This window comes from Arthrobacter sp. BF1, assembly GCF_056680215.1.
This window is the reverse complement of the sequence record NZ_CM155271.1, coordinates 57,672-113,990: the sequence shown is the minus strand read 5'-3', so window position 1 is coordinate 113,990 and position 56,319 is coordinate 57,672. Positions and strand designations below refer to the sequence as shown.

Here is a 56,319-nt window from a genome sequence, read left to right as displayed (position 1 = left end):
TCCACCACAATCCCCGCCGCAGAGCTGCGGTAATCAGGAAACCCGTCTCAACACCCCGTGCAGGTTTGAGGCGTCAGCCGCTGTAGCCTCACGGCGGCACAGAACGCACCCCGCGGAAACGAGCCAATCATGGCACCGTCGCAGTACGACCTGTTCCTCAAAGAAGCCACAATCAACGACCATGCCGACTCCACGCTCGGCCGAGACTGCCTCTACGGGCTGTACACCAGCTGGTGCTTCCTGCAGCGCCTGGTGCCCTGCGCCGAAGACGCCTTCTGGACGGCCATGAAGAAAAAACGCGTCCACCCGGAAAACAACGGGCTCCGCATGAAGGGCCCGGCCGCAGCGGACTACATCATTGCCAGCTACCCCGGCCTCGTCTGACAATGACCACACTGACTCACGCGCCGTCGCCCCACGGCGCCAGGCAGCCGAACGGGCAGCAGCCCTGGTGCGCCGTCTGCGATACCGACCTGCACCTCGTGGTGGACTCCATTACCGTCCTGGACGAGTGGGAGGATACGCTCAGCGTTGCCTTCAAGTGTGCCGAATGCGGCGGCCACCGCATCATGTCCACCACCCCGCGCTTCGTCGCTGCAATCCTGGCCAGGTCAACAACGGACGACGACGTGGTGCACGTGGGCGCCCAGTACATCCACTGCGGAGAACCGATGCCTCCGCTGGACCCGAACCTGCGGAGTTCCCGCAGGCCGGTCTCCACCGATATGCCGGCAGGAGATTTCCTCGAGGCATACCTCCGGGCCCGGGTGCTGCGGTGCCGGTGCGGCTTCCAGATTGAAGTTCCCCGCACTTCTCCAACCGTCCATGCCGTCCCGGCCCAAAGCTGACGACTGGAGTCCCGGCGGCCCTGCTGATGAAGGACCGCCGTGACTGATCTATTGCGGCTGGGAGTTTTGGGGCCGGTGCTCCGCAATCAGTCCGGCGGCCATCCGCCGGGCCCGGCGGGCGGCCAGCTTGTCGCCTTCGGCTGCGGCGATGATTGAGCCCTTCATGAGGATGTGCCAGGAAAGGGCGAATGCCTCCGAGTCCCGCAGGCCGGCTTCATCGGCCAGGAGGCGGACCTGCTGGCGGATCCTGGCCAGGTATTCGATGCTCGCCTTGCCCAGGGGATGGGCCGCCCCCATCTCCAGCAGCACTTTCACGAACGAACATGCTTCGAAATCATCGTCGTGGAACCACTGGTCGTAAACGTCGAAGATGGCCAGCAGCTGATCTTCGGGGTTATCCGCCCGGCTTCTGGCCTCCGGGACGACGGACCCCAACATCCACAGCTCATCACGCCGCTTCAGGAAGGCCAGCACCAGATCATCCTTCGAGGGGAAGTGCCGATAGAACGTTGCCTTGGCGACGCCTGACGCGCGGATCAGCTCGTCGACCCCGACGTCGCGGATCCCGCGGCGCGAGAACAATCCGTAGGCTGCCACAACGATACGGGTGTGGATGTCACCAGGGGCTTCAAGGTCGTCGGCGAGTGTCCTCATGCCAGCGAATTCTACCGTCGCTATACGGGATTTTCCCTGCTTGCATGCCGACAAATAGCGCTTCGGTGCCGACATGTAGCGAGGGCTGCAACCAGTGGGGCGAAGCCCGGCAACCTAACCCCGCAGGTCAGCGCCTCGCCGCCCGCTGTTCCTGCAGCCAGCCCCATGATCGCCGGGCCCAGTCCAGGGGCTTGCCCTCGATCAGCAGCTTCCGCGTGTGGATGTCCAAAACCAACAGGTAGAACGTAAACAGCAGCGCCGTCACGAACGCCAGCGAGGACGCATTGATCGGCAGCTCCACGAAGGACCAGACCGAGAGCTGGTCCTGCGCGCCGAACACCACAAAGAACGTCACGCCCACGTACAGGCACCGGATCTGCCAGTCGTTCCGGATGCCCGTCACCGCCAGGAACGGCAGGAACCAGAGGATGTACCAAGGCTGGATGATGGGCGAAAGCATCACGACGGCGGTGAACGCCAGGGCCAGCCGGCGCACCGCCCGCGAGTAGTCGCCGCGGAACATCAGCAGCAGGACCAGGCCGATCGCCGTCCACTTCATGCCCGTCCGCAGCAGGTCCGCGAACGTGCCGCCGGGCAGCCCCAGCACGTTGCCGAGGAACTCCACCTGCTGCCCCAGGAACCCCGACGGCGAGTAGCCGGTGTACCCCGGCGTCGGGTCCATGATCGCCCAAACCCAGCCCAGGCCCAGGTTGTACGGGATCCCGCTGAGCGCCAGCACCCCAAAACTGATGCCCGCCGTCGCACCCCACATCAGGAACTTCCGCGTCCACGACGCGGCAGGCCCGGCCCACATGACCCCGATGAAAGGGAGCAGCAGGACCGTGATCGGCTTGATCCCGATGGACGCCGTGACCAGTAATATGCCGGTGAGGTAATGCTTCGTCGCAGCGAAATAAACACCGGCGACGGCGAGGCCCACCATGAGTGCGTCGTTGTGGGCGCTGGCTACGAAGCTGATCAGGAAGAGGGGGTTGGCCACCGCGATCCACAGTGCCCGGGCGCCGTTGATGCCATGCAGTTCCGCGAGTTTAGGCACGTAGATGACGCAGAGGACCACGCCGACGCCGGCGAGAAGCCGGAACAAAAAGACAGAAGCGTCGGGCTGGGCCCCGGTCAGCCCCACCACGCCGCGGGCCAGCCACAGGAAATACGGCCCGTAAGGTGTTCTGTTCTCGGCCCAGGCGGGGTCCGCACCAAGGGAGAACCAGTTACTGAGTGTGGAAATGCCCACCTCGTAAGGGTTCTGGCCCTCCATGACCAGCCGCCCCTGCCCCGTGTAGGCGTAAACGTCGCGGGAAAAGATGGGGACGGCGAGCAGGAGGGGGAAGGACCACGCGGAGATGGCGATCACCACCGACCGCAGGGAATGCTCGCCCCAGTCCCCCAGGCGCTGGCCGAGCCGCAGCCAGGAGCGCATCAGCAGCATGGCCCCCACTGTAAGGAGGACCGTGGAAAGGGTGACGCCCCAACCCTCGGTCCGCAGCGCGATGACCACCGGCTGGCGGATCATGGGTGAGCCGTTGGCGATCCAGCCGGTGCCGATGGAGCCCACGAACATCATCAGGGCGCCGAGGAACCCCTGCCAGATGGCGATGTAGGCGCGGCGTTTGGCCGGCGGCGCGGCGGCGGGCGCAGCGGACTTCGGAAGCCCGGTCCCGGCCGGTGTCTTTTTCGACGGGCCCGGGAAAGTCTCCGAAGTGCTGAGGTGCGAACCGCCTGCCGTCATGTCCTGTGGGTCCCCTACTTACGTTACGGCGCTGGCCGGACCAGCTATAGGCCGGTCTACAACCACGCCATTTTAGCAGTTGGGATGCGGCGTGCCCCAGACTGGTAGGGGCGGACGCGCCCTCCCATTTCCTGGCGGAGCTGCGCGCGCCCCGTCATTCCCCGAAGGCAGAAGCGGCCAAAGTGCGCTTCACAAGCACGATTGGACCCCCGCAATGGCCGTACGAAGCGTCCCGGACGCCCGGACCAGCACGCCTCAGCAGCTCCAATCGGTCCGCGCCACATTACGCTCGCCGCGGCGGCTGAAGACCGAGGCACTCGCCGGCCTGGTGGTGGCGCTGGCGCTGATTCCGGAGGCGATCGCGTTTTCGGTGATCGCCGGCGTGGACCCGCGGATCGGCCTGTTCGCGTCCTTCATCATGGCCGTCACCATCTCGTTTGTCGGCGGCCGGCCGGCCATGATCTCCGCCGCCACCGGTGCCGTGGCCCTGGTGATCGCACCGCTGATGCGTAGCCACGGCCTGGACCACCTCATCGCGGCCGTGATCCTGGCGGGCGTCTTCCAGATCCTGCTCGCCGTCCTGGGCGTAACCCGGCTGATGCGCTTCATCCCGCGCTCGGTCATGGTGGGCTTCGTGAACGCGCTGGCCCTCCTGGTGTTCATGGCCCAGCTCCCCGAACTGATCGGCGTCCCGTGGATGGTGTACCCGCTCGTGGCGGTGGGCTTGGTCATTGTGGTGGGACTGCCCAGAATTACGACGGCGGTGCCCTCGCCTTTGGTGGCCATCGTGGTGCTCACCCTGTTTGCCGTCCTCGCCGGGGTGGACGTCCCCGCCGTCCAGGACAAGGGCCAGCTGCCGGAGAGCCTGCCGTCGCTGTTCATCCCCAACGTTCCCCTGACGTGGGAGACGTTTCAGGTGATCGCGCCATTCTCGCTCTCGATGGCGCTGGTGGGGCTGCTGGAATCGCTGATGACCGCCAAGCTGGTGGACGACATCACCGACACCCGCTCCAACAAGACCCGGGAGTCTTGGGGCCAGGGCGTGGCGAACATCGTCACCGGCTTCTTCGGCGGCATGGGCGGCTGCGCCGTGATCGGCCAGACCATGATCAACGTCAAGGGCTCCGGCGCGCGAAGCCGCGTATCCACCTTCCTGGCAGGTGTCTTCCTGCTGGTCCTCGTGGTGACGCTCGGCGACGTGGTGGGCATGATCCCCATGGCCGCTTTGGTGGCCGTGATGATCTTCGTTTCGGCCATCACCTTCGACTGGCACTCCATCGCACCGCGGACGCTGCGCCGGATGCCCAAGTCGGAGACCGCCGTCATGCTGATCACCGTCGCTGTGGTTTCCGTGACGCACAACCTGGCCATCGGCGTCGGCGCCGGCGTGCTGGCGGCCATGGCCCTGTTCGCCCGGCGGGTGGCGCATTTCGCCACGGTGGAGCGGACCGTCGTCGAACTTGACGGCGAATACGTGGCCACCTACACCGTGGACGGGGAGCTGTTCTTCGCCTCCTCCAACGACCTCTACACCCAGTTCGAATACGCCCTGGATGCTGAGGAGGACATCGCCCGGGTGGTGGTGGACCTGCACGCCTCGCACCTCTGGGACGCGTCGACCATCGCTGTGCTGGATGCCGTCACGGAAAAGTACCGCCGCCATGGCCGCGAGGTGGAGCTGATCGGACTGAACTCCGCCAGCATCCAGATGCGCGAACGGCTGGCGGGGAAGCTGAACTGACGCGGCTCAGGCACGCACCTGCAGGTAGTTCTCCACGAGATGGTCGGCGATGGCCATGCAGGATGTGGCCGCCGGCGAAGGCGCGTTCCGCAGCAGCGTCACCGGGCCCACCTGTTCCACCGCGAAGTCGTCCAGCAGCGAACCGTCCCGGCCCCACGCCTGCGCCCGCACACCTGTTGCCGTCTTGGCCGTAAGGTCGGACATCTTCAGCTCAGGGATGAAGCGCCGGGCTTTGCGGAAGTAGATGGCCTTGACCAGCGAGCCGCTGATTTCGTCCACGCCCATCCGCCAGTGCTTTTTGGCCAACGCGCCAGCCCCTGGCCACCGCAGTGACTCCCAGGTGTCCTTTGCCGAGACCGACAACCAGCCATAGCCCTCGCGCGCCAGCGCGGGAACAGCGTTTGGCCCCACGTGGACGTCGTCGTAGACACCGCGGGTGAAGTGCACGCCGAGGAAGGGGAAACGCGGGTCCGGAACCGGATAGATCATCCCGTTCACCAGGCTGTTCCGCTTCGGGTTCAGTGCCCAGTACTCGCCCCGGAAGGGCAGGATTTTCGGTGCCGGATCGGCACCCAGCAGGCGTGCAACGACGTCGGACTGCAAACCGGCGCAGGCTATGAGCCGGTCGAAGACGTGCTCGGACACAGCAGTCCGGACGCGCACTTTTCCGCCGTCCACAGCTATCCCCACCACCTCCTGCCCGAGCAGGATGGCACCGCCGGCCGCCCTCACGTCCTGCGCCATCGCTTCGGTAATCGCCGCAAAATCTACGACGGCGGTGTGCGGCGAGTGGACCGCCGCAACCCCCGCCGCGTGCGGTTCGATGTCCCGCAGCCGTGCAGTATCGTCGATGCGGTCCAAGTCAGGCACACCGTTGGCCCTGGACCGCTTCTCGATTTCGGCCAACGCCGGCAGCTCCGATTCATCCACGGCTACCACCAACTTGCCGACTTCCCGGTAAGGAAGGTTCTTCTCCAGGCAATAATCCCTGAGTGCTGCGCGCCCGGAAACGCACAGCCTGGCCTTCAGCGATCCCGCCGCGTAGTACAGGCCGGCGTGCACAACACCTGAATTGTGGCCGGTCTGGTGTGCGGCCAGCCGGTGCTCCTTTTCGAAGACCGTGACCTCTCCGAGTCCGCGCTGCAGCAGGGCCCGGGCCAGGGCGATGCCCACAATGCCCCCGCCGATGATTCCAATGCGTTCGCCCACGTCAATGTGTCCTTATCCTCGCGCCTGACCCGAGTATAAGAGCTCGGGCCGGCTCAGCGGCGGCGGTCACTGTGGACGGTGCGGTTACGGCCGAGGGACTTGGCGGTATAGAGGGCCTCATCCGCGGCGGCGATAAGGTCCTCCACGTCGGCGGTCCCGGCGTCGTACAGTGCAACCCCGTAGCTGACGGTGGGCATCTCGAGCCCTTCGGCAGTGGGGACCTGGGCCAGGCGGCGGCTGATTTCCTCCGCTATGTGCTCGGCGCGGACGGCCGACCCGCCCGGAATCAGGAGGACGAACTCTTCCCCGCCATACCTGCCCACGAGGTCCGTTGACCGGACGGTATCCTGGCAGGCCCCGGCGAAGGCCTGCAGGGCGACGTCGCCGGCGGCGTGACCATGGGTGTCGTTGACGGCCTTGAAATTGTCCAGGTCCGCGAGGATCAGGGCACCCGTTCCCTGCGTGACGGCGCGGTCCTTCAGCAGCCCCGCGGCAAGGTCCAGGAATGCTTTGCGGTTGAGCAGCCCGGTGAGGTCATCGCGGGTGGCCACCATCCGCAGGGCGCGGGTCTGCTGCTCCGTGCTCAGGCCGGCCATGCTGAAGGACACCACCACCAGCAGCACCATGGTGACCATGGTGGTCACCGCGGACCCGAAGTAGGTCGTGAAAATGAGGCCGTCCTGGCCGTCTCCAAGGAAGAACACCAGCCGGCCGAAATAGAAGACGGACATCGCCACGGCCGCGGCAGCCATCGGCACGCGGACCCGCGAGTAGCCCGGTTCAAGCCGCCAGAGTTCCTGCGATGCCAGCGCCAGCGTCAGGCACATTGCGCCGAGGAAAACCGCGCCGCCGGCCCAGACGTTGGTGCCGGGATGGTCTACGGCGGTGGCTACCAGCGTGACCACCGGCACCCCGGTGAACACCCAGCGTTTCGGCGGCACCTCACGTAGCGACCGCGCACCTGCCCAGACTGCAACACCGCCATGGACCAGCAGGACGTTGCCCAGGGTGTTGGCCCACCACTGGTGGCCTGTGCCATTGAGCAGGAAGGCGGCGGATCCGCCGAGGAAAAATACAAGTGCGAGGCACCACCAGCCGCTGTACGGGGACCGGGTGGTGCGGTACGACGAAAAGTAGAACAGCAGTCCCAACACCAGGGCCATCACGCCAAAGGCGATCCTGAGTGTTGCTGTATCAAGGACCATTTTCCGAAGTTCCCCCAACGTCGTCGTGATGCAACCCTCAGTATCGCACCGCCGTCGGACAATTCTTCCTGCCCAGCCGCCCCCGGAGGTCACCCCGGCGACCGACGCCACTGGAAATAGTATTTACAAAAATAGTTATCCAGAATATAGTTGAATCTTGAAGCGTTGCGGAGAACCCTTCCGCTCAGTGATCCATCAGAGGAGTAGTTCATGACTAAGATCGCCATCGTCACCGGCAGCACCCGTCCCGGCCGCAACAACGCCGGCGTAGCCGAGTGGGTTCTTGCGCAGGCACAGCTGCGCACCGACGCTGAGTTCGAGCTCGTCGACATCGCTGACTACAACCTGCCGATCCTGGACGAGGCCTACCCGGCCGCTTACCAGAACTACCAGAACGCCCACACCCTCGCCTGGGCAGCCAAGATCGCCGAGTTCGACGGCTACGTCTTCATCACCCCGGAGTACAACCACTCCGTAGCGCCGGCCCTGGCCAACGCACTGTCCTACCTGAACGCCGAGTTCGCGAACAAGGCCGCCGGCATCGTCTCCTACGGCTCCGCCTTCGGCGTCCGCGCCGTTGAGCACCTGCGCGGCATCCTCTCCGAGCTGCAGGTGGCCCACGTGCAGAAGACCGGCATGTTCTCCCTGTTCACCGACTTCGAGAACTTCTCCGTCTTCAAGCCCACCGAACTGCAGGCCGAGTCGCTCACGCCGGTCCTCGACCAGCTCATCCCGTGGACCAAGGCCCTCGAAGCCGTCCGCGCCGAGGCATCTGTCAACGCGTAACTCACGCACACCCGAGCGCCGGTGCTTTCGGCGGGCCAAACGCCCGCCGAAAGCACCGGTTTTCGTTGTTAAATGGAAGGCTCCATCGGCCGTCCTGACATTTGAAAGACTTACGAAAAGGACATTTACGTGGAGCGTATTATGGGCGTGGAAAGGGATTCCATGCCGGCCACGCAGAAGCACACCCCGACCACCGGGGACCTCGATGTGATCTCGCAGTGGGGGCTGGTCATCGAGGGATTCCAGCACACCAATAAGAAGGTGCATGCAGAGGTCTCTTCCGCGTTCTCCCTGGAACCGGCCGAGGCCGAGACGCTCCTGCGGCTGGTCCGCACTCCCGGCGCGCGGATGCCCATGGCGAAACTGGCCCGGGAAGTCGCGTTCAGCAACGGCGGCTTCACGAAGATCGCAAACAGGCTGGCAAAACGGTCACTGGTCCAGCGCAGCCCCTGCGCCGAGGACCGCCGGGTTGTCTACCTTGAGCTCAGCACGCAGGGCACAGAAACCGCCAACAAACTGGCCTGCTTCGTGGCCGGACTGGTCCATTCCAACTTCGTGGACATCCTGGGCGCGGAACGGGCGCAGCTGGTCGCGGAAGCCATGGCCGAACTGCGGGACGCCAACAACGCCTGAAGCCCGGTGGGGCCGGCTCACCTCGTCAGCCCGCTACTGCCCCGGCGCGCGAATGATACGGCGCTGCGCGGCCACGGCGATGGCCGAGGTGCGGTTGTCGACGCCGAGTTTGCCGAAGATGTGCACCAAATGGGTCTTGACGGTGGCCTCGGAAATGAACAAGTGCCGGGCGATGGCCCTGTTCGCCAGGCCTGTCGCCAGCAGTTCCAGCAGCTGAACCTCGCGCGGCGTCAGGGCGGTTTCCGGGCTGCTGATCCGCGACATCAGCAACGCCGCGACCTTCGGGGCCAAAGCTGTTTGGCCGGCCGCCGCAGAAAGCACTGCTTGGCGGATCTGCTCCGGTGGCGCGTCCTTGAGCATGTAGCCGCTGGCGCCTGCCTCCACCGCGGCCAGGATGTCCGCCTCGGTGTCGTACGTGGTGAGGATCAGGACCGGTGGCGCGGAATCCAGTTTCCTGATTGCCGCCGTGGCGGTGACCCCGTCCATTCCGGCACCCATTTGCAGGTCCATCAGCACCACGTCCACGCGCTCCCCCACGGCCCGGAGCCGGGTGAGTTCACGCAGGGCGGCGTCCCCGTCGGCAGCCTCGGCGGCCACACTGAAGTCCTCGAATCCGGTAAGCATGGCGCGCAGTCCGGCACGGACCACAGGGTGGTCATCCACCAGCAGGATGCGCAACGTCCCCATCAGCGCCGCTCCCCCGCCGGACCGGCAACGTCGCCAGGCAGCGCCTCCCCGGCGAGCGCCTCAACGGGCGCCTCCCCGGCGAGCGCCCCGCCCGTGAGCGGCAGCCGGACCGCGACGACGGTGCCCTCCCCCGGTGCCGATTCGACTTCCAGTGAACCGTTCAGTTCCGCCACCCGGGCGGCCAGCGAGCGCAGGCCGAAGCCGCTCCCGTCCGCGCGGCCAGCCACGCCGGGACCTGAAGCTTCGGGCTCAAAGCCCGTGCCGTCGTCGTACACGTCCAGGGTGGCCTCATCCCCGAGGAACGCCAGGGTGACGACGGCGGTGCGCGCCTTCGCGTGCTGCCGGACGTTGGCAAGGCTGGCCTGGGCGGCCCGGAGCAGCGTGACGCTGTACTGCGGCTGCAGTTCCGCGGGGTCACCCACCAGCTCAAACCGGCAGCGGAGTGCGTCGCCACGGGCGGTGGCCAGTGTTTCGGTTTCGCCGCAGAGCCTTTTGAGGGTTTCGGGCAGGGACGACTCCTGGAGCCGGGGCGTGGTGAGGCCGCGGACAAAGCTGCGGGCCTCGGACAGGTTTTCGGACGCCGTCTGCTGGACCAGCGCGACCCGTTCGGCGGCGGTGGCCAGATCGCCGCCGGCCAGGGACTTCTCCGCGGCGCGCGCCACCAGAACGATGCTGGACAGTCCCTGGGCCAGGGTGTCGTGGATTTCGCGGGCCAGGCGTTCACGCTCGGCGGCGACCCCGGCCTCGTGCTGCGTCCTGGCCAGCTCTGCCCGCGTCCGCCGAAGTTCTTCCGCGGCCAGCCGCTGCGCCTCCCCCTCAAGGTACAGCGCGCGGTAGGCGAGGCCGGTGACGACGGCGAACCCCGCACCCAGGACCGGGCCCAGGACCATGGGCAGACTGGGCGACGGCAGCCCGCTGGCCACCCACTGCGAGGCCACCACTGCCGCCGTCATGACAGCGATCGTGAAAAGCGCGATGCGGCGGGGCAGCACATGCAGGTGCAGGAAAAACAGCGGAAAGGCGACCCAGGAAAACTCCGCGCTGCCAGCGAGGAGGATGCCCCAAAGTGCCGTGACCATGCCCAGCCACAGCAGCGCGTAGGGGTGCGGATTGAACGTGGAGCGGCCGGAAGCATACCGCTTTTCCAGCAGGGTGCCGGCAAGGTAGGTCCCGGCCAGGGCGACGGCGAGCGCGGACCAAAGGTAACGGCGCCCACCTGCGGGAGTGCCGGCGTCGGCCGGTCCGTCCGCGAGGTGCAGCCGCAGGATGGCGACGAGCAGCAGCACGGCAAACCCGACGTGCAGCGTCACGCGCAGGAACCGCAGGACGGCGGCCCCCGAGGGGGTGGTCTGTGGGTCCGCGGCAGGCATTCCCTCAGCTTAGGCGCCTGAGTCCGCGGGCGGATCAATCAAAAGGTTGACCGGCGCCTCAACCTTTCGTCCCTCCGGGATCAACCACGTGCCCGATGTGCTCTGCGCCGGCGCGCGGGAGAGTGGATTGAGAACGAAATCCACCCCCATTGAAGGAAGTACAACGTGTTTCTCGCTATTCGTGACATCCGGTTCGCCAAAGGCCGGTTCGCCCTGATGGGCGGCGTGGTGGCCCTCGTGACGCTGCTGCTGGTGCTGCTGTCCGGGCTCACCGCCGGCCTGGGCGATCAATCCACCTCCGCGATCGGGAAGCTGGGGGCCGGGTCCCGGCCGGTCGACACCATCGTTTTCGGCGCACCGGGCAGCAATGAGCCGACGGCGTCCTTTACCGAGAGTGAGGTGACCGCCGCGCAGGTGGACAGCTGGCAGCACGTGCCCGGGGTTGCCCGGGCCGAGGCCCTGGGCATCAGCCAGTCGCGCCTCCAGGCGGGCGACGGCGGCACCACCAATGTGGCGGTGTTCGGCGTCGCGGCTGTCGGGCAACTTGCGCCGGCGGCAGTGCGGGCGGGGGCGCTCGTGATCGGGTCCACCGTTGCGGCGGATTTGGAGCTCGACGTCGGCGACACCGCCACGGTGGGTGGCACCGACCTGACCGTCACCGCCGTCGTGGATGACCAGTGGTATTCGCACACCGGAGTGGTGTGGACGGCGCTGCCGACCTGGGCTGAGGTGGCGCATATTTCACCGGTTGGCAGCGCTGCGGGTGGCGGCGCTGCGGGCGGCGGCGTTGCGGGGAATCCGCCGGTGGCCACCGTTATCGCGGTCACTTACCAGGCCGGGGCGGCGGTGGACGAGGTGGCGGCTAACTCGATGGCGGGCACCGTGAGCACCAGCCGCACCGGTTCGTTCCAGGCGCTGGGTTCGTTCAAGAGCGAGAACGGGTCCTTGATGCTGATGCAGGCGTTCCTGTACGGGATTTCCGCGCTGGTGATCGTGGCGTTCCTGACCGTGTGGACCGTCCAGCGCACCCGGGATATCGCCGTGCTCAAGGCCATGGGCGCGTCCGGCGGATATGTACTGCGGGACGCCATCACCCAGGCCGCAATTGTGCTTTTGGCCGGAGCAGGGCTCGGCGGGGCAGCCGGCATCCTCGGCGGATTCGCGGCAGCGCAGGCCGCACCGTTCCTCGTCACTCCCGCCACCACGCTGCTGCCCGTGCTGGGAATCGTTGCGCTCGGCCTGGCCGGCGCCGCGCTGGCGGTCCGGCGGGTCACCACGGTGGACCCGCTGATCGCCCTCGGCGGCAACTAAACCCCTCCTCTTCTCCGAAAGGTTCTTCCTTATGTCTATCTCCTCTCTGTCTGCTGCATCCGTCGCTGCTTCGGCGGGCCCTCCTGCCCTCCCCCTTTCGCTGGATAACGTCACCCTCGAATACCCGGACGGAGGCGGAACCATCAAAGCCTTGGACAGCGTCAGCCTGTGGGTGGCGGCCGGCCAGATGGTCTCGCTGGTGGGACCGTCCGGTTCGGGCAAGTCCAGCCTCCTCGCGGTCGCGGCCACCCTGGTCCGCCCCACGAGCGGGCAGGTGGTGATCGACGGCGTTTCGACCACGGGCCGCCGGGACGCCGAACTCACCGCACTGCGACGCGAGAAGGTGGGGATCATCTTCCAGCAGCCCAACCTCCTGGCGTCACTCACCGCCGTCGAGCAGTTGATGATTGGGCACCATCTCCGCGGCAAGCCGCTGAGGGCCGCCCGCTCCCGGGCGCTTGATTTGCTGGAACTCGTGGGACTGGGGCCGTCTGCGGACAAGCGGCCGCACCAGCTGTCCGGCGGGCAGCGGCAGCGGGTGAACATCGCGCGGGCGCTGATGGGTGACCCCAAGGTGCTGCTGGTGGATGAGCCGACGGCTGCGCTCGACCATGAGCGCAGCGCATCGATCGTCGGACTGCTCCGACGTGTCACGGACGAGTTCCAGGTGGCCACCGTGATGGTCACGCACGACACCGAGTTCGTCCCGCTGACGGACGCGGTGGCGGTAATGCGTGATGGAGGTCTGACTGCGCCGGCGGTGCCGGGCGCTCCAGGCGCTGGCCTTGGGTGATACCGGTCGCGTCTATGCGGCTCGATTATTGTGCCCGCGCCAGCGGCGAGGCTGGCAGGGCAATGGCGGTTGCGGTCAGAACGGGTTCAACAGCCGGTCCACGAACTGACGGGTGCGTTCCTCCCGAGGGTTACGGAGCACCGTGTCTGGGTGACCGCGCTCCACCACCACCCCGCCGTCCATGAAGATGACCTCATCGGCGACCTCACGGGCAAACGCGAGCTCGTGCGTGACCACCACCATGGTCCAGCCCTCGTCCGCCAGTTCCTTGATGACCGTCAGGACGTCGCCGACCAGTTCCGGATCGAGCGCCGATGTCGGCTCATCAAAAAGCAGGAGCTGCGGACGCAGGGCCAGCGCACGCACAATCCCCACGCGCTGCTGCTGGCCGCCGGAGAGTTCGAAGGGATAGCTGTTTTCCTTGTCTTCAAGACCCACCCGGACCAGCAATTCCCTGGCTTCCTTCACGGCCTCGGCCTTGGACCGCTTTTGCACCTGCACCGGGCCCTCAATGACGTTTTCCAGGGCGGTCTTGTGCGGGAAAAGGTTGTAGTGCTGGAACACCATCGCGCTGCGGTCTCTCAGCGCCGCCAACTGTTGCTTGGACACCGGGGCCGAAAAGTCGACGGTCAGCTCGCCAGCGAAGTCCACCACTCCGGCGTCGGGAACCTCAAGCCCGTTCAGGCAACGCAGCACAGTGGTCTTGCCTGAACCGGACGGTCCGATCAAGGTGACCACTTCACCCCTGCTTACGTTCACGTCAATGGATTTCAAAACTTTATGCCCGCTGAACGCCTTGCGGAGTCCACGGACGCTCAGGAGCTGGGCGCTCTCCGTGGACCCGGAATCAGTGGGCAACATAGCGGTCCAATCTCTTCTCAAGGGCGGACTGTCCGCCGGCGAGGACCAGGCAGATGATCCAGTAAATGACGGCCGCTTCCAAATACAGGAGCATGAATTCCTGGCTGAAGGCCGCTACCTGCTGCGCCTGGCGGAACAGTTCAGTCACGAGGATCAGCGAAGCCAGCGAAGTGTCCTTGACCAGGCTGATAAAGGTGTTGGACAGGGGCGGGACGGAGACGCGCGCGGCCTGCGGCAGGATGATCCGTACCAGCGACTGGCGGCGGGACATCCCGATCGTATGGCCGGCCTCCCACTGGCCCTTGGGTACTGACAGGATGGCTGCTCGGATGACCTCCGCGGCGTAGCCGCCCACGTTGAGGGAAAAGGCGATGATGGCGCTCGGCCAGGGGCTGATGGTTACCCCGATGGAGGGCAGCCCATAAAAGATGACAAACAACTGCACCAGGAGGGGCGTGCCCCGGATCACCGAAATGTAGATCCGGGCGATCGTGGAGAGGACCCGGTTACGGCTTAACCGCATCAATGCGACGATCAGGGCCAGCAGCAGCCCAAAGGCGAATGAGACCAGTGCCACAGGGATGGTCCCGGTAACGGCACCGATGAGGATCGGTCCCAGTGCCCCCCATACGAGTTCCCAGTTGATCATGACCCGGCGCGGCATTCTTGAACGATGCGCATCGTCGCTACTTGGTCACGTCCGCGTCGAAGTATTTCTGCGAAATCTTGGCCAGGGTACCGTCGGACTGCAGTTCGGTGAGTGCCTTGTCCACAGCGTCCGTCAGGCTGGTTGAGCCTTTCCGGAGCGCGACGGCACTCAATGACTTGTCGGTGGTTTCGGCGGCAATCTTGATGCTGTCATCGTGTGAAACCTTCTGCTGGTCCAGGTAGGTCAGTTTGTCGTTGATTGTTGCATCCACCCGTCCCTGCTTGAGCAGCGCGATGGCCTGCGCCCAGCCCTCAACTGCCTCGACGTTGGCGCCGCTCTGCTGGGCCAGCTTGTACCAGTTGCTGGTCAATGATTGCGCCGTGGTTTTGCCCTTAAGGCTGTCGAAAGAAGTGATGCTGTTGTTATCGGCTTTGGTGACAATGACGCCGGTGCTGACCGTGTACGGGGTCGAGAAATCATATTTCGCCTTGCGTTCGTCCGTGATCGAGACCTGGTTGGCAACGACGTCGAACCTCTTGGCTTCCAGGCCGGCAAAGATGGCATCAAACTGGGTCTCCTGGAACGTGGCCTTAACGCCCAGCTTGTCGGCCACTGCCGTGATGATCTCCACGTCGAAACCGGTCAGTTCGCCGCTGCCGTTGGCGTGGAACGAGAAGGGCTTGTAGGTTCCCTCCGTGCCGACTTTAAGCACGCCCGCGCTCTTGACGTCACTCAAAGAAGTATCCGTCCCACCGGCAGGTGCCGAGCTGGCTGGGCCCGTAGACGCGGAACCGCATCCGGCCAGGGCCAGTCCTGCAGCCGCGATGAGGCCAATGACGGAAACTCGTGTGCGCTTCATAATGATCCTTCGTTCAGGAGCAGCAAGGGCTCGCCGACTTGGCGGCACCATCACTTGCGACGATAGCAACACTGCAGAAAGATCGCAGGCACCGGCTTCATCCAACCTCACGAAGTGGGACCGAAAGCCGTTCACAGGGTTCGCCGATCACTGCAGCCACCGAGCCCGGAATCCGGGGGCAGCGGGTGAGCGGGATGACTCAACGCAAGCGTGGAGTCAAGTTGGGGTTTAGTTCAACCGGGCTGGGAACGGTGGTGGTCGTTGAGGCCATTTTCGTAGGCGAAGATGACGGCGTGGACGCGGTCGCGCAGCCCGAGTTTCATCAGGATGCGGCCCACGTGGGTCTTCACGGTTGATTCGGTCACGAACATTTGCTCTCCGATCTCAGTGTTGGTTAGTCCGCCGGCTATGGCCGAGAGGATTTGGCGTTCCCTCGGGCTCAGGGCTGCGACGGCTTCGTCGCCCCTTGGTCGGGGACCGGAGGGAAGCCGTTGGCTGAAGAGGTCCAGCATCCGGCGGCTGACCCTGGAGGAGATGGCGGCATCTCCTCCGGCGACGGCCCTGATGGACGTAACCAGCTCGGCTGGTCCGACGTCCTTGAGGAGAAAACCGCTCGCACCGGCCCGGAGTGCAGCGAAGGCGTACTCGTCGAGATCGAACGTGGTGAGGACAATGACCCGTGATTGCGGATGCTCCTCAACAATTGTGCTGGTGGCGGCGATGCCGTCCATGCCGGGCATTCGCACATCCATCAGCACCACATCCGGGGCAAGGCTGCGAGACATTTCGATTCCCATCCTGCCGTCGGCGGCTTCCCCGACGACTTCGATTCCCTCCTGGGCGTCTAGGACCATACGGAATCCCATCCGGACAAGATTCTGGTCATCGACGAGCAGCACCCGGATCGATCGCCCGGGTGAGGCAGTTACTGGCTCCATGAGGCTCCTTCCTGCGGGACGAACCGTACGGTCACGGACCATCCACGGCCCGCCATGGGGCCCGCCTCCATCGTGCCGCCATACAGCGCGACGCGCTCACGCATCCCCACTAGGCCACGTCCGGAGTGCCCTGCGGGAGCTACGACATGTTGGCCATCGTCAATTACCAAGACCGTGATCTCTTCGGCTCTGAACTGCACCTCGACAGCCACCGTCGATACCTCCTTCGCGTACGTAAGCGCATTGGTGAGACCCTCCTGTACGACGCGGTAGATTGCCAGCTGGATCCCGGTGTCAGCCGGAGGAACACCATCTGACCGCAGGACCACCGGAAGGCCCGTCGAGCGGAAAAGTTCCACCAGAGCTGGTACTTCCCGGACACCCGGCGCCGGGGCTACCGTGCCGGGCAGTTCCCCGGTGTTGCCTTCGTTCAGCACTCCGAGCATCCGGCGCATGTCTGCCACCGCGGCGCGGCCAGTCGCGGCGACCTGGCGCATGGCCTCGGCGGCGCGGGCAGGGTCAGAGGGTGCGATCTCTGCAGAACCATGGGCCAGGGAAATCATCACGGCCAATCCATGCGAGACGATGTCGTGCATCTCCCGGGCAATCACGTTTCGCTCAGCGGCCGCGGCGATACTGGCCAAATGCTGCCGTTCCCGCACCAACCGGTCGGCGCGGTCCACGAGGGCGGCCACATAGCTGCGCCGCGAGCGGACGTTGAAGCCGATCAGTGCCGCGATCACGAGCACCGCAATTGCCTGACCTGCCTGGCCCGGGTCAACCATAGACCCGGGCAAGAGGACCGCGGCCAGAAGGAGGACGCCGCTGGTCCCGACGAGGGCAATAGCTGCGTGCCGGGCGGAACTGTAAACGGCGACGGTATACAGGGTTATGGCTGCCGCTACCGCTGCGAAGCTTGCTGGCGCCGGGAACGTGAGGAGCATGATGCCCGCAGTGGCGGCAAACGAAAACATCGGAGCCCGCCGGCGGAACAGCAGGGCAGTTCCGGAAACCACCACCGCGAACAACTGGAGAACGAACCCCGGGCTGCTGGTCTCATGAACGAGAGCAGCCGCCGCAAGGGCCGGCCCTGTGTAGGCGGCAGAGATCAGAAAGTCCGTGATTCCCGGACGGGAGCGCCACCGGCGATACCGGATCGGCTCCTCCGTGGGACCCGGCGTCGGCAACGCCGGTTCCGCCGACGACTGAAGGCGCTCACTTCCTCCCGTCCCTGTCATTCTCCGGACTCTACCCGTCGTGAAGTGCATTACGGCCTCCGGTCTTCAGTTGGCAGGGAACGGGCAGTGCCAGCGTGGAGAATCATTGGACTGCAAGGACCAGGTACAGGGCGGCAAGGGCAGCCGTAGCGGGGGTCATCACGAAGCGTTCGGGTTTGCTGCGCGAGAGGCCGTTCATCAGGACGCCGAGCGCGAAGTATCCCGTCATCACCCAGATGGTGACGGTCATCAAGGATTCCCCTATCAATGGCGGGACAAGGCCAGCCTTGGCCAATGCTGCATAGGCGAAGATTGCATACAGGCCGATGGAGACCACACTGAGGATCCTGAGGTTGGTTGGGAGGACGCGGTGTTGTCCGCCCCAGGCCATCCTTCCGAGCGGAGCCCCGGTAATAAGAGCGACTTGGAAGACGGCCAGGGCTGCCAGAAGCCCACAGGCGAGTATTGCGGAAAGTTGGTCCAACGGCATCAGAAACCACTCTCTACCATCGCGCCGATCTGTCCCTCTGCCCGACGCCGGATGGCGGTGCGAATGAGGGCCGGCAGGGCACCGGCGAGAACGGCGAGCAGCAGGCCGAGCACGATCAGGACGGGAACGCGGACATAGGTTCCACTGGACGGAAGGTTCAGATGCGCGGTGGGATAGTCGATCATCTTGGCTGCCGATAGGGCGGTGGCATGGTCGGTATGCTGCGCCAAATACTCTAGCGCGCCATCGAAGCCGAGCGCACCATCAGCGCCGGCAAAGGCATCGGCGGATACGTCGCGGGACGCGGCCCATTCCTTCAAGTGGGGGTTGATGTCCTGGTCCCGGGCCGCGCCTGGTGCAATGACCTTGTCCACCTGGGGTGCCCGGGTTTCCGGAATGGTGAGGAGAATCATCCCGTGCCTGGTGGTGACGGTGTCCGTGGTGCCGACCGGCACGGTGCGGGCTGCGAAGGACATGTTGTATACCTCGAAGGCGCTGGCGACGTCGGATTCTCCCACTCCGTCATAGAGCCCGACGGCGATCGTCGGCCGGAACCACGGGACGAGGGCGTTGAGTCCGACGGGAATGTCCGAGGCGGCAAAGGACTGGACGGGTATCGATGCCGACGCCGTGAGCGCCCAGCCCGGATAGTTCACCAGGCGCCCGACCCGTTCAGCTTCGTCGGTGCCGGCCAGGTCCGCCATGACCTTCAGCGCCCCCGGAATGCCGGACGTGACACCGGCTGTGGTGGTGATCATGCCGTCCTGGACGTACCGCAGGCCTTCGGCCCATTGAACCTGGGGACGGCTCTTCTTCAGAGAACTTAGACGTGACCAGTGGCCGGTCGCCTTGTGCCCGTCGAGGACACCGGTCGCGGCCAGGACGTTCGATCCGTTGCAGACGCCCAGAATTTGGGCTCCGCGCCCTGACTCCTCCAGGATCCACTCCCGCATTGCGGTTTCCTCCTGCCCCTCGGGGGCGCCGACGGCGGGGACAACGACGACGTCCGGCTGTCGGGCCCTGCCCGACCGGACGTCGTTGAAGGTGTAGGTCGGCACGATCGCCGTACCTCCGTCAATCGGTGCAGGACCTGGCCCGGCTGCGATGGTGTAGACGGAGAATTCGGGGGAACTGGCGAAAACCTCGTAGGGAGCCAATACGTCGCTCCCCACGGTGCCCGACGAGCCGAGGACAACGGCAACAACGATCGGGCCGGAGGAGGAAGGCCGGTTCACCGGCAATCCTTGCAGGCTCTGCTGTGGTGGCGCGGCATGGCTTTGTGCATCAGCCACGTCGACGCCAGCGAAGGCCAGCGCAGCCACAACGGTCAGGAATAATGCCCAGGAGACAGCGGCGTTGGAAAAGCGTCGTGAACGGGAAGCCATGAGCTGGGTCTCGATTCTATGAACGTGCGGGCTGGCACAGTGTGTGCGGCTGCATCGCTTTTCACGCTACGTTTTGCCCCTTTCCCGAACATCGGCCCAGAGGACACTTCCCAGAAGGTGCACGTGGTACCGCGGTACTACATGTGGCTGTGGCATGAGGCAACGTCGACCGTCATCGATGCTTTCGCTGGGACGGCCGCTCGCGCTCAGGGTGTGCTGAGGCGTCCTCGGTGGGTCAAGAGAAGCGTCAATTCGAAACGCCCGTCCCAGCCACGGGAGGCTACTACAGAGTTACCGCTCACTCGAAGCCAAAGAGCCTGCAAGTAGATGAAAGATTCACTCGTCTAACGACGGCCCGGAGGGCCGATAACGGACGTTATGTAACGCTGAAGCTCCGGAAGGGACGGTCAGAGCGCTCTGACAACTTCATATTACGGATGCTCGCCGAGCTAACGCTTAGCGCGCATAGGACGGCAAGGTCCCCTTAAAATCTTTTTGTTCCCTCCGGTGGCCGCGAACAGTAATATGCTCACTCCCAAGGTGGTTGGTTTACGAGGCTCATCTAAATGCCGCGCTGATTTGGGTACCGGTGCCTGAACTGAGGAAAGGCTCTATGTCGCATTCTGTAGGTAACGTAGAGGGATCATCGTCTGATCTGCCCCTTTCACGCTCTACGACCCACAACAATCGTGAGCCCAGTACAGAGCAATCAAGCCAGACCCAGGTCTACGGCGCGAAGATGAGTGGTTTTGCGTCAGTTGTTCCAAAACCGGGGCCGGGGCTGTGGCGGCCTGCGCCTCGACCGGTGACAACGGTTTCCAGGCAACAGCAGTCTTCTCCACTCACTGGCGGCGCAAGTACTTCTACTCCCCTATCACCAGCACCAGCGGTCCCTCAAATCGAGAGTGTGACTGCCGATCGCGGCAGTGTAGTTGTTGCGTCTGGGGCATCGGTGGGTGACATAGTCACCAACGTAAGTCTCGTGGCCCCAGTTCGAATACCAGCATGTTTAAGGCCACACGCGGCTGTGATCGCTACGCTAAGAGGCCACAGATCCGCATTGACCGAATGGGTCTTGCCCTTTCACGCCCCTCGTGAAGATGCCCCTTGGCATCCACAAACCCTTTGGGCTAAAGCAACGAATCCATCCGAAGCCGGAAGTATCCTGCTGACTGGGCACGGGGGAATCGGAAAAACACGCACCCTATTTGAGGTTGCCGCTCTGGCTTCAAAGGAGGGATGGGACGTGTTCCATATGCGGGGCTCAAATGTATCTCCCGCTTTGGACTATCTCAAAGACCGGACCGAGACTTCGTCCCACCCGGTCCTGATCGTTATCGACTACCTCAACCTCTACCACGCCACCCTTGACTTAGACCTATTGCAGGATTTAGCTGCGGCGGCCAGATATCCCAACCCCAGGCTCGCCGTGATAGCCAGTGTCCGCACCGGATGGTGGAACAATCACACAGAACATCCTGGTCTCAAATCGATGGACCGGGTTCAACTAGCGCCCAGTCCTCAGGATCTTTACGAGGTGTGTGCGGCGGTGGCTGCTGAGACAGCCCCTACGGCTGTCCAACGGCGAGGCCTGAAGTATGTCCTAGGCCGTACCGGATTGACTCGCCCCGTCCTAGTAAGGCTTATAGCGACAATTGTCGAGGATCACATCATTTCGGGGATGGCCACCGACACACTTATTTCCGGCGACCTGAGCGATTATTTGCGTGATCGCCTTACAGAAGACCATTTGTTGCCACTTGCTCATCCCAAGACTGCATTACTGCCACCCACCGTCGACGAAACCGTTCACGCGACGGCGGTTGTCCTAGCCACGACACCCACGACGCGCCAACAATCTGCCATGACAGCTGCCACAGTGCTCGCTAGGTTGGGGCAGCATAAGGACTCTCACCCGGCTGCAGAGCACCTCGTGAACATGCTCGCCACAATGGGCTGGCTTACGCCTGCTGACACCACGGCAGACAAGCTTGCCGCAGTCCACGACGTTGTAGTGGATCACGTGGTAGAGAGTGTCCTCTTCCCGAGTGGGATCGGAGTCCATCCAGCCCACCTGACTACCCTTTTAGACGCTGCATCAACGATGCCGACGACTCTAACAAACGCCTTTATCACTCTTGAGCGCATCCACGATGAGCGTGAGGCACGCGATGACATAAATACAACCCTGCGGGATTGCACGGGGCACTGGGTCGATACCAGTGGACCTAACATACTTACTGCCTTGACCGGTGACCCCTGGGAGGGCGCCGTTACTGCATCAGCCCTCCTAACCACTCCTCTGTTATCCGGTCCGCAGGCAACTTGGGACCTGGTGACGAAGCCCCTGCTTCGGGAACTTGGCTCTCACGCAGCGGCGCGGGGATTGCTAATTATCGCAGCACAGAGCCTTCCCGATGTTTACAGTGCCCAAATTGGGGAAATGGCGTTGACTTGGTTGGAGGCTAACCCGCCTGACGGCACAGAATACCTGTTGCGGCATCTTCTCGACCGTGAAGAGATGTCCGCGGAGCATGTCAATGCGCTCCTTGAATTGTCCTATGCATGGACCGAGAAGTATTCCGACAGTCCTGGCGCAGATTTCGTATTATCCCGCCTCCTGGCTTCCTCTCTTTTGAGTCCCGAACGTACAACGAGAACAATTGATCGGGCACTGTATTGGCTAAATCTGCACGGGAGCCGCCCATACACATCACACCTGCTCTCTGCACTCCTGCTTCGCAAGGATCTAAGCGCGGAACACTCGCTGGCGACAATTCACTTCGGAAGTACTTGGCTCGAGCAGCATGCTACAAATTCCAATGCCGCCTTTGTTTTAAGCGCATTTTTGAGTCGGCCTCAACTGACATCGGGCCAACTCAATACTGCGGTCCGTTTGGCTCTCGAGCACGCAGCAACCTGCTCCGACGTTCAGGTCAGCTATCTAGTGCCGGCCCTGCTGGGTCGGACCGACCTCAGTAAAGAACAAACGGAAGCAGCCCTCAACGCAGCCCATGCCGCGCTGGAGCGCGAAGGCCTCGAAGCGAGCTTTATGTTGCGGGGCCTGCTTAGCCGTGCCGACCTGACCGAACAACAGACCCAAAGGGCATGTGATGCCGCTTTCGCTTCGATTGTCGACAATTATGGGCCGGAAGCCAGCTATGTGCTGGATCCTCTGCTGCGCCGCACGAACCTCATAGAAGAACAGGCCGAGGCCGCATGTGTCGCAGCGTGGGCCTGGCTGGCACACAACACCGGCGTTGAAGCATGGCATGTCCTTGAAGCACTGCTAAGTCGTACCAACTTAACGGAGGAACAAGTCGACGCAGCCTGTTCCGCCGCCCATGTTTGGCTGAACGAAAACCAGGGCCCGGAGGCCAGCTATGTGCTTCAGCCGCTGTTGGTTCGCAGTGACCTGACTGAAAGGCAGAGTAAAGCAGCACGCGAAGCGGCGCGCACATGGATACTTGACACTCTTCACCCTGGACCCGGGCTCGGCGCAGATACCAGCTACGTTATTAGTGCTCTATTGAACCGCTTGGACCTGACCGAAGAACAAACGAAAGCGGCATGCGAAGTAGCCCATAACTGGTTGAACCACAATAGCGGCCCTCAAGCGAGCTATCTGCTGCAGTCTCTACTGAGAGCCTCCGTGCCCTTGAGCGCAGAACAAGCCGAGGCAGCATACGGGGCGGCCCTCGCTTGGTTAGATAACCACCCCGGTCCCGAAGCCAACTATGTGCTGCAGGCTCTATTGGAATCCAACAACTTGTCTGAGGAGCAGATTGAAGAGGTATGCGGCGTCGCGCACGCCTGGTTGGCCGATAACTTCACTGCTGGAGCTAACTATGTGCTCCGATCCCTACTAAGACGCGCTGACCTCACAGAAGAACAGAGCAAAGCAGCATGCGAGGCAGCCCTCGCTTGGTTAGATAACCACTCCGGCCCCGAAGCCAACTTTGTGCTGCAGGCTCTCTTGGAGAGAGACGCCTTGTCTGAGGAGCAAATCGAAAAGGTATGCGGCGTCGCGCACGCCTGGTTGGCCGATAACTTCACTGCTGGAGCTACCTACGTGCTCCGGTACCTACTTGGGCGCACTGACCTTACAGAAGAACAGAGCAAAGCAACATGTGCCGTTGCGAACGTATGGCTGGACAAGAATGCGGGTTCAGGCGTTGAAACCCAATTTGTGCAGAAGGCCTTATTAGGCCGCTCCGAACTCAGCGCCGAGCAGCTCGAGCACTTCCTCACGGGCAACGATTTTTCTTTGTCAACTAGCTTAGTTCGCGGATACCTTGCCATCGAGGGTTTAAGTCATGCTCAGAGAAGCGGACTCATAGATTCGCTCGTCGATGCTGTCAATAATTACGACAAGAGTCCAAATGCCAGCAAACGTAAAGTCCTTGTGCTGCTTGGAGCTCCTAATCTAAGTCCTGAGCAGCTGGACCTTGTGGTGAACACTGCCGCCTCATGGTCATCCAGGCACATGGAGTATCTTCAGACTCGGTTCGTTCTGCGGACCATGTTGCTCCGTGCAGACCTGACCGTGAAGCAGGCCGACATTGCCATAACCTTGTCTATTGAGTGGCTTAATTCACATGCTCAAATGAGTCAGGCATGGTCCGTCCTGGCTGCGTTGCTGGAGCGAACTGACCTGCAGCCGATTCAAGCTGAGTCGGTACGGGCCTCGGCTGACACCTACTTGAATCATCACTATGCCAGAGACGAGGCTGCCAATGTACTAAGGCAACTCCTCGCTAATACGCGACTAACTCCGGAGCAGCTGCAGCGGGTGGTTGACGCAGCCAGAAAGTGGGTGCAAGCTCATACGCCCTATGCCACCGGGTTAGGCACACTTGGAACGGACGAGGTCCCAGCGCTCGTCGACGTTATGGAAAAGCATCTCGAAAAGCAGTCAACCGAACATCGGATGAAGCTGGCTGGCGAAAGCGAGCCGTAAGGAAATCTCACAGAGCCCGATTATGCATCATCCTGCCTGAGGCTTTTGCTCGGACGTGTTGCCTCTGTGTAGCTCGTCCTAATGGATCCGGTGTTACCCCCAATTTGAGCCACTCCTCCCCGGTCGGCACGCTGGCTGATAGTGCCCGTGAAGGCAACTGAAGCAGCACCGCTCGCCGAGGATTTGGCTAGGGTCAGTAGCTCCTCCGCTGTGGACAAAATTTCCGTGTCATCCTCCATCTGATACTCCAGAAGGTGCGGGCTCAAGTAGGAAGCAATGGTGTCATCAGGATTGCTCTCGAACATGGCCAGGGCAGACGCGGCCTTAGTATCTTGTCCGAAGCGTCCCAAAATTAAGCGTTTAAGGCCCTCATATGCGTCACCGATGGCGGTCTGTGCCGCGTCAGTTGCCCCTGCTCCGACGCCGGCCGCCAATGCCGCAAGTATCAGTGTTATGGGTTCCATTCCGTAACCTCCTGCTCGTGTCCCAATAATTCTCTTGAGAATACGCCTCTAGATGATGACTGGGCTTGTAGCGCGCTCCGGCCGCGCCATGTTCTTACTGCATTAGATTGTCGGCAGGGATCTTCGGCCGGCTTTACGGCCCGTTCCCTGTATCCGGGAATGTCATACACGTGGCTTGGCACGAAGTCTCTCGACCCCTTTTAGCGGCCCCTTGCTCATAGCTACCCGCCGCTCAAGGTGCGCCTTTCCCGGTCCTGGGCAGTTGCTGCCGATCCACCGCTCCGAATTTCTGCTGGTACTGCCGTCCAGGACTTCCGTCATTCAGCCTCTGTGGACTCTGCTGCGCCTCAACAGGGTGTCCCTCGTAGGCCTTTCTGTATCACTGGGGCGGAGGGACAGCAACCCACCGCTGGCATGCACCTCCCACCCCAAGTCCCCCATCGCGCATTGGTATTGCTTCGGGCGGGCAAATACCGCGCCGAAGCTACACCGGTCGACCAGATGCTCCCGGTCCAACCTTGAGTGCTGGGTGACAGGATGCCCGCCACGCTATGCCGGAAGGGGTTCCAGTGTGCGTGTACTGGCCGGCTTCGGCAGGCCGAAATGCTCGTTCACGGTCGGTCTCTCGCAAGACCAAGGTAAACTGCCCCGGCTTTCCAGCCCGGCCCCGGTCTGGAAAGCGGGGACCTCAGCATCTTTGGAGGCGCGGGTAGGCTGTACCCGCGCCTGGCTGGACCACACCTCAACCTGACGTCAGGTAGTCCCTGTGAAACCCGTCGGAATAGGGTGCAATTTTGTATTCACTGACACGGGCTCCGGGAAGTCTCACGTTTCAACCTGACGGTTATGGCTCAGGAAAGTTCCCTGTGAAGGGAGAGCGTATCCGGTCGATCGCTTCCGCACTCTGGATCCAAACGAATGGCTCGAGCGGGTACAGGCAAGATCCGGTCAGGACACCAATCAGCTCAGCTGTCCTACTCTGTTTTGCCCGCGCCCCCCCGACAAAAGGCGTGTCTCGGTCGTCCGCAGCCACCATACGCCGCCGCCCGAATGCCCTACCCGGTGTCGGTACCCCGGAGTAGGGTTCCGTCATGGACATCATCCTCGTACCCGGTTTCTGGTTGGACGCGTCATCGTGGGAGGAGGTGACGCCGGCACTGGAAGCGGCGGGGCACACGACCCATCCCCTGACGCTGCCCGGCCTTGAATCCGTGGACGCACGGCGTGCCGGCATCACGCTGAAGGACCACATCGCCGCCGTCGTGAACGTTGTGGACGGGCTCAATGGAAAGGTGGTCCTGGTGGGGCATTCCGGCGGTGGTGCGGTCATTCACGGAGTGGCGGACGCGCGGCCGGACCGCGTGGCCCGGAACATCTACGTGGACAGCGGACCGCTCGGTGAGGGCGGCGTCATCAACAATGAGCTGCCGGCCAAGGGCGACGACGTTCCACTGCCACCGTGGGAAGGCTTCGAAGATGCTGACCTGGTGGACCTCACCGACGAGCTGCGGACCAAGTTCCGGGCGCGCGCCATCCCCGAGCCCAAAGGTGTGGCCTACGGCAAGCAGCGCCTGCACGACGTCCGCCGGTACGACGTTCCTGCCACCGTGATCGCCTGCGAATTCCCGTCGTCGCTCCTCACCGAATGGATCGACGCCGGCCACCCATTCACCGCTGAGCTGGCCCGCGTACGCGACGTCGACTTAGTGGACCTGCCCACCGGGCACTGGCCGCAGTTCACGAAGCCGGTTGAGCTGGGCCAGGCGATTCTGAAGGCGGTGGAGCAGACGGCCTGAGGCTGGCCACGCCCCACACGGTCAGCAGGAGGGCGATAAGCAACAGTCCGGCATCGCCGAGGTCTACGGCACCGAGCCAGTTCGTGACCGGGTCCCTCAGCCCGAAGGCCGCGTTCACGAAGCCGCCCAGCGTGATCGCAGCGATGAACAGGGCGGAGACCGCAGAGATCCCGGTCACCGCCGCGTTGAAACCGAGCTTGCGCCCGGGATCCTCCAGGGCCGAGCGGTACATCCGCATCATGGCCACCCCGTTCAGCGAATCGCACAGCGTCATCGCACCGGTGAACGCGAGGGGCAGCGCGATCAGGGCGAGCGGCGAAACGCCGGCCAGCGACGCCGCCGTCGTCATCACCAGCAGGCCAATGGTGGTGGCCGTGTCAAAACCCAGCCCGAACAGGAACCCGATCACGTAAATGTTCCGCGGCCGCCTTACCCGGGACAAGGGCTTGGCGAGGAGCCGCGCCACGAATCCCTGCGCCTCAAGATCGGCCGCATCGATGCTGCCACCGGCCCGGGCGCCACGGTAGACGCGCACTGCGCGAACAAAGGACGAGCCGTTGAACAACCCCATAGCCAGCAGGAACAGCCCGGAAACACCGCTCCCAATCAGACCCAGCACCTGGTTCCCGGCCGATCCGTCCTCCATAAACCGCCCCACCATCGTGGCGCCTGCAACCACCAGCACTCCGGCCAGGATCACCACCGAGCTGTGCCCCAGGCTGAACGCGAAGCCCACACTCACGGGGTCCTGCCGCTGCGCCACAAACTTACGGGTGGAGTTATCGATCGCGGCCAGATGGTCCCAGTCGTAGCTGTGCTTCACCCCGGCCAAATAGGCAGTCAGCACCAGGCCAAGTGCCAGCGGCTGCCCACCGCCCGCGGTTCCACTGAGCAGAAGTACGACGGCGGCGAGATGCAATGCGGCCACCGCGCCGAACGTGAAGAGCAGCCGGGTGCGGACCGGCAATGAGTCCCGCTCGCGGTACATCACGGCGAACTGGGTCAGCGCTGTCATTCAGTACTTCCTCAGGTTCAGGGGCGCCTGCCCGTGCCAGCGGTCCCGCAACAGCGCCGTGCACGCACCCAGCAGGCTGTTCAGCTCGCCGGTGCTGTTGGACAGTGCCCGCAGCACCAGCCCCGTGGTTCCAGCCACGGTGCGCGTGAGGGAAATTCCCGTGTGGGCGTCGTGCCCGGAGGTCAGGGCATGGAGCTCATCGGCGAGCGCCTGGTTCACGCGCTTGTCCACCACAACCAGCGAGCCCAGGTGGCTGAAGCCCTCCATAAAGCCCAGCCCGGTGACATCGTTCAACGGGGGCCGGATCAGCAGATTGTCCAGGGCGAGCAGCTGCGCGCTGCCGCCAGTATCGACGTGGATCTCGTTGCGCAGCCGCAGCTCCTCATACTTGAACGACGCCCCGTCCGGCGACCAGCCCGGTGTGATCACTTCAGCCATGACAAGGCTCGACGTCGGCCGCAAGGTAACGTGCGTGTTCTGCCGGTAGCTGGCCTCCCGATAGGCAATGAGCTGGTCAGGCATCAACTCCAGCCGGGCCCCCTCCCCCAACCTCAAAGCCATCCGCTGCTCAGCAAAGGATCCAGGAGTCCGATAAATCTTCGTCGCCGACTGCGTAGTCAGGAGCAGGTCAGCCCCATCCCCCACCTCCACATCAAGCAAAAAGAGATCAGCCCCAAGATACGCCCCGCCAGGATTCACAAGGACATAACAAACCTGCCCGGACTCATCCAGATAATGCGGCCGTAGAACTCTCAGGGCGCCTTGATGGTACTGGTATACGGCCACCGAGCGCTGACCACGCGCGGCGACCCGGAGCTCCAATCGGCCCATCGCGGGCCGATCAGCGGACGCGGGTGATAGGGGCCGCGGCGTGGTGGGCACCGCGGAGCGGGCACGGCCCCTATCACCCGCGGGCGCAGGCCCAGGTGAGATGACCGCATGAGGCGAACGGGCCGCCGTCGTGCTCATTGAGCCAAGTCGAGCATCAGGACGTCCCGCCGCACCCATTCGATGACGGCGTCGAGCCCTTCGTCGGTCTTGAGGTTCGTAAAACAGAAGGGCCTGTCGCCACGGAACTCGCGGGAGTCCCGCTCCATAACGGACAGGTCGGCGCCGACGTGGGGTGCGAGGTCGGTTTTGTTGATGATGAAGAGGTCGGACTTGATCATGCCCTGGCCGGCCTTGCGCGGGATCTTTTCACCCTGGGCCACGTCGATGATGTAGATGGAGAAGTCCACGAGCTCGGGGCTGAACGTGGCGGAGAGGTTGTCGCCGCCGGACTCGACGAAGATCACCTGCAGGTCCGGGTGCCGCGCCTTGAGTTCCTCGATGGCCGCGGTGTTCATGGAGGTGTCTTCGCGGATGGCAGTGTGCGGGCAGCCGCCGGTTTCGACGCCGATGATCCGATCCTCGGGCAGGATCCCGTTGGCGGCCAGGATCTTGGCGTCCTCGATGGTGTAGATATCGTTGGTGATTGCGGCCATGGAAATCTCGCGGCTCATGTGCCGGGTCAGCCGCTCCACAAGCTGGGTTTTGCCGGCGCCCACCGGGCCGCCGATGCCGATTTTGATGGGTTCAGTCATGGTGTCCTTCTCAGTAATATGCACAGCTAGCTCATGAACATTCGGGCGCGTTGCCGCTCGTGCCGCATCTGCGAAATTTCGATTCCGGGGCTGAGGGCCCCGAAGTCGTCCGGCGTCAGGTGCGCGATCCGCTCGACGGCGGCAGCGACGTCATCGGCCGCTTGCCGCAGCAGCCGCTGCCCCGCGTTCTGCCCGAGCGGAATCGCGCGCACCGCATTCTGCGTCAGCGACGTGACCGTGGCGAAAAGGTAAGCGGCGAGCGCTTCGGCAAGCGGCACCCCCAGTGAACGCGCGACGACGGCGAACGCCAGCGGCTGATGCCCGGCAGCCCGGCCGCTGGTCACCAAGTCCCGGTACAGTGCGAGCTCCGCCGACGGAAAAACCCCAGTCCCAATCTCCAGCAACCGTCCGCCCATCTTCAAGCTCGCCTCCCGAACCTGCCGAGGCAACAAAGAAGCAGAGAGCAAAGAATCCAACTCCCCCACAGGAACGTCCTCATACAAGAACCGAATAGCCAAACCATCAGAGTAAGAAAGCTGCTGGGCCAGGAAGGCGGATAGCCAGGTACTGAAGGAGGTCTCGTCGTGGATCAGCCCGCGGTCAATGTACGTTTCGAAGCCGAAGGAATGAGCAAACGCTCCAGTAGGAAGCGCAGAGTCGGTGAGTTGCTGCAGCGATAACTGGTAGCTGGGCACAGCGGCGGAGGCGGGTGAAGGGGGCTGCGGTGTGGTGGGCACCGTGAAGCGGGCACAGCCCCCTTCACCCGCTGGAGCCGCAAGCGGCTCACTCGAGTCAGTGCGAGTGCTCAGCATGGCGAAAAGGCACAGGCATGACGCGTTCCTGCCGGTCGTAGGGCACGGAAACGTGGCGAAGGTAGTCCTCGACGGTGTGGTCGTACGCGCACACCATGACGTCGGCCCCGTACTCCGAGGCGGCGTCGAAGAACTGGGCCGGGAGATGCCGGTTACCCAAGGAATGAGCCACGACCCCCATTTCGTGGACGGACCGGGGTGCGATGACCAGGACGTCGGTGGGCAGCACGGACACGATGATCATGTTGGTGTCGGCCACGTGCAGGATGTCTCCGTCGCGCAGGTCGCCTGAGCCCGACGGGAGACGGATGCCGATTTCCTTGCCGTGATCGGTGGTGACCCGCTGAATGCGTTTGACCAGCTGGGCGCTGGGCAGGACCACCTTTTCCCGGTGCAGGCCGGTGTAGGCGGCCAGGTCTGTGGCGGGCAGCTCGTGCAAGTTGCCGAGGACTTTTTCGATGATCACATCAGGCTCCGGTTGATCAGTTGTCTCTGGGTGGGAGGTTAGAACAGGAAGTAGCGCTGGGCCATGGGCAGGACGTCGGACGGCTCGCAGGTGACGTTCTCGCCGTCGACCATTACTTGGTACGTTTCCGGGTCCACCTGGATGTCGGGGGTGGCGCCGTTGTATTTGAGGTCGGCCTTGGTCAGGGAGCGGATGCCCGAGACGGGACGGATGTTCTTCTGCAGGCCCAGCTCCTCGGGCACACCGGCGTCGATCGCGGCCTTGGAAAGAAAGGTGATGGAGGACTGTTGCAGAGCTTTCCCGTAGGTGGCGAACATGGGCCGCATGGTGCGCGGCTGCGGGGTGGGGATGGAGCCGTTCGAGTCGCCCATCAGGGCGTAGGCGATCTGGCCGCCCTTGATGACCAGCTCCGGCTTGACGCCGAAGAACGCCGGATTCCAGAGCACCAGGTCCGCGAATTTCCCCTCCTCCACCGAGCCGATCGAGTCGGCCATGCCCTGCGCGATGGCAGGGTTGATGGTGTACTTCGCCACGTAGCGTTTGAGGCGGAAGTTGTCACTCTCGGCCCCCGCACCGTTCTCCGCACCGTGGGTGCCGCCGTCGGGATCCTTGAGCACGCCGCGCTGCTTCTTCATCTTGTCCGCGACCTGCCAGGTGCGCGTCACCACCTCACCCACGCGGCCCATGGCCTGGGAATCTGAGGAGGTGATGGCGAAGATGCCCATGTCCTGCAAGACGTCCTCGGCGGCGATGGTCTCGGCCCGGATGCGGGAATCGGCAAACGCCACGTCCTCGGGGATGGCCGGGCTGAGGTGGTGGCAGACCATGAGCATGTCCAGGTGCTCTTCGATGGTGTTCCGCGTGTACGGCAGCGTCGGGTTGGTCGAGGCCGGCAGCACGTTGGGCAGCCCGGCGATCCTGATAATGTCCGGTGCGTGCCCGCCGCCTGCCCCTTCGGTGTGGAAGGTGTGGATGACCCGGCCGTCAATGGCCCGGATGGTGTCCTCCACGAAGCCGCACTCGTTCAGGGTGTCGGTGTGGATGGCCACCTGAACGTCATGCTCGTCGGCAACTCTGAGGGAGGTGTCGATCGAGGACGTGGTGGCGCCCCAGTCCTCGTGGACCTTCAGCCCCACTGCGCCGGCGCGGATCTGCTCGGCCAGGGGTTCGACGGCGGAGGCGTGGCCTTTGCCGAGCAGGCCGATGTTGATCGGGAGTCCCTCGACGGCCTGCAGCATGCGCTGAATATGCCACTTGCCGGGCGTGATGGTGGTGGCCTTGGTGCCTTCGGCCGGGCCGGTGCCGCCACCCACCATGGTGGTGATCCCGCTGCACAGCGCCGTGGGAACCTGGTCTGGGGAGATGAAGTGGATGTGAGAGTCAATGCCGCCGGCGGTGAGGATCTTCCGTTCCCCGGCGATGATTTCGGTGCTGGCGCCGATGACGATGTCCACGCCGTCAGAAATCTGCGGGTTGCCGGCCTTGCCGATCTTGAAGATGTGGCCGTCCTTGATGGCAACGTCGGCCTTGTAGATGCCGGTGTAGTCGAGGATGACGGCGTTGGTGATGACGGTGTCCGGGACATCTTCATCCCGGATGGCCTGGCCCTTCTGGCCCATGCCGTCGCGGATCACCTTGCCCCCGCCGAACACCACTTCCTCGCCGTAGACGGTGAGGTCCTTCTCGATTTCGAGGAACAGGTCGGTGTCGGCCAGGCGGATGGCATCGCCGGTCGTCGGGCCGTAGAGGTCGGCGTATTGCCGGCGGGGAAGGTCGAAGCTCACTGGGCGTCCTCCTTAGGGGCGCCGGAACCGACGGCGGGATTGCCGGCGTCGGGACTGCCGCCGTCGAGCGGTCCATTCACGGCGTTGCTGAGGCCGTAAACTTCGCGGCTGCCGGCGAGTTGAATCAGCCGGACCGTCCTGCTGTCCCCCGGTTCGAACCGCGCGGCGGTTCCCGCGGGGATATCCAGCCTGCGGCCGTAGGCGGCCCCGCGATCAAACTTAAGGGCGCCGTTCGCCTCGGCAAAGTGGTAATGCGACCCCACCTGGACGGGACGGTCGCCGGTGTTGGTGACGACGACGCCGATCGCCTCGCGTCCGGCGTTCACCGTCACCGGTTCGGGCCTGAGGATGTACTCGCCTGGGATCATGGCCTGCCCTATCGGATCGGATCGTGGACGGTAACGAGCTTGGTGCCGTCAGGGAAAGTGGCCTCGATCTGGACGTCAGGAATCATTTCCGGGACACCCTCCATGACGTCCTCGCGGGTGAGGAGTGTGGTGCCGTAGCTCATCAGGTCCGCCACGGTCCGGCCATCGCGGGCGCCCTCGATGAGTTCGTAGCTGATGATGGCCACGGCCTCGGGGAAGTTCAGCTTCAAGCCCCGGGCCTGCCGGCGCCGGGCGAGATCGGCGGCCACCACAATCATGAGCTTCTCTTGCTCACGGGGCATGAGATGCATCGGGTTCCCTTCGGTAGCCGGGCACGGTCCTTCGTTTATAGACCCGGAGGAGCATGCAACGCCAGCATTGTCCGCGCATCGCCTCCGCGGCGGTTTTTCGTGATCAGCGTAGGCCGGTCACGTTTCCGTCAGATTTCCGGCGGTTACCGGGACCCACGCGGGGCCCACAGGCGGGTCAGATCCTCGACATAATGGCCGTATAGAACACAACGCCCGGCCGGCCCCCACCGTCTGCAGAGCACCATGAAAGGCCCCACCCATGTCTGATGTCAGCGACCTCATTGACTTTGATTCCCTGCTCACCGCGGACGAGCTTGCGCTGCGCGATTCCGTGCGGGCCTTCGTGGACAGTGAGATCAGGCCGAACATCGCGGACTGGTACGAAAAGGCCGTGTTCCCGCTGGAGATTGTGCCGGAACTGGCCAAGCTGGGCGTACTCGGCATGCATCTGAAGGGTTACGGCTGTGCGGGCCGTTCCGCCGTCGATTACGGCCTGGCGGGCGCCGAACTCGAAGCCGGCGACTCCGGGCTGCGCACGTTCGTCTCGGTCCAGGGCTCCCTGGCCATGAGTGCCATCCACAAGCACGGCTCCGAGGAACAGAAACAGGAGTGGCTGCCGGAGATGGCCAAGGGTGAGGCGATCGGCTGCTTCGGCCTGACCGAACCCACCGCGGGATCTGATCCGGGCAGCATGACCACCTTCGCCCGGCGCGACGGCAGTGACTGGGTCCTCAACGGCACCAAGCGCTGGATCGGCCTGGCCTCCGTGGCCCAGATCGCCGTGATCTGGGCCCAGACCGACGCCGGCGTCCGCGGCTTCGTGGTGCCCACCTCCACCCCGGGCTTCACGGCCACCCCCATCGAACCGAAACTGTCCATGCGGGCCTCCATCCAGTGCGATGTCGACCTGACCAACGTGCGCCTGCCCCAATCCGCGGTGCTGCCGAACGTCGTCGGGCTTAAGGGCCCGTTCTCCTGCCTCAACGAGGCACGGTACGGGATCATCTGGGGCGCCATGGGCGCGGCCCGCGACGCCTTCGAGGCCGCCCTGGACTATTCCAAGGGGCGCATGCAGTTCGACAAGCCGCTGGCGGGCTACCAGCTGACCCAGCAGAAACTGGTGGACATGGCCCTGGAGATCAACAAGGGCTTCCTGCTCGCCCTGCACCTGGGCCGGCTCAAGGATGCCGGCCGCCTGCAGATCGAGCAGATCTCGGTGGGCAAGCTCAACAACTGCCGCGAAGCCATCAAAATCTGCCGCGAAGCCCGCACCATCCTCGGCGGCAACGGCATCACCCTGGACTACTCACCGCTGCGCCACGCCAACAACCTCGAGTCCGTGCGCACCTACGAGGGCACCGACGAAGTCCATACCCTCATCCTGGGCAACAAACTCACCGGGGTTCCTGCCTTCCGCTGAATCAGCTCAGACGCGCAAAGGGCGTGGCCGGCGATATCCGCCGGCCACGCCCTCTCAGTTATGTTGGGTCAGCTGGCTGCCGCGCCGGCACCAACCTCGGCGTCCACTGCCCCGCCGGCCAGACGAAGCCAGGTGTCCACCACGGTGTCGGGGTTCAGGGAGACGGAGTCGATGCCTTCCCCGACCAGCCACTCGGCGAAGTCGGCGTGGTCGCTGGGGCCCTGGCCGCAGATGCCGACGTACTTGCCCTTTGCCTTGCAGGCCTTGATGGCCATGGTGAGGAGCTTCTTGACGGCGGGATCGCGTTCGTCGAATCCGCCCGAGATAATCGCCGAGTCACGGTCCAGGCCCAGGGCCAGCTGGGTCATGTCGTTGGAGCCGATGGAGAAGCCGTCGAAGTACTCCAGGAATTCGTCTGCGAGCAGGGCGTTGGAGGGAATCTCGCACATCATGATCACCTCGAGGCCGTTCTCGCCGCGCTTCAGGCCGTTCTCGGCCAGCAGGTCGATGACACCGCGGGCCTCGTCCAGGGTACGCACGAACGGGATCATCAGCTTGACGTTGGTCAGGCCCATCTCGTTGCGGACGAAGGACAGTGCCTCGCACTCAAGGTCGAAGCAGTCCCGGAAGGACGGGTCCAGGTACCGTGAGGCGCCGCGGAAGCCCAGCATCGGGTTCTCTTCGCGCGGCTCGTAGGCGGGTCCGCCGATGAGGTTGGCGTACTCGTTGGACTTGAAGTCGGACATGCGCACAATCACCGGGTTCGGCGCGAAGGCTGCGGCAATGGTGGCCACGCCCTCGGCCAGGCGCTTGATGTAGTAGTCACGCGGGCTGCTGTACGCGGCGATGCGTTCGCGGATTTCCGCGGCCACCTCGGCGGGCTGCTCGTCCAGGTTCAGCAGGGCCTTGGGGTGGATGCCGATCTGGCGGTTGATGATGAATTCCAGCCGCGCCAGGCCCACGCCGTGGTTGGGCAGCTGCGCGAAGGTGAACGCCTGCTCCGGGGTGCCCACGTTCATCATGACCTTGACCGGGGCTTCGGGCAGCTGGGTGACCTCGGTTTCCTCGACCGTGAAGTCCAGAATTCCTTCGTAGATCAGGCCGGCTTCACCGTCGGCGCAGGTGACCGTCACCTGGAGGCCATCGGAGAGCGCCTGGGTGGCGTCCCCGGTGCCGACGACGGCGGGAATCCCCAGTTCGCGGGCGATGATGGCAGCGTGGCACGTGCGGCCGCCACGGTTGGTGACGATGGCGGAGGCGCGCTTCATGATCGGTTCCCAGTCAGGATCAGTCATGTCGGCAACCAGGACATCGCCGGTCTCGAACGCAGCCATCTGGTCGATCGAGGTCAGGATGCGGACGCTGCCGGCACCGATGCGCTGGCCGATCGCGCGGCCTTCGGCGAGCACGCGGCTGGTCCCGTTGAGGCGGAAACGGCTCAGGCTGCCCGCGGCACGGCGGGACTGGACAGTCTCGGGGCGGGCCTGCAGGATGTACAGGCCGCCGTCGATCCCGTCCTTGCCCCACTCGATGTCCATGGGACGGCCGTAGTGGTTTTCGATGGCGACGGCGTGCCGGGCGAGCTGCTCGACGTCGTCGTCCGTGAGGCTGAAGCGGTTCCGCAGCGAAGCCTCAACCGGCACGAAATCGATGGTGCGGCCGATTTCCTGGCTGTTCGTGTAGGTCATCTGGAGGGCCTTCTCGCCCAGTCCCCGCTTGAGGATGGCGGGGCGGCCGGCCTGGAGTGCGGGCTTGTACACGTAGAACTCGTCGGGGTTCACGGCGCCCTGGACTACGGCCTCACCGAGGCCGTAGGAGGAGGTAACGAACACGGCGTCCTGGAACCCGGATTCGGTGTCCATGGTGAACATCACGCCGGAAGCCCCGACGTCGGAACGCACCATGCGCTGGACGCCCGCCGAGAGCGCCACATCGGCGTGCTCGAACTTGTGGTGCACGCGGTAGGCGATGGCGCGGTCGTTGTAGAGGGAGGCGAAGACGTCCTTGATGGCGAGCAGGATGTTGTCGATGCCGCGGACGTTCAGGAAAGTTTCCTGCTGGCCCGCGAACGAGGCATCGGGAAGGTCTTCGGCCGTCGCGCTGGAACGGACGGCCCAGGAGAGGTCCTCGGAGCCGCCGTGCTTCTCCACCAGCTGCTGGTAGGAGTCCCGGACCTGCTTTTCGAAGTCCGGCAGGAAGGGCGTCTCGCGCATGAGGGTCCGGATTTCCTGGCCGGCCGCGGCCAGGGCAGTCACATCATCGGTGTCGAGGCCGAGCATCCGGTCAGCAATCCGCTGGTCGAGGCCGGAGTCTGCGAGGAAGCTGCGGTAGGCGTCGGCGGTGGTGGCAAAGCCGTCCGGGACCTGGACGCCGGCGGACGTGAGGTTCTGCACCATCTCGCCGAGCGAGGCGTTTTTACCGCCCACCCGGTCCAGGTCCTTGAGGCCGAGTTCTGAAAACCACAGGATGTCTGTAGTCATAGTTGCTGCTCCTTTGCAGATGATGGCATGCGGTGGTGCCGCCCGCCCGCGGGCTATAACCGGTCGGTGGGCGCGAATCCTGTCTACAGTGACAGGTCCGGGGCCCTCTTTCCAACATGATGTCTGCCACACCCGGTTTGTGAAAAATTTCCCTAGTGCTTGAGGTTCATGCGCTGCAGGATGGTGGCGGCCATTTCCTCCACGGACACCGATGCAGAGTTTAAGTAGGGAATCCGGTGCGAGACGTACAGTTGCTCGGCGCTGCGGAGCTCGAAGCCGCACTGCCGCAGCGACGCATAGGATGAGCCGCGGCGCCGTTCGGTGCGGATCTGGCTCAGCCGCAGCGGGTTGGAGGAAAGGCCGAAACACTTCTCAACAAAAGGCCGAAGCGGCTTGGGCAGGCCTTCGCGCTGGAAGTCCTCGTCCACCAGCGGGAAGTTGGCGGCGAAGATGCCGTGCTGCAGCGCCAGGTACATCGTGGTGGGTGTTTTTCCGCAGCGGGACGGTGCCACCAGGATGACCTGCGCCTTTTCCAACGCCCGCAGGCTCTGGCCGTCGTCGTGTTCCATGGCGTACTCAACGGCGGCCATCCGGGACTGATAACGCTCCGCATTGCCCAGGCCGTGCGCCCTGCCGGGTACGGCACTGGCCGGGGATCCGAGTGCCTGCTCCAGCTGCCCCACATGCGTTCCAATGAGATCGACGACGATTGCCCGGCACGTGGCGATGGCCTGCCGGATGTCACTGCCGACGGCAGTGGAAAAGACGATGGGCTGCGGGCCGGACGCGGCCAGCCTGTCGATGGTGCGCACCACGGACTTCGCCTGGTCCACCGTGGTGATGAAGGGGACCGTGATGCGGTCAAAGTTGTTCGCCGGGAACTGCGTCAACAGGGTGTTGCCGAGCGTTTCGGCGGTGATGCCGGTACTGTCCGAAAGGAAGTAGACAGGCCGAAGATCGTCATTGGTCATAAACGCATTCTGCCCCACCGCAAGCCCGGCTTACGCATCCGCGACGCCGGAAACCAACTCCGCAGCCGCAGCGCAGCCGCCAAATTACATTCAGCGTTGACGAGTTAACAGATTTCAAATTTTCATTTACAAGTTTGTCATGGCGGGATAGGTTCATCCCCAGCGAACCCAACCCAGGTCCGCTCCACCCGACCCTATAGAGGACAGCTATGACATCAACCAGGACTCTGGCCACAAGCCTGATGAGCCTCACCACAGCAGCACTGTTCGCCCTTTGCTCGGCAGGGCAAGCCACGGCTGCCCCCACACCGTCGGACGGCAAAGATGTTGCCGGCGTCAGCAGCGCAACCGTGACCGACACCAGCGGCGCCGACTACTGGACGCCCGAACGCATGCGCGCGGCCATACCGGGCGACGTTCTGGCCAAAAAGGCCATGGACCGGGGGAAGGCCAACAAGCCCGACCTGCCGGCTCAGGCCAAGGGCGCCGAGACCAAGATCCAGGGCTCCGCGCCACAAATCCAGCAGAAGGCCAACGCCAGCGAAAGCCCGGTGTCCCACATCGGCAAGGTCTTCTTCACCCTGGGCGGAACAAACTACGTCTGCTCGGCAAACTCGGTGGCCTCCACCAACCGGAACACCGTCTCCACCGCCGGTCACTGCCTCAATGAAGGACCCGGAGCCTTCGCCACAAAATTCACGTTTGTTCCTGCCTACCTCAACGGCGCGGCACCCTACGGGAAGTGGACTGCAAAGGCGCTCTACGCTCCCACCCAGTGGAGCTCGTCAGGCAGCATGCAGTACGACACCGGCTTCGCCGTGATGAGCCAGCTCAACGGCAGTAACCTCGCCGACGTCGTCGGGGCCTCCGGCGTCAGCTTCAACGCCGCGCGCGGACTCGCCTACAAGGCCTTCGGCTACCCCGCGGCCTCACCGTTCAATGGTGAATCCCTGAAGAGCTGCTCCGGCACCGCCACCAACGATCCCTACAACCCCCAGTTCAACACCCAGGGAATTCCCTGCAACATGACCGGCGGCTCCTCAGGCGGTCCGTGGTTCATCGGCACCAGCTCCAGCGGTTACCAGAACTCGGTCAACAGCTACGGCTACGGCAGCAAATCCACCACAATGTACGGCCCGTACTGGGGTTCAGTGATCCAGCAGACCTACAACACCGCGTCCTCAGCCTCTTAAATCGGCCTCTTAAATAGCGAACGACGGCGGTCGCTTGGCGGCCGCCGTCGTTCCGGCCCACCTACACCTTGCGGTGGATCGACTTGTAGCTCAGGTAGGCGTTCAGGCCCTCGATCCCGTACTCCGTTCCCAGCCCGGAATCGTGCCGGCCGCCGAACGGTGCGGCATGGTTGGAGGCAAAGAAGTTCAGGCCCACGGAGCCCGTGTCCATCCGGTCCGCCACAGCCAGCGCGGCGTCAGTATCCGCGCCGAACACCAGCCCGCCCAGGCCGAACTCGGTGTTGTTGGCAAGGGCCACCGCCTCGTCAACGCTGCCGCCGGCATCGTCGTATTTCAGGATGGTGATCACCGGCCCGAAGATCTCCTCGCGGGCGATCCGCATGTCCGGCGTGACCTCGGCGAACACCGTCGGTTCCACAAAGTAGCCATTCTCCAGTCCCCCGCCCAAGGATGCAGCACGCCCGCCGGTGGTGGCCCGGGCACCTTCGGCCAAGCCTGACTCCACGTACTCCAGCACGGTCCGGTACTGGGATTCCGTGGCGCAGGGGCCGAACACGGTATCCGGCTCAAGGGGATCGCCCTGCTTCCCGGCGGCGATGGTGGCCGTGACCATGTCCACCACTTCGTCATAACGGCTCGCGGGCGCCAGGATCCGGGTGGAGATGTAACAGGTCTGGCCGGTGTTGCGCATGGAGGACTTGATCAGGACCCCGGACATGGCGTCCAGGTCGGCGTCGGGCAGCACAATGGCGCTGGACTTTCCGCCCAGCTCAAGCGTGACCGGACGCAGCAGCTCACCGCAGGCCGCGGCAATTTTCCGGCCCACCGGCGTCGACCCCGTGAACGCCACCTTGTCCACCCCGGGGTGCTTCACCAGCACATCCCCCAGCCTGCCGGAACCCGTCACCAGATTCACGACGCCGGCCGGCACACCGGCCGCCGCGACGGCGTCCATGATCACTCGGATGGACAGCGGGGTGGGCGAGGCAGGCTTGATCACCACGGTGCAGCCGGCCAGCAGTGCCGGCGCGAGCTTGATGATCACCAGGTTGATGGGGAAGTTCCACGGCGCGATCAGTGCGCAGACTCCGAGCGGTTCGCGCCGGACCACGGACTCGCCGCCGCCGCGCGGGAACGGGCGGACGTCCTCACGTTGGAGGTACTCGGCGAGCGTGGCGAAGTACCGGAAGATGCCGGCCGCGTTGGCCGCGGCACCGGCGGACTCGGCCACGGGCGAACCGTTTTCCCGCGAGTTGGTCAGGGACAGCTCCTCTGAACGCTTCTCCACTTCCTCGGCAATCCGGAGGAGGTAGCCGGCCCGCTCGGACGGGGTCAGCCGGGGCCATGCGTCGTCGTCGGTACTAGAGAACGCGCGCCGGGCCGAGCCGACGGCGGCGTCCACGTCCTCCGGGGTGCCGTCCGGTACCGAGCCCCAGACCTCGCCCGTGGCGGGGTCGGTGACCGGGTTCCGGCCGGTGCCCCGCGCAGGCTGCCACGCACCGTCGACAAAGATGGTGTCCACGTGCGTGTGCGGCAGCGAGAGTTCCGCCCGTGCAGCCAGCGAAGAAGCATTGGTGGCGGAGGTCATCGGATCACCGCCGTCTTCAGCAGGGCGTTGGAGCGGTTGAGGTCGGCCGTAGCCATGTCCACGGCGGCCTGGGTGATGAGTTCGGGCACAATCTCGGTGGCCAGCCGATCGGTGTAGGTGGCCGGATCCATGGCGAACCACGAGGAAGCCAGCGCAATCCCGGCCTGGTCGAACCGCCACAGCCGGTCGGCGTCGCGCATGAGTGCGTCTTCCAGCGACCGGGCCACGGGACGGGTGTCGTGGCCGTCAATGATTTCGCAGATCCGCTCCACGAAGGCCGCCGAATAGCCCAGCCCGGGCAGCACCCGGCGCGCCACATGGCAGCCCTGCAGTTCATGCTCATAGCGGATGGCAGCCTTGCGCCAGTCCCCGGCAAACCCCTCCGAGATGATGCGGGACTCGTCAACGTGGGCCCACCCGGTGTCGTGCAGCAGCGTTGCTACCCGCACCATCTCAGCGTCGGCGTCTGGGTAGGCCCGGCACAGGCGTTCGGCGAAAGCCAGGGAGATGGGCAGGTGAATGTCATTGCCGCGTGTGCGCGTCTCGTGCACCACGGCCTTCCACAGCGCGTCCAGCTCCTCAACGGCAGCGGGCGTGGTGCTGATGGGACTGGTGTCCACCGGGCCGGGTGCCGGGATGGGGCGGACGCTGTACTCGGCGGCGAATGCGTCAGCCAGCGCATCGGCAGCGTCCGTGACCATAACGGCGTCATCGGGGCCCGCAGCGACCGGAGTCTTGGGGGTGCTCATAATGCTCCTTCGGGTGGGCCAACTTACTGAGTGCAGTTAGCTGTCCGTGGTGATGGTCTTTAGTTGAGTGGCGGGGTCCGCTGCGGCGTCAGCCGGGATGTTCTGGCCCTTCGCCAGCGCGTTCTTCACGGCCATGAAGTCCAGCGGGGCGTTGACGCAGTCCGCGGCAATGATCCTGCCCTGGCGGTAGTAGAGGACGCTGAATTTTCCGCGTTCCTCGTCGCGCCGGAGCACGGTCGCATCGAATCCATTGCAGAGGCCCGCGATCTGCAGTTTGAGGTCGGCCTGGTTGGACCAGAACCACGGTATGCCGGCGTATTCCTCGCGCCGGCCGGTGAGCGAGTAGGCGGCCACCTTGGCGTGCTCGATGGCGTTGTTGACGCTTTCCAGCCGGATCCGCTCCCCCGGCACCGAGCCGGGAACCGGGTTGGGCATGTTCGCCACATCCCCCACGGCAACAGTGCTGCCGTCCGAGGCAAGCGCGAACCGGTCCACCACCACGCCGTTGTCCACGGCCAGGCCCAGCTGTTCGGCCAGCTGGGTATTGGGGATCACGCCGATGCCGATCAGCACGATCTGCGCCGGCAGCACCGTGCCGTCCTGAAGCTCGACGGCGGCAACTCGACTACCGCCGTCGGCATCCGGCGCGAACCGCGCAGCACTGGTATTGAGCCGGATATCCAAACCGCGGGAGCGGTGCGCCTGCAGGAAATACTCGGCAGTCTCCTCTCCCACAGCCCGGCCCACCAGCCGCGGCCCGAACTCCAGCACGGTGACGTTCTTGCCCATTTTCTGCAGGCTCGACGCGGCCTCGAGGCCGATGAACCCGCCACCGATCACCACCACGTCGGTGGCGTCACCTACGCGGGCCTTGAGTGCCAGGGCGTCGTCGGCGTTGCGCAGATACAGCACGCCGTCGAGGTCGCCGCCGGCAATATCCAGCTTCCGGGCCCGGGCACCCACGGTCAGGGCCAGCCGCTTGAAGGGGAACTCCCGGCCGGAGGACGCGTGCGCCACCCCGGAACCGTCCGCTTCCTTGTCGATCCGGACGATGTACTCGCCCTTGACCAGTTCCACGTTGTGCTCGGCCCAGTAGTCGTTGGAGCGGAAAATGAGGGATTCGCTCTCCACCGTGCCCTGCAGGAACTCCTTGGACAACGCCGGACGCTGGTAGGGCCGGTGGTCCTCGTCGCCCAGCAAAGTGATGTGCTCGTCGAAGCCCAGAGCACGGAGGGATACCGCGAGCTGGACGCCCGACTGGCTCGCGCCGATGATGAGGAGCCCGGTTTGGGTGGGAACAGTGGCGGGGTTGGTTGTGGCGCCGACCGGCTGCTCCGATGCTTGCGTGCCCACGGCTACACCTGGGTTTCCGGGGTGGTGACGAACAGTTCGGTTCCGTCCGTCAGGCGCAGCTGGCAGGACAGCCGGGAGTTGTCCTCGCGGTCCACTGCGGTGCCGTAGAGCATCTCGTCCTCCATGTCCTCCATCGGCGGAAGCTGCGAAACGCAGTCTTCCCGGACAAAGACGTGGCAGGTGGCACAGGACAGCGATCCGCCGCACTCGGCCACGATGCCGGGAACGCCGTTGCGCACCGCGGTTTCCATGACCGAATCGCCCACGTTGCCTTCGACGTCGCGGACGGCGCCTTCTGCATCAGTGAAGTGAACCGTTGGCATTGGTCCTCCTTGGGGTTGAAGTTGATTGGGGTGGAGTGGATGGTCAGCCGGACAGCGAGTCAGATGAACTGCCGACCGCCGTCCACCACCATGGTCTGGCCCGTGTAATACGAGCTGTCCGGTCCGGCGAGGAAGAGCGCGGCTCCCACGATGTCCTCAGGCTGGCTGGCCCGCTTGATGGCGCCGCGGTCCACACCGTAGTTTTCGGCATTTTCCATCAGCCCGTAGCTGGCCTCTGTCAGGGTGAAGCCGGGGGCGATCGCGTTGACCGTGATCCCCCGGCGGCCCAGTTCCTTGGCCATGACCCGGGTCATGGCCACCACGCCGCCCTTGGAGGCAACGTAGTGCAGCCACTGCTCCGAACCGCTGAAAATCGTGGCGCTGGAGAGGTTGATGACGCGTCCGCCCTCGGGCAGGTACGGACTCGCGGCGCGAGTCATCAGCCAAGGCCCCTTGAGATTCACGTTCATCACCAGGTCCCATTCGGCCGGATCGATGTCCTCGAACGGGGTGCGGGTCACGGTCGCGTACACCGCGGCGTTGTTAAGGACGACGTCGATGCTTCCGTTACCGAAGTCCGCGCAGCTCTTCGCGAGGTTCTCTGTGGACTCCACACTGGTCACGTCCGCGGCGAAGGCAGCAGCTTCTGCGCCGAGCTCGCGGACCAGCTTCGCCGTCTGCTCGGCACCTTCGAGGTTGATATCGGCCACCGCCACGCGGTACCCCCGGCCGGCGAAGCCGAGCGCGAACGCCCGGCCCAGCCCGCCGGCGGCACCGGTGATCAGGACGGTCCGGTTCGTGACCGCGTCCATGCCCCCGGCTGCATATTCTTCACTCGGCATATTCAGCTCAGACATGGCTGTGGCTGTGGGCGCCGGGGCCGGTCACCACCAGGTCCTCCTCGGCGTCGAGGATCTGGACCGTGCCCTTCGTCCCGTCAACGCGCAGCCGCTGGCCGGTCTTGATGGTGGTGGACGCGGAACCTGTGCCGGTTACGGCAGGGAGTCCATACTCGCGGCAGACAATTGCGGCGTGGCTCATCATGCCGCCGATGTCCGTGACCGTGGCCTTTATCTTGCCGAAGATCGGTCCCCAGGACGGTGCCGTCACGGTAGCCACGAGGATCTCGCCCTGCTGGATTTCGGAGAGCTGATCGGCGTCGGTGACCACGCGTGCCAGGCCTTCCACCACACCGGGGGACGCGGCCATGCCGCGGAGTCCGCCGCCTTCCACCTCTTCGCCGGCACCCAGCCACTGCTGGACCTGCTCGGTGGTGATGCCCCAGAGCATCCGGGTGAAGGGTTCGGTGATGATTTCCGGCGGAGTGTTCAGTGCCGGTGCGGGACGGGCGGTCTTGAGTGCGTCCACGATGCCGCGGCGCCGTTCGATCTCCTCCGGCCAGTAGTCGGGGCCGATGGGCTTGGCACCAACCCCCCAGCCGGTGACCAGGTCAAAGAGTGCGTCGCGGACCTCGTTGCGGCCCAGGTAGAGCAGGTCGTCCGGTTCGGTCCAGAAGCCCTCGGCCTGCATCATCCGGGACAGTTCACGGATCTTGCGCCAGAAGACGCCCATGGTCCAGTGCTCGATGTAGAAGTTGTGGTTCTCCACGTACGGGTAGGCCGTGGCGGCGAGGCCGCGCTTGGCGTCGAACAGCGCCTGGTTTTCGCCTTCGAGCAGGTCGCGGTATTCCTCGATGATGCGGTCGCGTTCAGCGATGAGGGCTTCGACGGGACGCATGATTTCCTGGCCCTCGTCCACCCGGCGGATGTAGTCCGCGATGTAGCCGAGCGGGATTTCCTGGTGCTCGTTCCAGTACTTGTCGTGGCCGTAGAAGCCGTTGCCCACGGTGAAGTTGAACCACGGATCCTTGGCACCTTCGTACTGGGCGATCCAGCGGTCGCCGCCGGGAGCCGAAGCGAGGGCACCCAAGGTGGCATCGACGTCGTCCGTGTTCCCGAAGTACGCCTGCAGCCCCAGTTCCACGGCGAGCTTGGCGAGCCCCTTGAGCTCGTCGTCCGGGCGGAAGAGTTCCATGTCCACGCCCTGCACCATGGTGGCGATGGACTGGTCGGGGACGTTGGGGAAGACCTGCTTGCAGAAGTTGAAGAAGTCCAGGTAGGCGATGTAGCCGAGGTTCAGGAATTCGAAGTGGTACTGCCAGTTCTGGTAGGCGAGCTGGATGAGGCGGTCGTAGCTTTCGAGCAGCTTCTCGGACCCGTCCTTGCCCTTGCCGGAGGTGATGTCCTCCATCGGGACCATGTCAGGGAGCTTGGGGAAGGAGATGGTCTCCATCTCCTCGATGGTGCCCTTGACTTTGACGTGCCAGTCCTTGAGCAGCTGCTCCCAGTTCTGGAAGTAGTGGCCCACCCGCTGCTCGAAAAGCGGAACACGGGCGGCGATCTGGTCCTCCGGCACCGGGATGGGCGACATGTAGAGGTAGCCGAGGTGGATGCGGAACTCGATGCCGTTGGCGTTGGGGATCATCAGGTGCCGGGCGTTGTACTGGCCCAGGCACTTCACCGCGAACTCGCCGCCGATGGTCTCAAAGGGCTTGAACACGGTGGGCCAGTGCTGGCTGTCGCAGAACCAGAACTTGGCGTCCTCCTGCTCCTTCAGCTTGTCCTGGAAGACCAGATAGTACGGGTAGATCTTTTCCCAGCCCTCGGCGCCGGCGGGGACCGTGAGCTCGGAGGGTTTGGGGAAGGACTTCTGGGACATGGCGGTCCTTTCAAGAGGGCTCAACGGTGAGCCTTGGTTGGGAAAACGGACTGACAGTATTTCGGGAAGCTAAACGGCCTGTTTGGGAACGGTGGCGCTGAAACCACTGAAGAAACCGCCGGAGACGACCGGCTGAGGGGCGGTTTGCGGGGCCGGTTTGGAGGAGTGGACGGTCTCCGGCCGGGACTGCAGCAGCAGCAGGTTTTCGCCGTCCGGCAGATCCGCATCAAGTGCCCATTCGATGTCCTGCGGGCACTTGTAATGCTTTTCAGCCCGCTTGGCCATCTGCGCGACGGCGGTGAGTTCCGCATCGGTGAGGCTGCGGCGGCCGCGGCGTTCGTCGTCGACCTCCCGTTCCACGAGGCGCTTGGCGCCCGTGTCCGGAACGAGTTCGGCGTGCTTGTCGCCGAGGTGTTCAGTGACGACGGCGAGCGTGACTTTATCCAGCACGATGTTGTCCGGGGTGACCTGGCCGGAAACCACCATCTCCCCCACCCCGTAGGAGGAATCGATGGTGATTTTGGAACGGTCCCCGTTGGTGGGATCCATGGTGATGGCAACGCCGGAGACCCGGGAGTTGACCATCTTCTGTACAACGACCGCCATAGAGAGGCCCTCGTTGGGGATGTTGTTTTTGAGCCGGTAGATGATGGCCCGGGAGGTGAAGAGCGAGGCCCAGCACTGGCGGATGTGCTCGGTGACTGCCTTCACGCCGTCGAGCCAGAGGTAGGTGTCCTGCTGGCCGGCGAAGGAGGCGTCCGGCAGGTCTTCCGCGGTCGCGCTGGAGCGGACGGCCACCGGAACGGGTGCGTCGAAGCGGCTCATCAGCGACTCGTAGGCGGTGATGGTGAGCTCACGCATGGCCTGCGGGACGGGACGGGAGCAGATGTCCTCGCGGATGGTGGCCGATACCTTGTCCACCTGCGTCATGTCCTCGGGGTCGAGGCCGGCAAGGAGCCGGTGGGTTTCCTCGGTTATTCCGGCTTCGTGCATAAACGCGTCGAACTGCGCGGTGGTGACCACAAAGCCGGGCGGAACGGGCATGCCGGCGAAGGTCATGGTGACCAGGGACGCGCCCTTGCCGCCGAGGTTTTCAAGCTTCGGCTCGATGCCGCCGTCGAAGAACTGAATGTATTCGTTGCTTTGCATGGTGGTTATGCCTTCCAGCTGACAGGAACGGTCTCGGGGACGCGGAAGGAGAGGTTTTCGCGGAAGGCGATGCCGTCCGGGTCCTCGAGCTGCAGCTCAGGGGCGAGCCGGGCCACTTCCTCGAGCGCGATTTTGGCCTGGAGCTTGGCGAGCATGTTGCCCAGGCAGTAATGGATGCCGAAGCCGAAGGAGAGGTGCTCGCGGGCGTTGGGGCGGGCGATGTCGAAGTCCTCGCCCGCTTCGAACTTGCTCTCGTCGCGGTTGGCCGAGCCCATCAGGAGCAGCAGCTGGGAGCCTTCCTTGATGGCGACTCCGCCCACTTCCGTGTCTTTCAGGGCCTTGCGGCGCCAGCCGACAATGGAGCCGGCGAAACGGAGGACTTCGTCGATCGCGGCGGGGATCTTCTTGGGATCCGCCACCAGCTGCTGCCACTGTTCGGGGCGGGCCAGGAGCTCGCGCAGGGCGTTGGAGATCAGGGTGGTGGTGGTCTCGTGGCCGGCGAAGAGCAGGCTGTAGAGGACGGAGGCGATCTCGTGGTCGGAGATCTCGGCGCCCTCCTGCTGGGCCTTGACGAGGTCGCCGGTGAGGTTGTCGCCGCCCTGTTCGTGGGCCACCTTGACCAGTCGGAGGCATTCCTGCCAGTACTCCACCAGGTTGTGGGCGTGCGGGATCTGTTCCTCATCACTCAGGTCGCCCCAGGTCATGGCGGCGCGGGAATCGGACCAACGCTTGAAGGTGTCCACCTGGGAGACGTCCGCGCCGATGAGGGTCAGGATGGTGATGGTGGGGACGTCGTAGGCAAGGTCCTTGACCAGGTCGCCGCGGCGCTCTTCACGTGAGAGCATCTTTTCGAGCAGTTTGACGACATTTTCCCTGATGAAGGGCTCAAGCGCCTTATAGCGGCGGGGCGTGAACGCCTTCTGGACCACGGCGCGGATGCGGGTGTGCTCCGGCGGGCGGCGGGCGGACAGGCCCGAGTAGGCGGTAAAGCCGCCCTCTTCCATGATCTTCTTCGCGTCGGCGCCGCGTTCACGGACGGGCGCCTGGGCGTTTTCGCTGGAGAAGGTTTCCCAGTCCTCGAAGACGGCCTTGATGTCGTCATAGCGGGAGACAACGTACAGTCCTACGCGCTCGTCGAACATGACGGGCTGCTCGGTCCGCAGCTCGGCGTAGGCGGTGAAGGGATCCTTCATCTGGAAGGGCTCGTAGCCGTGGTGCCCGGCGGGGGCTTCGGCGCCGTACCCGAAAGGACAGCGTCCAGCCGTTTCTGTCGACGATGACATCTTGACTCCTGGTGACTTGGTTCCGCCCGGCACCTGTTGGGGGTGGCGGGCTTCTTAGGCTCCAGTGTGGTCCACATCACCGGCGGGCAGAAGCTCCGGCTTCCACTGGATGGAAGCGAACTGCTGCGGGCTTGCTGGCGCTCCGGCCGGCATACGGTATGTTGACGGCAAATGAAACGCCTAGTCAGAGGCTCCTTTGCTCTGACAGGGCGGAATCGGACGGGCGCAACGGACGCTCTTTACCTCCCCGAAGGATGGAAGAACGCACGATGCCCGCTGCAACCAGAAATGCGTCGGACCGCCCCGTGAGGTTCGGCTTCGCCTTCATCGGCCTCCTGCTCATCGCAGTCAACCTTCGGGTGTCCTTTGTCAGTGTGGGACCGGTGCTCGCAAACATCAGCGCCGACCTTGAGTTGTCCGGTGCCGCAGCAGGGTTCCTCACGGGGCTTCCGCTCATTGCTTTTGCAGTGTTCTCACCGGTGGCGCCCGCCTTCGCGGCCCGGCTGGGTCTCGACCGGGCTCTGTGGATGTCCCTGCTGTTCCTCGCCTCGGGCATCGTGCTTCGCTCCTTACCCGTGCCCGGCTTCATTTGGGCGGGCACCGCACTGATCGGCCTGGCTATTGCGTTTCTCAATGTCCTGGTGCCGTCCCTCGTCAAGCGGGACTTCCCGATGAGGGTCAGTCAGGTCACCGGAAGCTACACCGCCACACAGGCGGCCTTCGCCGCGATCGGGGCCGCCGTCGTCGTTCCTGTGGCGCAAACGTCGCCGGCGGGATGGCGGCTGGCCCTGGGAATCTGGGTGGGACTGGCCCTCATCGCCATGGCGGTGCTTTTGCCGTGGCTGCGCCGGCATACGTTAGGCACTGCACACGCTGCCAGGCCGGACATCGCCTACCGGTCGCCCTGGACCTCAGCCCTGGGCTGGCAGGTGACGATCTTCATGGGACTGCAATCGATCGCCTTCTACGTCCTCATGGCGTGGCTGCCCACCATCGAACTAAGCCGCGGGGTCCCTGCCACTACCGCAGGCATCCATCTGTCCGTCTTCCTGCTCATCAGCGTGTTCGCCAGCCTCGCCGCAGGGGGAATCCTTCACCGGGGCTCGGACCAACGGCTCGTATCCTTCACGAGCGGGGCTCTTGCGTGTGTGACGTTTCTCGGGCTGGCACTTGCGCCGGACCTCGTACTGCTGTGGGTCGTCCTGGGGGCAATCGGGTGCGGGGGCCTGATCGTCATCGCCCTGTCACTGTTCAGCCTCCGGACCGTTAATTACCCGCAAGCTGCGTCATTGTCCGGCATGGCCCAATCTGTTGGCTACGGTCTGGCCGCGGTGGGGCCCGTGATGTTCGGCGGTCTTCGCGACCTGAGCGGAGACTGGACGCTTCCGCTCCTCGTCACCGCAGGCCTCATGGCGATTCTCGCCGGGACGGGCGTCCTTGCCGGGCGTGACCGGGTGATCAGCGGCTCGGCCTGACCTCATCCTCGCCATCGGAGCGGGCGTGCCTGTAGCATCCGGGGATGCCATGTCCCGACAGCCCGGACGACACGCAGACACAGCAGCACACACCAGGAGGAGCGTCAATGACCAAAGGCACAGGAACAGCAACGGGCACTCAGCGGACGGCTCTCGTGGTGGGCGCCACCGGCATCGCCGGCTCCGCCCTCGTTGATCGCTTGGCAGGCGAGGGCTGGGCTGTCCTTGCCCTGTCACGCAGGCCAGGAGCGGAGCGCCCCGGGGTTCGATGGCTCTCCGCCGACCTCACCTCGGCTGCATCGCTGACCAGTGTGCTCGGGCCGGAGAATCCCTCGCACGTGTTCTTCACTGCCTGGTCACGGCGTGACACCGAGGAGGAGAACATCACCGTCAACGCCGGCATGGTCCGCGATCTCCTCGCCGCACTACGGGGCAAGGACGTAGCCCACGTTGCCCTGATGACCGGGCTCAAGCACTACCTCGGACCGTTCGAAGCGTACGCAGCCGGAAAGATGGCCGATACGCCCTTCCACGAGGAGGAGCCGCGCCTTCCGGTGCCGAACTTCTATTACGCCCAGGAGGATGAGCTCTGGGCCGCGGCCGCGGAGCAAGGGTTCACGTGGTCTGTGCATCGCGCGCACACGGTGATCGGGCACGCAGTGGGCAATGCCATGAACATGGGTCTCACACTCGCAGCCCAAGCAACCCTTTGCCGGGAGAGCGGCGAGCCATTCGTCTTTCCCGGATCCGAGACGCAATGGAACGGGCTGACTGACATGACGGAAGCAGGCCTGCTCGCCGAGCACATGCTCTGGGCATCCACCACACGGCAGGCCGCGAACGAGGCATTCAACATCGTCAACGGCGATGTGTTCCGCTGGCGCTGGATGTGGCCCAAGCTCGCGGCCTACTTCGGCGTGGAATGGGAAGGGTACGAGGCGGAGCCCCGTCCCCTCGAGCAGTCCATGGCCGGCCGGGAGGACCAGTGGCGCGAGCTTGCCGGGCGCTATAACCTCAGCGAGCCGGACTTGAGTCGGGTGGCATCCTGGTGGCACACGGACGGCGACCTGGGGCGCGGCATTGAGGTGGTGACCGACATGGGCAAGAGCCGGGATGCCGGGTTCACCGGCTACAGACGGACGCTGGACGCCTTCATCGCTCTCTTCGACCGCTACCGGGCCGACAACCTCATTCCCTGATCGCGACGCTGCCCGAATAGATGGCTCAGGCGTAGCCGGCCCAACCGGAAGCTGCCCAAACAGGCCCCCACAGAACCTCCCACCCCGCCCGGGATTCGCCGTAACGTAAACGGTATGGATAACCGAGCAGAGGTACGGCAGTTCCTGTCCTCACGGCGCGCGCGCATCACCCCGGAGCAGGCCGGTCTGGAGCAGTACGGCGGCCGGCGCCGGGTGCCCGGACTGCGGCGGGAGGAAGTCGCCCGTCTGGCCGGTGTAAGCGTCGAGTACTACACCCGGCTGGAACGCGGAAACCTTGCCGGCGTATCGGACAGTGTCCTCGATGCGATCGCCCGTGCTCTCGAACTGGACCGCGCGGAGCACGATCACCTCTACGACCTGGCACGCACGGCCGCCACCTCAGGCCGCAAGCGCAGTCCCGCGAGCGCCACGGCACACAGTGTGCGCCCCGTTCTGCAGCACCTGCTGGACGCCATCACCGGCGCGCCTGCGATCATCGGCAACAACCGCCTGGACATCATCGCCGCCAACACCTTGGGTTATGCCCTGTACGCCGACATGTACCGCGGTCCAGCGAGGCCGGCAAACCACTCACGGTTCATCTTCCTGGACCCGCGGTCGCACAACTTCTATACAGACTGGAACAGCGCGGCCAGCGCCAACGTGGCCATCCTCCGCCGCGAAGCGGGGCGCAATCCGCACGACAAAGGCATCGCCGAACTCGTGGGCGAACTGTCCATGCGCAGCGACGACTTCCGCACCCGCTGGGCGGCACACAACGTCCGGCGGCACTACTCCGGCACCAAGGTTTTCCAGCACTCTGTGGTCGGCCTCCTTGAACTGGACTACCAGGTCCTGGGGCTGGACGAGGACCCCGGCCACACCCTGACGGTTTACCCCGCCGTCCCGGGCAGCCCCGCAGAGGAAGCACTCAAGCTCCTTGCCTCCTGGGCCGCAACGGAAAATCTCGTGCAGACAGCACAAACAGCTACCCGGAGCCGCTAACGGTTCAAAGCCCACAACGGCAAGATTCCCAGGGAGGCCCTGCCAGTACCCCTCAAGGCAGAGCCTCCCTCAGGATTGCCGGATGCGCTTTGATTGAATAGTGCCCGCTGGGTGCCACGCACCCACGGCCAAGAACTTCAGCAGCTGCACCCAATGCTGTCTGCCCCTCTCAATAGGAGAAATATTGCTTATCGCTAACGCCTACGCCGCCCCGTCCGCTGACGAAGACCTGGTGCCAACCACCATCGAACGCCGCGACGTCGGCGCCCACGATGTGCTGATCGAGATCAAGTTCGCCGGCATCTGCCACTCGGACATCCACACCGTCCGCGGCGACTGGGGCCCGCAGCAGTACCCACTGGTCCCCGGCCACGAGATTGCCGGCATCGTCACCGAGGTTGGCTCCGCCGTCAGCAAGCATTCCGTCGGCGATCGTGTCGGCGTCGGCTGCATGGTCAACTCCTGCGGCGAATGCGCCAACTGCCAGGCAGGCGAGGAACAGTACTGCCTCAAGGGCAACACCGGCACCTACGGCGCCGTGGACCGCGACGGCACCATCACCCAGGGCGGTTACTCCACCCACGTTGTGGTCACCGAGGACTTCGTGGTCACCATCCCTGAAGGCATAGAGCTCGACGCCGCCGCTCCCCTTCTGTGCGCGGGCATCACCACGTACTCCCCCTTGCGGCACTGGGGCGCAGGTCCCGGGAAGAAGGTCGCCGTCGTCGGCCTCGGCGGACTCGGCCACATGGGCGTCAAGCTCGCCCACGCCATGGGCGCCGAGGTCACCGTGCTCTCGCAGTCGCTCAAAAAGCAGGAAGACGGCCTGAAGCTGGGCGCGGACCACTACTACGCCACCAGCGACGAGACCACCTTCGCGGATCTTGCCGGCAGCTTTGACCTGATCATCAACACCGTCAGCGCTTCGATCGACATCAGCTCCTACCTGCAGCTGCTGAAGCTCGACGGCGCGCTGGTCAACGTCGGCGCACCGGCCGAGCCGCTTCCCGTGAACGCGTTCGCGCTCATCGGCGGCCGCCGCTCCTTCGCCGGCTCCATGATCGGCGGCATCCGCGAGACCCAGGAGATGCTCAACTTCTGCGCGGAGCACAACCTCGGCGCCGAGATCGAGGTCATCCCGGCAAGCAAGATCAACGACGCCTACGAGCGCGTCCTGGCCTCGGACGTGCGGTACCGCTTCGTGATCGACACGTCGACGCTCTAGCCGTTACCGACGCTTCAACAGCTAAGAAAGGCAGCCCCCGGACCGTAGTCCGGGGGCTGCCTTTGTGTTTCCTGGCACGGCATGCGCGAGCGTCAGGTCCGCGGCCCGCGGTGCACGCCGATCAGCGTCTCCAGCGGGATCCGCGCGGTGGCCCGCTCGATCTGGGCCGAGATCCCCTTGAGGACGGGGAGGTGCCGGGTCATGGTTGAAGCGTGCGACGTCGGCAGCACCAGCCCGAGGCCGGCGCCGATCCTGCCCGTATGAAACACCGGGACGGCGATGGAACACGAACCCAGCCGCACCTCCTCCAAGGTGGTGGCATAACCCTGTGCCCGGATCTGGCCCAGCTCCTCGGCAAACTTCCGGGGGTCGATGTGGGTGTGCGCGGTGGGCCGTTCGAGATCCCGGTTCAGGTAGGCGTCGCGGACCCAGTCGTCCTCGAACGCGAGAATGACCTTCCCGACGGCGGTGGCGTGCATCGGGAGGCGGCCTCCTACGCGGGAGGCCCGGGGAACACGTTTGGAGCCGTAGACCCGGTCAATGTAGAGGACTTCGTGCCCGGCCCGGACCGCCAGGTGCGCGGTCTCACCGGTCAGGGAGAACAGGTCCTGCACGTACGGCTGGGCAGCGTCGCGCAGCTGGCGTCCGGTGTTCTGAGCGAGCTCCCACAGCCGGATGCCCAGCTGGTAGCGGCCGTTTGGCTCGCGCGAGAGGAAGCCCCAGTCCGTCAGTTCGTTGACCAGGCGGTGCGTCGTGCTGAGCGGCAACCCGGATTTCTCGGCAATGTCCGTCAGGCTCAGGGCACCGCGGGAGGTTTCGAAGGCCTCCAGAATAGCCAGCACCTTGGACGTCACGGTGCGTCCGGGCTCGCGGCTGCCGCCGGCCATGGTGACCTCCTCGTTCCGGACGCGCCTGTCAGTGTCCGGATTCGAGTCTAGATGCGTGTCAGGCTTTCGTCCCCGCCCGCGTTGAGCAGCCGCTGGCGCTGCGGCCACAGGGTGACCGATTCCAGCGCCGACAGCGCCCGCGCCATGGCCTTCGCCTCATCGGTAAACAGATGGCCGTGCACGCGCTGGCTGCACAGCCGCAGCGCCTGCCCCCGGTCCAGGCCGAACCAGTCCATCACCGTATCAATGCCGTGCGGGCTGAGCCGCCAGGTTTTGTCCGCGTCCTTGACGATCGCGTCCTCGATCGAGAGCGCCTCGCGGCGGGAGTCGTGGCCGTCGATAATTTCCAGAATCGCCGGGACCTTCAGCGCGTCGTAGCTGCATTCCGCGAGGATTCCGGCGGCCAGCCGGGCGCCCTCCTTCTCGTGCAGCAGGACGAGGTCCGCCCTGCCGCCGCCGGGTGCGATCGCCTGCAGGACCTCCGACGGCGGCACCTGGGACCAGCCGATGTCGTGCAGCATGATCGCGGGAAGCACGACGGCGGCATCCGCTTCCGGGTACGCGTCCAGCAGTGCGCTGGCCAGTCCGAAGGCGTAGAGAGTGTGGGCGTCATTGTTGCGCACACGAAGCAAAGGGGCCGCGAATTCCCACAGGGCAGCGAGATGTGGAGCCAGGGCGATCACTCCGTCAGGCTCCGCCTCGATACTTGCCGAGACATCCTGTCCAAAGCGGTTGGCCGTTGCCTGCAACTTCGTCATGCTGCAACCCTGTTCCGTCGAGGGCTCGGTGGCAACCACAGCTGCCACTCAGCGGAAGCCCTTTGAAGGTCACGTGCAGTACAAAAAAATCACTCGAAAGACTCCACGGGCGCCTGCGCCTGAGATAGCGTAGCCACTATGGCGCCAGGGCACTCTGGGCGCCATAGCAATCCGAAGCAATGTAGCCCACGGATAGTCGACTGTAAGGTTCGTTCGAGCAAGGGATGATCATGGCCGTTTCAATTGAGCTAGGCAAGAAACTCGACAAAGACTACGAGGGCAAGAGCCTGAAGGAAATTCTTGACGCCCCGCCGTCAGCGCTGGCCGGCCTGACAGACAAGCATGCTGAACTTCTCGCAGGAATGGGCATCAAGACCGTCCGCGACCTCGGCAGCAACAAGTACTTTGCAGTGGCAGGCGTCCTCGTGGCCTTGTCCAACCACACCGACTAAGGCCTTCAACAACAAGCAGGAGTCCGGCCGGATCACGATTTCCGGCCGGACCTTCCTGTTCGCGGAGCCGCGGCCGCAGACCCCTCTATCCGATCAGCGCCAGCACGGCCCCCGCGCCGACAACACCGCCGGCCTCGGCCCTGATCCCGCTCAACTTCCCGCCCCGGTGCGCGGCCACCTGGGTTTCCATCTTCATCGCTTCAAGAACGACCACCGGATCCCCGGCAGCCACTTCGGCGCCCGGCTCGACCAGCCACTTCACTACTGTTCCGGCCATGTCCGCCCGCAGCTCACCGGGATCGGCGGCACCCGCCGCAGCGGCGCCATCGTACTCCCCTGCCGGGGAATCGCCGGCAAGGGAAACGCCCGCCGAAACGCCGGCACCCGAACGCGCCCAGCCATCCAACAAGGACGCGGGAAGACCGACGGCGAGGCGCCGGCCATCGACGTCAACGGTGATGGTGCGGCGCGCACCGTCCGGAACGGACGTGCCGAACTCCGGATCCGCCGCGATGGAATCCGCGAAGTCTGTCTCAATCCAGCGCGTGTGGATCCCCAAAGCGGTTTCGGAGGTAAAGTCCGGCGCCTGGACCACGGCGCGGTGGAACGGCAGGACGGTGGCCACGCCGGTGATCTCCATTTCGGCGAGGGCGCGACGGGCACGGCGAAGAGCCTGTTGCCGGTCGGCGCCGGTCACGATCAGCTTCGCCAGCAGCGAATCGAACTGCGGCGCCACGATGGAACCGGCGCGGACGCCCGAGTCCAGCCGGATGCCCGGACCCGTGGGGCCGCTGAACGTGGTGACGGTCCCCGGCGAGGGCAGGAAGCCCCGGCCCACGTCCTCGGCGTTCAGGCGGAATTCGAACGAATGCCCGCGAGGTTCGGGGTCGGAGCTGAAGCGCAAATGCTCGCCCGCGGCGATCCGGAACTGCTCCTGCACCAGGTCCACCCCGGTGGTCTCCTCGGTGATGGGATGCTCCACCTGCAGGCGGGTGTTCACCTCGAGGAAGGCGACAGTGCCGTCGGCCGCCACCAGGAATTCGACCGTCCCGGCCCCCGAGTAGGAGGCTTCGCGGCACACTGCCTTGGCGGCGTCGTAAATCTGCCGGGTCTGCTCATCGGTCAGGAAGGGTGCGGGCGCCTCCTCCA

51 protein-coding genes (1 of these 51 cut by a window edge) are annotated in these 56,319 nt (G+C 64.5%); 16 read left to right on the top strand and 35 right to left on the bottom strand.

What is annotated here, in order from left to right; all coding sequences use genetic code 11:
• Window positions 1-129: 129 nt before the first annotated feature.
• Both AC1MCD_RS00555 and AC1MCD_RS00550 read left to right on the top strand, forming a co-directional pair.
• Complete coding sequence (locus AC1MCD_RS00555) at window positions 130-384, top strand: hypothetical protein (protein WP_498674868.1); 255 nt, start codon at window positions 130-132, stop codon at window positions 382-384.
• 2 nt (window positions 385-386) lie between these two features.
• Entirely contained in the window at window positions 387-848 is a 462-nt protein-coding gene (locus tag AC1MCD_RS00550; protein WP_498674866.1) for a hypothetical protein, read from the top strand.
• A gap of 48 nt (window positions 849-896) precedes the next feature.
• Here the strand turns inward: AC1MCD_RS00550 and AC1MCD_RS00545 are convergent, their stop codons facing one another.
• Window positions 897-1,502, bottom strand: coding sequence for a TetR/AcrR family transcriptional regulator (locus AC1MCD_RS00545; RefSeq protein ID WP_498674863.1), 606 nt, complete (start codon window positions 1,500-1,502; stop codon window positions 897-899).
• A 127-nt stretch (window positions 1,503-1,629) separates the two neighbouring features.
• Window positions 1,630-3,249, bottom strand: a complete 1,620-nt coding sequence (gene mptB / locus AC1MCD_RS00540; protein WP_498674862.1) for a polyprenol phosphomannose-dependent alpha 1,6 mannosyltransferase MptB — start codon at window positions 3,247-3,249, stop codon at window positions 1,630-1,632.
• A gap of 214 nt (window positions 3,250-3,463) precedes the next feature.
• Here mptB and AC1MCD_RS00535 point away from each other — a divergent pair, with 214 nt between their 5' ends.
• Complete coding sequence (locus AC1MCD_RS00535; RefSeq protein ID WP_498674861.1) at window positions 3,464-4,990, top strand: SulP family inorganic anion transporter; 1,527 nt, start codon at window positions 3,464-3,466, stop codon at window positions 4,988-4,990.
• Between the two features lie 6 nt (window positions 4,991-4,996).
• On the opposite strand, the gene lhgO is transcribed toward AC1MCD_RS00535, so the two are convergent.
• On the bottom strand, window positions 4,997-6,199 hold the full coding sequence (lhgO, locus tag AC1MCD_RS00530; protein ID WP_498674859.1) for an L-2-hydroxyglutarate oxidase: 1,203 nt from the start codon (window positions 6,197-6,199) through the stop codon (window positions 4,997-4,999).
• A 53-nt stretch (window positions 6,200-6,252) separates the two neighbouring features.
• Window positions 6,253-7,404 (bottom strand): GGDEF domain-containing protein, encoded by a 1,152-nt coding sequence (locus tag AC1MCD_RS00525; RefSeq protein WP_498674858.1) that lies wholly within the window; start codon window positions 7,402-7,404, stop codon window positions 6,253-6,255.
• Between the two features lie 210 nt (window positions 7,405-7,614).
• On the opposite strand from AC1MCD_RS00525, the gene AC1MCD_RS00520 reads away from it, so the two are divergent.
• Both AC1MCD_RS00520 and AC1MCD_RS00515 read left to right on the top strand, forming a co-directional pair.
• Complete coding sequence (locus AC1MCD_RS00520) at window positions 7,615-8,190, top strand: NADPH-dependent FMN reductase (protein ID WP_498674856.1); 576 nt, start codon at window positions 7,615-7,617, stop codon at window positions 8,188-8,190.
• Window positions 8,191-8,319: 129 nt separating this feature from the next.
• Window positions 8,320-8,823 carry a MarR family winged helix-turn-helix transcriptional regulator gene (locus AC1MCD_RS00515; RefSeq protein ID WP_498674854.1) on the top strand — a complete coding sequence of 168 codons (504 nt, stop codon included), beginning with the start codon at window positions 8,320-8,322 and terminating at the stop codon, window positions 8,821-8,823.
• A 33-nt stretch (window positions 8,824-8,856) separates the two neighbouring features.
• Here AC1MCD_RS00515 and AC1MCD_RS00510 read toward each other — a convergent pair whose 3' ends face one another.
• Both AC1MCD_RS00510 and AC1MCD_RS00505 read right to left on the bottom strand, forming a co-directional pair.
• On the bottom strand, window positions 8,857-9,510 hold the full coding sequence (locus AC1MCD_RS00510) for a response regulator (protein WP_498674852.1): 654 nt from the start codon (window positions 9,508-9,510) through the stop codon (window positions 8,857-8,859).
• Window positions 9,510-10,880, bottom strand: coding sequence for a sensor histidine kinase (locus AC1MCD_RS00505; RefSeq protein WP_498674850.1), 1,371 nt, complete (start codon window positions 10,878-10,880; stop codon window positions 9,510-9,512). The genes AC1MCD_RS00510 and AC1MCD_RS00505 overlap by 1 nt, the downstream gene beginning before the upstream one ends.
• Window positions 10,881-11,045: 165 nt before the next feature.
• Between AC1MCD_RS00505 and AC1MCD_RS00500 the strand changes: the two genes are divergently transcribed.
• Together AC1MCD_RS00500 and AC1MCD_RS00495 are read left to right on the top strand one after the other, a co-directional pair.
• Window positions 11,046-12,191 (top strand): ABC transporter permease, encoded by a 1,146-nt coding sequence (locus tag AC1MCD_RS00500; protein ID WP_498674848.1) that lies wholly within the window; start codon window positions 11,046-11,048, stop codon window positions 12,189-12,191.
• Window positions 12,192-12,222: 31 nt separating this feature from the next.
• Window positions 12,223-12,984, top strand: coding sequence for an ABC transporter ATP-binding protein (locus tag AC1MCD_RS00495; RefSeq protein ID WP_498674846.1), 762 nt, complete (start codon window positions 12,223-12,225; stop codon window positions 12,982-12,984).
• Between the two features lie 75 nt (window positions 12,985-13,059).
• Here AC1MCD_RS00495 and AC1MCD_RS00490 read toward each other — a convergent pair whose 3' ends face one another.
• The 7 genes from AC1MCD_RS00490 to AC1MCD_RS00460 all read right to left on the bottom strand — a co-directional run bounded on the left by AC1MCD_RS00490 (window position 13,060) and on the right by AC1MCD_RS00460 (window position 19,383).
• Window positions 13,060-13,845, bottom strand: coding sequence for an amino acid ABC transporter ATP-binding protein (locus AC1MCD_RS00490; protein WP_498674843.1), 786 nt, complete (start codon window positions 13,843-13,845; stop codon window positions 13,060-13,062).
• Window positions 13,832-14,491, bottom strand: coding sequence for an amino acid ABC transporter permease (locus AC1MCD_RS00485; RefSeq protein ID WP_498678444.1), 660 nt, complete (start codon window positions 14,489-14,491; stop codon window positions 13,832-13,834). The genes AC1MCD_RS00490 and AC1MCD_RS00485 overlap by 14 nt, the downstream gene beginning before the upstream one ends.
• Window positions 14,492-14,531: 40 nt before the next feature.
• Window positions 14,532-15,353 (bottom strand): amino acid ABC transporter substrate-binding protein, encoded by an 822-nt coding sequence (locus tag AC1MCD_RS00480; protein WP_498674841.1) that lies wholly within the window; start codon window positions 15,351-15,353, stop codon window positions 14,532-14,534.
• A 233-nt stretch (window positions 15,354-15,586) separates the two neighbouring features.
• Window positions 15,587-16,291: a response regulator gene (locus AC1MCD_RS00475; protein WP_498674838.1), complete on the bottom strand. Its 705-nt coding sequence runs from the start codon at window positions 16,289-16,291 to the stop codon at window positions 15,587-15,589.
• Window positions 16,279-17,529 (bottom strand): sensor histidine kinase, encoded by a 1,251-nt coding sequence (locus AC1MCD_RS00470; RefSeq protein WP_498674836.1) that lies wholly within the window; start codon window positions 17,527-17,529, stop codon window positions 16,279-16,281. Before AC1MCD_RS00470 ends, AC1MCD_RS00475 begins: the two co-directional genes overlap by 13 nt.
• Before the next feature lie 82 nt (window positions 17,530-17,611).
• A complete protein-coding gene (locus AC1MCD_RS00465) occupies window positions 17,612-17,998 on the bottom strand; it encodes a hypothetical protein (protein WP_498674834.1) in 387 nt (128 codons plus the stop codon).
• Window positions 17,998-19,383 (bottom strand): DJ-1/PfpI family protein, encoded by a 1,386-nt coding sequence (locus tag AC1MCD_RS00460; RefSeq protein WP_498674831.1) that lies wholly within the window; start codon window positions 19,381-19,383, stop codon window positions 17,998-18,000. The genes AC1MCD_RS00465 and AC1MCD_RS00460 overlap by 1 nt, the downstream gene beginning before the upstream one ends.
• Before the next feature lie 1,681 nt (window positions 19,384-21,064).
• Between AC1MCD_RS00460 and AC1MCD_RS00455 the strand changes: the two genes are divergently transcribed.
• The gene (locus AC1MCD_RS00455) at window positions 21,065-24,343 is read left to right on the top strand and encodes a hypothetical protein (RefSeq protein WP_498674829.1); all 3,279 of its coding nucleotides are present in this window, start codon (window positions 21,065-21,067) and stop codon (window positions 24,341-24,343) included.
• A gap of 20 nt (window positions 24,344-24,363) precedes the next feature.
• On the opposite strand, the gene AC1MCD_RS00450 is transcribed toward AC1MCD_RS00455, so the two are convergent.
• Window positions 24,364-24,807, bottom strand: a complete 444-nt coding sequence (locus AC1MCD_RS00450) for a Het-E N-terminal domain-containing protein (protein WP_498674827.1) — start codon at window positions 24,805-24,807, stop codon at window positions 24,364-24,366.
• A 1,091-nt stretch (window positions 24,808-25,898) separates the two neighbouring features.
• Here AC1MCD_RS00450 and AC1MCD_RS00445 point away from each other — a divergent pair.
• Window positions 25,899-26,603, top strand: a complete 705-nt coding sequence (locus AC1MCD_RS00445; protein ID WP_498674823.1) for an alpha/beta fold hydrolase — start codon at window positions 25,899-25,901, stop codon at window positions 26,601-26,603.
• On the opposite strand, the gene AC1MCD_RS00440 is transcribed toward AC1MCD_RS00445, so the two are convergent.
• From AC1MCD_RS00440 to AC1MCD_RS00405, 8 genes are all read right to left on the bottom strand, one after another.
• On the bottom strand, window positions 26,545-27,618 hold the full coding sequence (locus AC1MCD_RS00440) for a HoxN/HupN/NixA family nickel/cobalt transporter (protein ID WP_498674822.1): 1,074 nt from the start codon (window positions 27,616-27,618) through the stop codon (window positions 26,545-26,547). The genes AC1MCD_RS00445 and AC1MCD_RS00440 overlap by 59 nt on opposite strands.
• Complete coding sequence (locus AC1MCD_RS00435; protein ID WP_498674821.1) at window positions 27,619-28,449, bottom strand: urease accessory protein UreD; 831 nt, start codon at window positions 28,447-28,449, stop codon at window positions 27,619-27,621. It lies immediately after the preceding gene.
• A 134-nt stretch (window positions 28,450-28,583) separates the two neighbouring features.
• Window positions 28,584-29,201 carry an urease accessory protein UreG gene (ureG, locus tag AC1MCD_RS00430; RefSeq protein ID WP_498674818.1) on the bottom strand — a complete coding sequence of 206 codons (618 nt, stop codon included), beginning with the start codon at window positions 29,199-29,201 and terminating at the stop codon, window positions 28,584-28,586.
• A 26-nt stretch (window positions 29,202-29,227) separates the two neighbouring features.
• A complete protein-coding gene (locus AC1MCD_RS00425; protein ID WP_498674816.1) occupies window positions 29,228-29,896 on the bottom strand; it encodes an urease accessory protein UreF in 669 nt (222 codons plus the stop codon).
• Between the two features lie 97 nt (window positions 29,897-29,993).
• The gene (gene ureE / locus AC1MCD_RS00420; RefSeq protein ID WP_498674814.1) at window positions 29,994-30,479 is read right to left on the bottom strand and encodes an urease accessory protein UreE; all 486 of its coding nucleotides are present in this window, start codon (window positions 30,477-30,479) and stop codon (window positions 29,994-29,996) included.
• A 38-nt stretch (window positions 30,480-30,517) separates the two neighbouring features.
• Window positions 30,518-32,263 carry an urease subunit alpha gene (gene ureC / locus AC1MCD_RS00415; RefSeq protein WP_498674812.1) on the bottom strand — a complete coding sequence of 582 codons (1,746 nt, stop codon included), beginning with the start codon at window positions 32,261-32,263 and terminating at the stop codon, window positions 30,518-30,520.
• A complete protein-coding gene (locus AC1MCD_RS00410) occupies window positions 32,260-32,631 on the bottom strand; it encodes an urease subunit beta (protein WP_498674808.1) in 372 nt (123 codons plus the stop codon). Before AC1MCD_RS00410 ends, ureC begins: the two co-directional genes overlap by 4 nt.
• A gap of 8 nt (window positions 32,632-32,639) precedes the next feature.
• Window positions 32,640-32,942 (bottom strand): urease subunit gamma, encoded by a 303-nt coding sequence (locus AC1MCD_RS00405; protein ID WP_498674806.1) that lies wholly within the window; start codon window positions 32,940-32,942, stop codon window positions 32,640-32,642.
• A gap of 259 nt (window positions 32,943-33,201) precedes the next feature.
• On the opposite strand from AC1MCD_RS00405, the gene AC1MCD_RS00400 reads away from it, so the two are divergent.
• Window positions 33,202-34,362 (top strand): acyl-CoA dehydrogenase family protein, encoded by a 1,161-nt coding sequence (locus AC1MCD_RS00400; protein ID WP_498674803.1) that lies wholly within the window; start codon window positions 33,202-33,204, stop codon window positions 34,360-34,362.
• Window positions 34,363-34,430: 68 nt separating this feature from the next.
• On the opposite strand, the gene ppsA is transcribed toward AC1MCD_RS00400, so the two are convergent.
• Both ppsA and AC1MCD_RS00390 read right to left on the bottom strand, forming a co-directional pair.
• Window positions 34,431-36,842, bottom strand: a complete 2,412-nt coding sequence (gene ppsA, locus AC1MCD_RS00395; protein WP_498674801.1) for a phosphoenolpyruvate synthase — start codon at window positions 36,840-36,842, stop codon at window positions 34,431-34,433.
• A 152-nt stretch (window positions 36,843-36,994) separates the two neighbouring features.
• The gene (locus AC1MCD_RS00390) at window positions 36,995-37,813 is read right to left on the bottom strand and encodes a pyruvate, water dikinase regulatory protein (RefSeq protein WP_498674799.1); all 819 of its coding nucleotides are present in this window, start codon (window positions 37,811-37,813) and stop codon (window positions 36,995-36,997) included.
• A gap of 209 nt (window positions 37,814-38,022) precedes the next feature.
• Here AC1MCD_RS00390 and AC1MCD_RS00385 point away from each other — a divergent pair, with 209 nt between their 5' ends.
• A complete protein-coding gene (locus AC1MCD_RS00385; protein WP_498674797.1) occupies window positions 38,023-39,006 on the top strand; it encodes a trypsin-like serine peptidase in 984 nt (327 codons plus the stop codon).
• A 61-nt stretch (window positions 39,007-39,067) separates the two neighbouring features.
• On the opposite strand, the gene AC1MCD_RS00380 is transcribed toward AC1MCD_RS00385, so the two are convergent.
• From AC1MCD_RS00380 to AC1MCD_RS00345, 8 genes are all read right to left on the bottom strand, one after another.
• Window positions 39,068-40,594 carry an aldehyde dehydrogenase family protein gene (locus AC1MCD_RS00380; protein ID WP_498674795.1) on the bottom strand — a complete coding sequence of 509 codons (1,527 nt, stop codon included), beginning with the start codon at window positions 40,592-40,594 and terminating at the stop codon, window positions 39,068-39,070.
• A complete protein-coding gene (locus tag AC1MCD_RS00375) occupies window positions 40,591-41,343 on the bottom strand; it encodes an HD domain-containing protein (RefSeq protein ID WP_498674793.1) in 753 nt (250 codons plus the stop codon). The genes AC1MCD_RS00380 and AC1MCD_RS00375 overlap by 4 nt, the downstream gene beginning before the upstream one ends.
• A gap of 36 nt (window positions 41,344-41,379) precedes the next feature.
• A complete protein-coding gene (locus AC1MCD_RS00370; protein WP_498674791.1) occupies window positions 41,380-42,696 on the bottom strand; it encodes an NAD(P)/FAD-dependent oxidoreductase in 1,317 nt (438 codons plus the stop codon).
• A 2-nt stretch (window positions 42,697-42,698) separates the two neighbouring features.
• Window positions 42,699-43,019 carry a 2Fe-2S iron-sulfur cluster-binding protein gene (locus tag AC1MCD_RS00365; RefSeq protein ID WP_498674788.1) on the bottom strand — a complete coding sequence of 107 codons (321 nt, stop codon included), beginning with the start codon at window positions 43,017-43,019 and terminating at the stop codon, window positions 42,699-42,701.
• Between the two features lie 59 nt (window positions 43,020-43,078).
• Window positions 43,079-43,876 carry an SDR family NAD(P)-dependent oxidoreductase gene (locus tag AC1MCD_RS00360; protein WP_498674787.1) on the bottom strand — a complete coding sequence of 266 codons (798 nt, stop codon included), beginning with the start codon at window positions 43,874-43,876 and terminating at the stop codon, window positions 43,079-43,081.
• The gene (locus AC1MCD_RS00355; RefSeq protein WP_498674785.1) at window positions 43,869-45,737 is read right to left on the bottom strand and encodes a PEP-utilizing enzyme; all 1,869 of its coding nucleotides are present in this window, start codon (window positions 45,735-45,737) and stop codon (window positions 43,869-43,871) included. Before AC1MCD_RS00355 ends, AC1MCD_RS00360 begins: the two co-directional genes overlap by 8 nt.
• A gap of 69 nt (window positions 45,738-45,806) precedes the next feature.
• The gene (locus AC1MCD_RS00350; protein ID WP_498674783.1) at window positions 45,807-46,886 is read right to left on the bottom strand and encodes a PEP/pyruvate-binding domain-containing protein; all 1,080 of its coding nucleotides are present in this window, start codon (window positions 46,884-46,886) and stop codon (window positions 45,807-45,809) included.
• A 5-nt stretch (window positions 46,887-46,891) separates the two neighbouring features.
• Complete coding sequence (locus AC1MCD_RS00345) at window positions 46,892-48,169, bottom strand: cytochrome P450 (RefSeq protein WP_498674781.1); 1,278 nt, start codon at window positions 48,167-48,169, stop codon at window positions 46,892-46,894.
• Window positions 48,170-48,438: 269 nt separating this feature from the next.
• Between AC1MCD_RS00345 and AC1MCD_RS00340 the strand changes: the two genes are divergently transcribed.
• The 4 genes from AC1MCD_RS00340 (at window position 48,439) to AC1MCD_RS00325 (ending at window position 53,073) form a co-directional block, all read left to right on the top strand.
• Entirely contained in the window at window positions 48,439-49,644 is a 1,206-nt protein-coding gene (locus AC1MCD_RS00340) for an MFS transporter (RefSeq protein ID WP_498674779.1), read from the top strand.
• Window positions 49,645-49,751: 107 nt separating this feature from the next.
• The gene (locus tag AC1MCD_RS00335; RefSeq protein WP_498674777.1) at window positions 49,752-50,843 is read left to right on the top strand and encodes an SDR family oxidoreductase; all 1,092 of its coding nucleotides are present in this window, start codon (window positions 49,752-49,754) and stop codon (window positions 50,841-50,843) included.
• A 114-nt stretch (window positions 50,844-50,957) separates the two neighbouring features.
• Window positions 50,958-51,848, top strand: a complete 891-nt coding sequence (locus AC1MCD_RS00330; protein WP_498674775.1) for a helix-turn-helix transcriptional regulator — start codon at window positions 50,958-50,960, stop codon at window positions 51,846-51,848.
• Between the two features lie 184 nt (window positions 51,849-52,032).
• Entirely contained in the window at window positions 52,033-53,073 is a 1,041-nt protein-coding gene (locus AC1MCD_RS00325) for an NAD(P)-dependent alcohol dehydrogenase (RefSeq protein ID WP_498674774.1), read from the top strand.
• A 92-nt stretch (window positions 53,074-53,165) separates the two neighbouring features.
• On the opposite strand, the gene AC1MCD_RS00320 is transcribed toward AC1MCD_RS00325, so the two are convergent.
• A complete protein-coding gene (locus AC1MCD_RS00320; RefSeq protein ID WP_498674769.1) occupies window positions 53,166-53,960 on the bottom strand; it encodes an IclR family transcriptional regulator in 795 nt (264 codons plus the stop codon).
• 47 nt (window positions 53,961-54,007) lie between these two features.
• Complete coding sequence (locus AC1MCD_RS00315) at window positions 54,008-54,718, bottom strand: HD domain-containing protein (protein ID WP_498674767.1); 711 nt, start codon at window positions 54,716-54,718, stop codon at window positions 54,008-54,010.
• A gap of 230 nt (window positions 54,719-54,948) precedes the next feature.
• Here AC1MCD_RS00315 and AC1MCD_RS00310 point away from each other — a divergent pair, with 230 nt between their 5' ends.
• Entirely contained in the window at window positions 54,949-55,170 is a 222-nt protein-coding gene (locus tag AC1MCD_RS00310; RefSeq protein WP_498674766.1) for a hypothetical protein, read from the top strand.
• 85 nt (window positions 55,171-55,255) lie between these two features.
• On the opposite strand, the gene AC1MCD_RS00305 is transcribed toward AC1MCD_RS00310, so the two are convergent.
• Window positions 55,256-56,319 carry the 3' portion of an acetyl/propionyl/methylcrotonyl-CoA carboxylase subunit alpha gene (locus AC1MCD_RS00305; protein WP_498674764.1) on the bottom strand. The gene runs 712 nt beyond the window's last position, so the window shows 1,064 of its 1,776 coding nt (coding positions 713-1,776); the start codon falls outside the window, past its right edge; it ends in the stop codon at window positions 55,256-55,258.

What these genes read in the sequence shown, in the direction of transcription:
- AC1MCD_RS00555 (WP_498674868.1), top strand. Translation starts at nt 130, where the DNA reads ATGGCACCGTCGCAGTACGACCTGTTCCTCAAAGAAGCCACAATCAAC.
- AC1MCD_RS00550 (WP_498674866.1), top strand. Translation starts at nt 387, where the DNA reads ATGACCACACTGACTCACGCGCCGTCGCCCCACGGCGCCAGGCAGCCG.
- AC1MCD_RS00545 (WP_498674863.1), bottom strand. Translation starts at nt 1,502, where the DNA reads ATGAGGACACTCGCCGACGACCTTGAAGCCCCTGGTGACATCCACACC.
- mptB (WP_498674862.1), bottom strand. Translation starts at nt 3,249, where the DNA reads ATGACGGCAGGCGGTTCGCACCTCAGCACTTCGGAGACTTTCCCGGGC.
- AC1MCD_RS00535 (WP_498674861.1), top strand. Translation starts at nt 3,464, where the DNA reads ATGGCCGTACGAAGCGTCCCGGACGCCCGGACCAGCACGCCTCAGCAG.
- AC1MCD_RS00525 (WP_498674858.1), bottom strand. Translation starts at nt 7,404, where the DNA reads ATGGTCCTTGATACAGCAACACTCAGGATCGCCTTTGGCGTGATGGCC.
- AC1MCD_RS00520 (WP_498674856.1), top strand. Translation starts at nt 7,615, where the DNA reads ATGACTAAGATCGCCATCGTCACCGGCAGCACCCGTCCCGGCCGCAAC.
- AC1MCD_RS00510 (WP_498674852.1), bottom strand. Translation starts at nt 9,510, where the DNA reads ATGGGGACGTTGCGCATCCTGCTGGTGGATGACCACCCTGTGGTCCGT.
- AC1MCD_RS00505 (WP_498674850.1), bottom strand. Translation starts at nt 10,880, where the DNA reads ATGCCTGCCGCGGACCCACAGACCACCCCCTCGGGGGCCGCCGTCCTG.
- AC1MCD_RS00495 (WP_498674846.1), top strand. Translation starts at nt 12,223, where the DNA reads ATGTCTATCTCCTCTCTGTCTGCTGCATCCGTCGCTGCTTCGGCGGGC.
- AC1MCD_RS00490 (WP_498674843.1), bottom strand. Translation starts at nt 13,845, where the DNA reads ATGTTGCCCACTGATTCCGGGTCCACGGAGAGCGCCCAGCTCCTGAGC.
- AC1MCD_RS00480 (WP_498674841.1), bottom strand. Translation starts at nt 15,353, where the DNA reads ATGAAGCGCACACGAGTTTCCGTCATTGGCCTCATCGCGGCTGCAGGA.
- AC1MCD_RS00475 (WP_498674838.1), bottom strand. Translation starts at nt 16,291, where the DNA reads ATGGAGCCAGTAACTGCCTCACCCGGGCGATCGATCCGGGTGCTGCTC.
- AC1MCD_RS00470 (WP_498674836.1), bottom strand. Translation starts at nt 17,529, where the DNA reads ATGACAGGGACGGGAGGAAGTGAGCGCCTTCAGTCGTCGGCGGAACCG.
- AC1MCD_RS00465 (WP_498674834.1), bottom strand. Translation starts at nt 17,998, where the DNA reads ATGCCGTTGGACCAACTTTCCGCAATACTCGCCTGTGGGCTTCTGGCA.
- AC1MCD_RS00460 (WP_498674831.1), bottom strand. Translation starts at nt 19,383, where the DNA reads ATGGCTTCCCGTTCACGACGCTTTTCCAACGCCGCTGTCTCCTGGGCA.
- AC1MCD_RS00455 (WP_498674829.1), top strand. Translation starts at nt 21,065, where the DNA reads ATGGCCACCGACACACTTATTTCCGGCGACCTGAGCGATTATTTGCGT.
- AC1MCD_RS00450 (WP_498674827.1), bottom strand. Translation starts at nt 24,807, where the DNA reads ATGGAACCCATAACACTGATACTTGCGGCATTGGCGGCCGGCGTCGGA.
- AC1MCD_RS00445 (WP_498674823.1), top strand. Translation starts at nt 25,899, where the DNA reads ATGGACATCATCCTCGTACCCGGTTTCTGGTTGGACGCGTCATCGTGG.
- AC1MCD_RS00440 (WP_498674822.1), bottom strand. Translation starts at nt 27,618, where the DNA reads ATGACAGCGCTGACCCAGTTCGCCGTGATGTACCGCGAGCGGGACTCA.
- AC1MCD_RS00435 (WP_498674821.1), bottom strand. Translation starts at nt 28,449, where the DNA reads ATGGGCCGATTGGAGCTCCGGGTCGCCGCGCGTGGTCAGCGCTCGGTG.
- ureG (WP_498674818.1), bottom strand. Translation starts at nt 29,201, where the DNA reads ATGACTGAACCCATCAAAATCGGCATCGGCGGCCCGGTGGGCGCCGGC.
- AC1MCD_RS00410 (WP_498674808.1), bottom strand. Translation starts at nt 32,631, where the DNA reads ATGATCCCAGGCGAGTACATCCTCAGGCCCGAACCGGTGACGGTGAAC.
- AC1MCD_RS00405 (WP_498674806.1), bottom strand. Translation starts at nt 32,942, where the DNA reads ATGCATCTCATGCCCCGTGAGCAAGAGAAGCTCATGATTGTGGTGGCC.
- AC1MCD_RS00400 (WP_498674803.1), top strand. Translation starts at nt 33,202, where the DNA reads ATGTCTGATGTCAGCGACCTCATTGACTTTGATTCCCTGCTCACCGCG.
- ppsA (WP_498674801.1), bottom strand. Translation starts at nt 36,842, where the DNA reads ATGACTACAGACATCCTGTGGTTTTCAGAACTCGGCCTCAAGGACCTG.
- AC1MCD_RS00390 (WP_498674799.1), bottom strand. Translation starts at nt 37,813, where the DNA reads ATGACCAATGACGATCTTCGGCCTGTCTACTTCCTTTCGGACAGTACC.
- AC1MCD_RS00385 (WP_498674797.1), top strand. Translation starts at nt 38,023, where the DNA reads ATGACATCAACCAGGACTCTGGCCACAAGCCTGATGAGCCTCACCACA.
- AC1MCD_RS00380 (WP_498674795.1), bottom strand. Translation starts at nt 40,594, where the DNA reads ATGACCTCCGCCACCAATGCTTCTTCGCTGGCTGCACGGGCGGAACTC.
- AC1MCD_RS00375 (WP_498674793.1), bottom strand. Translation starts at nt 41,343, where the DNA reads ATGAGCACCCCCAAGACTCCGGTCGCTGCGGGCCCCGATGACGCCGTT.
- AC1MCD_RS00365 (WP_498674788.1), bottom strand. Translation starts at nt 43,019, where the DNA reads ATGCCAACGGTTCACTTCACTGATGCAGAAGGCGCCGTCCGCGACGTC.
- AC1MCD_RS00360 (WP_498674787.1), bottom strand. Translation starts at nt 43,876, where the DNA reads ATGTCTGAGCTGAATATGCCGAGTGAAGAATATGCAGCCGGGGGCATG.
- AC1MCD_RS00355 (WP_498674785.1), bottom strand. Translation starts at nt 45,737, where the DNA reads ATGTCCCAGAAGTCCTTCCCCAAACCCTCCGAGCTCACGGTCCCCGCC.
- AC1MCD_RS00350 (WP_498674783.1), bottom strand. Translation starts at nt 46,886, where the DNA reads ATGCAAAGCAACGAATACATTCAGTTCTTCGACGGCGGCATCGAGCCG.
- AC1MCD_RS00345 (WP_498674781.1), bottom strand. Translation starts at nt 48,169, where the DNA reads ATGTCATCGTCGACAGAAACGGCTGGACGCTGTCCTTTCGGGTACGGC.
- AC1MCD_RS00340 (WP_498674779.1), top strand. Translation starts at nt 48,439, where the DNA reads ATGCCCGCTGCAACCAGAAATGCGTCGGACCGCCCCGTGAGGTTCGGC.
- AC1MCD_RS00335 (WP_498674777.1), top strand. Translation starts at nt 49,752, where the DNA reads ATGACCAAAGGCACAGGAACAGCAACGGGCACTCAGCGGACGGCTCTC.
- AC1MCD_RS00330 (WP_498674775.1), top strand. Translation starts at nt 50,958, where the DNA reads ATGGATAACCGAGCAGAGGTACGGCAGTTCCTGTCCTCACGGCGCGCG.
- AC1MCD_RS00320 (WP_498674769.1), bottom strand. Translation starts at nt 53,960, where the DNA reads ATGGCCGGCGGCAGCCGCGAGCCCGGACGCACCGTGACGTCCAAGGTG.
- AC1MCD_RS00315 (WP_498674767.1), bottom strand. Translation starts at nt 54,718, where the DNA reads ATGACGAAGTTGCAGGCAACGGCCAACCGCTTTGGACAGGATGTCTCG.
- AC1MCD_RS00310 (WP_498674766.1), top strand. Translation starts at nt 54,949, where the DNA reads ATGGCCGTTTCAATTGAGCTAGGCAAGAAACTCGACAAAGACTACGAG.